This is a genomic window from Actinoplanes awajinensis subsp. mycoplanecinus (genome assembly GCF_001509495.1).
Classification (GTDB): Bacteria; Actinomycetota; Actinomycetes; order Mycobacteriales; family Micromonosporaceae; genus Actinoplanes; species Actinoplanes palleronii.
Genome location: NZ_LLZH01000334.1, coordinates 1 through 41,616, shown reverse-complemented (window position 1 = coordinate 41,616; position 41,616 = coordinate 1). Strand labels below are relative to the sequence as shown.

The 41,616-nt window shown below is 73.2% G+C and carries 37 protein-coding genes, 1 pseudogene and 1 riboswitch; of the genes and pseudogenes, 21 read left to right on the top strand and 17 right to left on the bottom strand.

Going from position 1 to position 41,616, the window contains the following annotated elements:
* Positions 1-852: 852 nt before the first annotated feature.
* A riboswitch (cobalamin riboswitch) is annotated at positions 853-1,031 on the top strand.
* The 4 genes from ADL15_RS47020 (at position 1,022) to ADL15_RS47005 (ending at position 5,857) form a co-directional block, all read left to right on the top strand.
* A complete protein-coding gene (locus tag ADL15_RS47020; RefSeq protein WP_083972588.1) occupies positions 1,022-3,229 on the top strand; it encodes a VWA domain-containing protein in 2,208 nt (735 codons plus the stop codon). (Overlaps the previous riboswitch by 10 nt.)
* A 218-nt stretch (positions 3,230-3,447) precedes the next feature.
* Positions 3,448-4,047, top strand: a complete 600-nt coding sequence (gene cobO / locus ADL15_RS47015; protein WP_067706728.1) for a cob(I)yrinic acid a,c-diamide adenosyltransferase — start codon at positions 3,448-3,450, stop codon at positions 4,045-4,047.
* The gene (locus ADL15_RS47010) at positions 4,041-5,399 is read left to right on the top strand and encodes a cobyrinate a,c-diamide synthase (RefSeq protein WP_067706726.1); all 1,359 of its coding nucleotides are present in this window, start codon (positions 4,041-4,043) and stop codon (positions 5,397-5,399) included. The genes cobO and ADL15_RS47010 overlap by 7 nt, the downstream gene beginning before the upstream one ends.
* Positions 5,396-5,857 carry a cobalamin biosynthesis protein gene (locus ADL15_RS47005; protein ID WP_067706724.1) on the top strand — a complete coding sequence of 154 codons (462 nt, stop codon included), beginning with the start codon at positions 5,396-5,398 and terminating at the stop codon, positions 5,855-5,857. The genes ADL15_RS47010 and ADL15_RS47005 overlap by 4 nt, the downstream gene beginning before the upstream one ends.
* 70 nt (positions 5,858-5,927) lie before the next feature.
* On the opposite strand, the gene ADL15_RS47000 is transcribed toward ADL15_RS47005, so the two are convergent.
* Together ADL15_RS47000 and ADL15_RS46995 are read right to left on the bottom strand one after the other, a co-directional pair.
* Positions 5,928-7,406 carry a glutamate--cysteine ligase family protein gene (locus ADL15_RS47000; RefSeq protein WP_067706722.1) on the bottom strand — a complete coding sequence of 493 codons (1,479 nt, stop codon included), beginning with the start codon at positions 7,404-7,406 and terminating at the stop codon, positions 5,928-5,930.
* A 189-nt stretch (positions 7,407-7,595) separates the two neighbouring features.
* Positions 7,596-8,117, bottom strand: coding sequence for a hypothetical protein (locus ADL15_RS46995; protein ID WP_067706719.1), 522 nt, complete (start codon positions 8,115-8,117; stop codon positions 7,596-7,598).
* Between the two features lie 241 nt (positions 8,118-8,358).
* Here ADL15_RS46995 and ADL15_RS46990 point away from each other — a divergent pair, with 241 nt between their 5' ends.
* Positions 8,359-11,586 carry a hypothetical protein gene (locus tag ADL15_RS46990; protein ID WP_067706716.1) on the top strand — a complete coding sequence of 1,076 codons (3,228 nt, stop codon included), beginning with the start codon at positions 8,359-8,361 and terminating at the stop codon, positions 11,584-11,586.
* Positions 11,587-11,818: 232 nt separating this feature from the next.
* Here the strand turns inward: ADL15_RS46990 and ADL15_RS46985 are convergent, their stop codons facing one another.
* A complete protein-coding gene (locus ADL15_RS46985) occupies positions 11,819-12,556 on the bottom strand; it encodes an ATP-binding protein (RefSeq protein ID WP_067706713.1) in 738 nt (245 codons plus the stop codon).
* A gap of 156 nt (positions 12,557-12,712) precedes the next feature.
* Here ADL15_RS46985 and secA2 point away from each other — a divergent pair, with 156 nt between their 5' ends.
* The 6 genes from secA2 to ADL15_RS53725 all read left to right on the top strand — a co-directional run bounded on the left by secA2 (position 12,713) and on the right by ADL15_RS53725 (position 18,199).
* The gene (gene secA2 / locus ADL15_RS46980; RefSeq protein ID WP_067706710.1) at positions 12,713-15,004 is read left to right on the top strand and encodes an accessory Sec system translocase SecA2; all 2,292 of its coding nucleotides are present in this window, start codon (positions 12,713-12,715) and stop codon (positions 15,002-15,004) included.
* A gap of 380 nt (positions 15,005-15,384) precedes the next feature.
* On the top strand, positions 15,385-15,846 hold the full coding sequence (locus ADL15_RS46975) for a winged helix-turn-helix domain-containing protein (RefSeq protein WP_198171314.1): 462 nt from the start codon (positions 15,385-15,387) through the stop codon (positions 15,844-15,846).
* 3 nt (positions 15,847-15,849) lie between these two features.
* Positions 15,850-16,482 carry a nucleoside/nucleotide kinase family protein gene (locus ADL15_RS46970; RefSeq protein ID WP_067706706.1) on the top strand — a complete coding sequence of 211 codons (633 nt, stop codon included), beginning with the start codon at positions 15,850-15,852 and terminating at the stop codon, positions 16,480-16,482.
* 210 nt (positions 16,483-16,692) lie between these two features.
* Positions 16,693-17,115: a TraR/DksA family transcriptional regulator gene (locus tag ADL15_RS46965; RefSeq protein ID WP_067706703.1), complete on the top strand. Its 423-nt coding sequence runs from the start codon at positions 16,693-16,695 to the stop codon at positions 17,113-17,115.
* 272 nt (positions 17,116-17,387) lie between these two features.
* The gene (locus tag ADL15_RS46960) at positions 17,388-17,981 is read left to right on the top strand and encodes a hypothetical protein (protein WP_067706700.1); all 594 of its coding nucleotides are present in this window, start codon (positions 17,388-17,390) and stop codon (positions 17,979-17,981) included.
* A gap of 50 nt (positions 17,982-18,031) precedes the next feature.
* Positions 18,032-18,199, top strand: a complete 168-nt coding sequence (locus ADL15_RS53725) for a hypothetical protein (protein WP_157442042.1) — start codon at positions 18,032-18,034, stop codon at positions 18,197-18,199.
* A gap of 4 nt (positions 18,200-18,203) precedes the next feature.
* On the opposite strand, the gene ADL15_RS46955 is transcribed toward ADL15_RS53725, so the two are convergent.
* From ADL15_RS46955 to ADL15_RS46935, 5 genes are all read right to left on the bottom strand, one after another.
* Positions 18,204-18,905, bottom strand: a complete 702-nt coding sequence (locus ADL15_RS46955) for a hypothetical protein (protein WP_067706697.1) — start codon at positions 18,903-18,905, stop codon at positions 18,204-18,206.
* Entirely contained in the window at positions 18,902-21,616 is a 2,715-nt protein-coding gene (locus ADL15_RS46950) for an FtsK/SpoIIIE domain-containing protein (protein WP_067706694.1), read from the bottom strand. Before ADL15_RS46950 ends, ADL15_RS46955 begins: the two co-directional genes overlap by 4 nt.
* 39 nt (positions 21,617-21,655) lie before the next feature.
* Positions 21,656-22,564 (bottom strand): hypothetical protein, encoded by a 909-nt coding sequence (locus ADL15_RS46945; protein WP_067706691.1) that lies wholly within the window; start codon positions 22,562-22,564, stop codon positions 21,656-21,658.
* A gap of 4 nt (positions 22,565-22,568) precedes the next feature.
* Entirely contained in the window at positions 22,569-22,829 is a 261-nt protein-coding gene (locus ADL15_RS46940; RefSeq protein WP_067706689.1) for a hypothetical protein, read from the bottom strand.
* Positions 22,830-23,445: 616 nt separating this feature from the next.
* Positions 23,446-23,829, bottom strand: a complete 384-nt coding sequence (locus tag ADL15_RS46935) for a PIN domain-containing protein (protein WP_198171313.1) — start codon at positions 23,827-23,829, stop codon at positions 23,446-23,448.
* A gap of 240 nt (positions 23,830-24,069) precedes the next feature.
* Between ADL15_RS46935 and ADL15_RS46930 the strand changes: the two genes are divergently transcribed.
* Positions 24,070-26,667, top strand: coding sequence for an ATP-dependent Clp protease ATP-binding subunit (locus ADL15_RS46930; protein ID WP_067706686.1), 2,598 nt, complete (start codon positions 24,070-24,072; stop codon positions 26,665-26,667).
* Between the two features lie 34 nt (positions 26,668-26,701).
* Here the strand turns inward: ADL15_RS46930 and ADL15_RS46925 are convergent, their stop codons facing one another.
* Entirely contained in the window at positions 26,702-27,655 is a 954-nt protein-coding gene (locus ADL15_RS46925) for a LysR family transcriptional regulator (RefSeq protein ID WP_067706683.1), read from the bottom strand.
* A 128-nt stretch (positions 27,656-27,783) separates the two neighbouring features.
* A complete protein-coding gene (locus tag ADL15_RS46920; RefSeq protein WP_067706681.1) occupies positions 27,784-28,350 on the bottom strand; it encodes a hemerythrin domain-containing protein in 567 nt (188 codons plus the stop codon).
* Positions 28,351-28,460: 110 nt separating this feature from the next.
* Here ADL15_RS46920 and ADL15_RS46915 point away from each other — a divergent pair, with 110 nt between their 5' ends.
* Both ADL15_RS46915 and ADL15_RS46910 read left to right on the top strand, forming a co-directional pair.
* The gene (locus ADL15_RS46915; protein WP_067706678.1) at positions 28,461-29,768 is read left to right on the top strand and encodes a M20/M25/M40 family metallo-hydrolase; all 1,308 of its coding nucleotides are present in this window, start codon (positions 28,461-28,463) and stop codon (positions 29,766-29,768) included.
* Between the two features lie 40 nt (positions 29,769-29,808).
* Positions 29,809-30,477 carry a hypothetical protein gene (locus tag ADL15_RS46910; protein WP_067706675.1) on the top strand — a complete coding sequence of 223 codons (669 nt, stop codon included), beginning with the start codon at positions 29,809-29,811 and terminating at the stop codon, positions 30,475-30,477.
* Between the two features lie 46 nt (positions 30,478-30,523).
* On the opposite strand, the gene ADL15_RS46905 is transcribed toward ADL15_RS46910, so the two are convergent.
* The 4 genes from ADL15_RS46905 to ADL15_RS46890 all read right to left on the bottom strand — a co-directional run bounded on the left by ADL15_RS46905 (position 30,524) and on the right by ADL15_RS46890 (position 33,590).
* Positions 30,524-30,715, bottom strand: coding sequence for a DUF5703 family protein (locus tag ADL15_RS46905; RefSeq protein WP_067706673.1), 192 nt, complete (start codon positions 30,713-30,715; stop codon positions 30,524-30,526).
* Positions 30,716-30,792: 77 nt separating this feature from the next.
* Entirely contained in the window at positions 30,793-31,434 is a 642-nt protein-coding gene (locus ADL15_RS46900) for a response regulator (protein WP_067706670.1), read from the bottom strand.
* The gene (locus tag ADL15_RS46895; RefSeq protein WP_067706667.1) at positions 31,431-32,588 is read right to left on the bottom strand and encodes a sensor histidine kinase; all 1,158 of its coding nucleotides are present in this window, start codon (positions 32,586-32,588) and stop codon (positions 31,431-31,433) included. Before ADL15_RS46895 ends, ADL15_RS46900 begins: the two co-directional genes overlap by 4 nt.
* A 3-nt stretch (positions 32,589-32,591) precedes the next feature.
* Entirely contained in the window at positions 32,592-33,590 is a 999-nt protein-coding gene (locus ADL15_RS46890; protein ID WP_067706663.1) for an aldo/keto reductase, read from the bottom strand.
* Positions 33,591-33,745: 155 nt separating this feature from the next.
* Between ADL15_RS46890 and ADL15_RS46885 the strand changes: the two genes are divergently transcribed.
* The 6 genes from ADL15_RS46885 to ADL15_RS46860 all read left to right on the top strand — a co-directional run bounded on the left by ADL15_RS46885 (position 33,746) and on the right by ADL15_RS46860 (position 38,841).
* A complete protein-coding gene (locus ADL15_RS46885; RefSeq protein ID WP_067706660.1) occupies positions 33,746-34,798 on the top strand; it encodes an LLM class F420-dependent oxidoreductase in 1,053 nt (350 codons plus the stop codon).
* Positions 34,798-35,490 carry a histidine phosphatase family protein gene (locus tag ADL15_RS46880; RefSeq protein WP_067706658.1) on the top strand — a complete coding sequence of 231 codons (693 nt, stop codon included), beginning with the start codon at positions 34,798-34,800 and terminating at the stop codon, positions 35,488-35,490. The genes ADL15_RS46885 and ADL15_RS46880 overlap by 1 nt, the downstream gene beginning before the upstream one ends.
* A 109-nt stretch (positions 35,491-35,599) precedes the next feature.
* Complete coding sequence (locus tag ADL15_RS46875; RefSeq protein WP_067706655.1) at positions 35,600-36,190, top strand: DUF3090 domain-containing protein; 591 nt, start codon at positions 35,600-35,602, stop codon at positions 36,188-36,190.
* Positions 36,187-37,002, top strand: a complete 816-nt coding sequence (locus tag ADL15_RS46870) for an SCO1664 family protein (protein ID WP_067706652.1) — start codon at positions 36,187-36,189, stop codon at positions 37,000-37,002. Before ADL15_RS46875 ends, ADL15_RS46870 begins: the two co-directional genes overlap by 4 nt.
* A gap of 55 nt (positions 37,003-37,057) precedes the next feature.
* Positions 37,058-38,296: a cysteine--1-D-myo-inosityl 2-amino-2-deoxy-alpha-D-glucopyranoside ligase gene (gene mshC, locus ADL15_RS46865; protein ID WP_067706649.1), complete on the top strand. Its 1,239-nt coding sequence runs from the start codon at positions 37,058-37,060 to the stop codon at positions 38,294-38,296.
* A 224-nt stretch (positions 38,297-38,520) separates the two neighbouring features.
* A complete protein-coding gene (locus ADL15_RS46860) occupies positions 38,521-38,841 on the top strand; it encodes a hypothetical protein (RefSeq protein WP_067706646.1) in 321 nt (106 codons plus the stop codon).
* Positions 38,842-39,132: 291 nt separating this feature from the next.
* Here ADL15_RS46860 and ADL15_RS46855 read toward each other — a convergent pair whose 3' ends face one another.
* Positions 39,133-39,648, bottom strand: coding sequence for a GNAT family N-acetyltransferase (locus ADL15_RS46855; protein WP_067706644.1), 516 nt, complete (start codon positions 39,646-39,648; stop codon positions 39,133-39,135).
* Positions 39,649-39,697: 49 nt separating this feature from the next.
* Here ADL15_RS46855 and ADL15_RS46850 point away from each other — a divergent pair, with 49 nt between their 5' ends.
* Positions 39,698-40,270 carry a TetR/AcrR family transcriptional regulator gene (locus ADL15_RS46850; RefSeq protein ID WP_067706642.1) on the top strand — a complete coding sequence of 191 codons (573 nt, stop codon included), beginning with the start codon at positions 39,698-39,700 and terminating at the stop codon, positions 40,268-40,270.
* A 73-nt stretch (positions 40,271-40,343) separates the two neighbouring features.
* Here ADL15_RS46850 and ADL15_RS46845 read toward each other — a convergent pair whose 3' ends face one another.
* Together ADL15_RS46845 and ADL15_RS54785 are read right to left on the bottom strand one after the other, a co-directional pair.
* Complete coding sequence (locus ADL15_RS46845; RefSeq protein WP_394327000.1) at positions 40,344-40,976, bottom strand: response regulator; 633 nt, start codon at positions 40,974-40,976, stop codon at positions 40,344-40,346.
* Positions 40,977-41,155: 179 nt separating this feature from the next.
* Positions 41,156-41,616 (bottom strand): annotated as a pseudogene (locus tag ADL15_RS54785) (sensor histidine kinase); the annotation flags it as partial.

Here is a 41,616-nt window from a genome sequence, read left to right as displayed (position 1 = left end):
GCCCGCACGCTCGGACCGCCCGCACGCTCGGACCGCCCGCACGCTCGGACCGCCCGCACGCTCGGACCGCCCGCACGCTCGGACCGCCCGCACGCTCGGTGTTCCCGGCTGGTGCTCAGGGGTGCCTCCCCGCCCCCGAGGCACCCCTGAGCACCAGCCGGGAACCGGAACGCACGCTGGATCGGTGAGCGCGCTGCGACCGGGGGTCGTTCACGTGGTGACGGGCGCACCCGGCACCGGCCGGCGAGCGTGAGCCCATACGCCAGCATCAAGTTTGATCATGGGCGGCGCCCGGGTTGCCAAGGCCGACGATGGAGCCTGCCGTTCGCTGACTTTCGCGGGGGCGGGCCGGGATTTCCTTGCGGGCTAAGTGGTTCCGGTCGCAAACAGCCCATCAAGATCAACTTAGGCTGAGCGGTATTGGGGCTGGTTGTGGCGGCCGTTATGGCGGGGTTGAGGGGCCGGCTGGTGCTGGTGGTCGTATGAACGGGCCGGATGGGGCCGTCAGGGCCGGCCGGGGCGCGGTGACGGGTGTGTCTGGTGTCAGGGAGTGCGGATTGCTGCGGATCCGTGCCGCCCTGAGTGGGCCGGACCGGGGCACCCGCCGGGAGCGGCGGTGCACCCTGCGGGACGACCGCGCCGGGTTGCCGTCGGTGCCGGCGCAGCGGACGGCGACCGCAGGCTGTGCCGCCTGGCGAGCGGCCCTGAGTACCCGCTGCCCCGAGGGCGTTGCCAGTTGTGTGGGGAGTTGGGGTGCGGAGCGCGCCGAAAGTCCCCACGCTGGGTGGTGGAAGGCTCCGCACTGAGGGTTCGGTCACGGTGGGCTGGTTTGACGGGTGGGTGGGCGGTAGGAAAGATTGATTGTCGAGCGGTAGCGGAGGAACCCGGTGTGAATCCGGGACGGTCCCGCCACTGTGACCGGGGAGCGACCCGCTGACGCGCGGCACGCCACGGCCCTGACCGGGCCGGAAGGCGAGCGGGGAACGGCGATCCGGAAGCCAGGAGACTCCGGCCGCTCGTGATGACCGACACGCGGGCGTGGACACCCGCCGGGAGGGAACCCCCTGTGACGACTCCGTACCCGTTCTCGGCCGTGGTCGGCCTTGACGACCTGCGCCTCGCCCTGCTGCTGACCTCGGTGTCGCCGGCGGTCGGCGGGGTTCTGGTGCGCGGCGAGAAGGGCACCGCGAAGAGCACCGTGGTGCGTGCCGTGGCGAGCCTGCTGCCCCCGGTCACCGTGGTGCGCGGCTGCCGGTTCGCCTGCGACCCGGCCGCTCCCGACCCGCAGTGCCCGGACGGGCCGCACCCCGCCGACACCCCGGCCACGCACCGCCCCGCGACGCTCGTCGAGCTGCCGGTCGGCGCGACCGAGGACCGGGTGGTCGGCACCCTGGACATCCAGCGCGCGCTCGCCGACGGGGTCAAGGCCTACGAGCCGGGGCTGCTCGCCGCCGCGCACCGCGGGGTGCTCTACGTCGACGAGGTCAACCTGCTTCCCGACCACCTGGTCGACCTGCTGCTGGACGCGGCCGCGATGGGCCGCGCGCACGTCGAGCGGGACGGCGTGTCGGTCAAGCACGCGGCCCGGTTCCTGCTGGTCGGCACGATGAACCCGGAGGAGGGCGAGCCGCGGCCGCAGCTGGTCGACCGGTTCGGCCTGGTGGTCACGGTGGCCGCGCCGCGCGACGCGCGGCTGCGGGCCGAGGTGGTGCGGCGGCGGCTGGCGTACGAGGCGGACCCGGCCGGGTTCGCGCAGCGGTTCGCCGGCGACGAGCGGGAGTACGCGGCCCGGATCGCGGCGGCCCGCGCGGTGCTGCCCTCGGTGCAGCTGCCGGACGCCGAGCTGGACCGGATCGCCCGGGTGTGCCTCGCGTACGGGGTGGACGGGATGCGGGCCGACATCGTGGTGGCGCGGTGCGCGGTGGCGCTCGCGGCGTGGAGCGGGCGGGACGTGGTGACCGCCGACGACGTGCGGGACGCGGCCCGGCTGGCGCTGCCGCACCGCCGCCGGACCGATCCGCTGGACCCGCCGGGTACCGATGAGGAGAAGCTGGACCAGGCCCTCGAGGACGCCGAGCGGCAGGCCCAGCAGGAGGCGGCGGAGCAGGATCCGGCGCCGGACGACGGTGACGACGATGATCCGTCGCCGGGCGGTGGCCCTGCGCCGGACGGCGGTGGCCCTGGCCCGGATGGCGGTGGCCCTGGCCCGGATGGCGGTGGCCCTGGCCCGGATGGCGGTGGACCGGGCAGCGGCACGGACGGCGGGGGCGTTGCTCCGGACGGGGGCGACGCAGGCACCCCGCCGGACGGCGTGACCCCGCAGCCGAAGGCTTCCGCGCCGCCCGCTCAGGCGGGGCAGGCGTTCCGGCCGCGCGCTCTGCGGATCACCGCACGCGGTGAGGGCGGGCACACCGGCAAACGGTCGCCGGCCTATGCGCGTCGCGGCCGGGTGATCGGCTCGCGGAAACCGGTGGGCAAGCTCGCCGGCGCCCCGCACCTGCCGGCCACCCTGCGCGCCGCCCTGCACCGCACCGCACTCGCCGGCCCGCTCGCCCGGCCCACGACCCCGGCCGCCGGAGAAGCACGGGCCGCTGGGGAAGTGCGGGCCGCGGTGATGGGTGTGCAGGCGCGTGATCTGCGGGAGGCGATCCACGTCGGGCGGGAGGCGAACCTGGTGCTGTTCGTGGTGGACGCGTCCGGGTCGATGGCCGCCCGCAAGCGGATGACCCTGGTCAAGACGGCGGTGCTCTCGCTGTTGCGGGACGCCTACCAGCGCCGGGACCGGATCGGGATGATCACGTTCCGGGGCGCGGACGCCGACGTGGTGCTGCCGCCGACGTCCAGCCACGAGGTCGGGGTCATGCGGCTCGCCGCGCTGCGCACCGGTGGCCGCACGCCCCTAGCCGCCGGCCTGCGCGCCGCGGCGCGGACCATCGCCACCGAGCGCCGCCGCGATCCGCGCCGTCGCCCGCTGCTGATCGTGGTCACCGACGGGCGGGCCACCAGCGGGCCGGACCCGCTGCTGCTGGTGCCGGCGCTGGCCGGGGTGGCCACGGTCGTCGTCGACTGCGAGTCCGGCCCGATCCGGCTGGGCCTGGCGCGCAAGCTGGCCGGTGCGCTGCAGGCCGACGTGCTCCCGCTCGACCAGCTCGAAGCGGCGACCGGCGGGAGCCGCCCGGCAGCAGCCGCGGCAGCGCCGGCCGACCGGGCCTACCGCCGAGCCGCCTGACAACGAGCGGGCCGCCGGAAAAGCGCCGCAGAAAAGGCGGCCGGAACGGGCCGCAGGAAGAGCTGCGCGGGCGCGCCAGGCGAGTGAGCTGCCGCTACCCCGGGGCGGTCACGCGGTGACCACCGGATTCAGCCCGGCGGTCGCCGGGCGGTCGGGAGCGGGCCGGGCCTCCCGTTCAGCGGAGGACTGTGCACAGGTCGTACCAGAAGGGGTTTTTGATGCCGCAGGGAAAAGTGACCACCGTGCCCGACGACGGTCTGACGACGCGGCAACGCCGGCGTCAGGCGGTCTTCGCCGTGCACACCGGGCCGGGCAAGGGCAAGTCGACCGCCGCGTTCGGGATGGCGCTGCGGGCCTGGAGCGCGGGCTGGCCGATCGGGGTGTTCCAGTTCGTCAAGTCGCAGAAGTGGAAGGTCGGCGAGGAGACCGCGCTCAAGGCCCTCGACGGCGTCAACGGCACGCCGGTGACCTGGCACAAGATGGGTGAGGGCTGGTCCTGGATCCAGCGCGCCGGCACCGAGCGGGATCACGCCGCCGAGGCCGCCGAGGGATGGGCGCAGATCAAGCGGGACCTGGCCGCCGAGACCTACACGTTCTATGTGCTGGACGAGTTCACCTACCCGATGAAGTGGGGCTGGGTGGACGTCGCCGAGGTGATCCAGGTGCTGAACGACCGACCCGGCACCCAGCACGTGGTGATCACCGGGCGGGACGCGCACCCGGACCTGATCGAGGCCGCCGACCTGGTCACCGAGATGACCAAGGTCAAGCACCCGATGGACGCCGGCCGCAAGGGTCAGCAGGGCATCGAATGGTGACGATCCCGCGGGTGGTGATCGCCGCGCCGGCGTCCGGGCACGGCAAGACCACGGTGGCCACCGGGCTGCTCGCCGCGTTCGCCCGGCGCGGGGTGCCGGTGGCGCCGTTCAAGGTCGGCCCGGACTACATCGACCCGGGCTACCACGCCCTGGCGGCCGGCCGTCCCGGACGGAACCTGGACCCGGTGATGGTCGGCGAGGACCTGATCGGGCCGCTGTTCGCGCACGGCTCGCAGGGCGCCGAGCTGGCCGTCATCGAGGGCGTGATGGGCCTCTACGACGGCCGCACCGGCGCCGGCGAGACCGGGTCGACCGCGCAGGTCGCGCAGCTGCTCGGCGCGCCGGTGCTGCTGGTCGTGGACGCCGCCGCGCAGGGCCGGTCGGTGGCCGCGCTGGTGCACGGCTTCCGCAGCTTCGGCACCGTCCGGCTGGCCGGGGTGATCCTCAACCGGGTCGGCTCGGAACGGCACGAGCAGATCCTCCGGGACGCCTGCGAGGAGGTCGGCACCCCGGTGCTCGGTGCGCTGCGCCGGGCCGACGCGGTCGCCGCGCCCAGCCGGCACCTCGGTCTGGTGCCGGCCGCGGAACGCCGCGCCGAGGCCCTCGCGTCGGTGGACGCGCTGGCCACGCTGGTCGCCGGCGCGATCGACCTGGACGCGGTGGCCGCTGTCGCCCGTTCGGCGCCGCCGCTGCACGCCACGCCGTGGACCCCCGAAGCGGAGAATCCGGTGCCGGGCCGTCCGACGGTCGCGCTCGCCGGTGGTCCGGCTTTCAGTTTCGCGTACGCCGAGACCGCCGAACTCCTGTCCGGTGCCGGCGCCGAGGTGATCACCGTCGACCCGCTGCGGGACGCCACCCTGCCGGAGGGCACCCGGGCGCTGGTGGTCGGCGGCGGGTTCCCCGAGGTGTACGCGGCCGAGCTCTCCGCCAACGAGCCGCTCCGGGAGTCGGTCCGGGCACTCGCCGCGGCCGGTCACCCGATCACCGCGGAGTGCGCCGGCCTGCTCTGGCTGTGCCGCACCCTGGACGGCGCCCCGATGTGCGGCGTGCTGGACGCGGACGCGGCGATGACACCGACCCTGACGCTGGGCTACCGGGACGCGGTCGCGCTGACCGACAGCCCCCTCGCCGAGGCCGGCACCCGGGTGACCGGGCACGAGTTCCACCGGACCGCCGTGCATCCGCGCTCCGGGCTGCTGCTGTCGCCGGCCGGGGGAGCGGCGTGGGCGTGGCGGGGCGCCGACCCGGAGGGGTTCGCGTCGGGCGGTGTCCACGCGTCCTATCTGCACCTGCACTGGGCCGGGCAGCGCGGGATCGCGTCCCGGCTGGTCCGCGCGGCCGCCGCGGGGTGATCGCGGTCGGGCTCGGCGCGCGGGCCGGCACCGGGACGGCGGCGCTGGCGGCGGCGGTCCGGGCCGCCCTGGTCGCGGCCGATGTGGACCGGGCCGAGGTGACCGTGCTGGCCACCCTGGACCGGCGGGCGGCCGAACCGGCCGTACTCGCGCTCGCCGCGGAGTCCGGCTGGCGTCTGGTCGCCTACACGGCGGCGCAGCTCGCCGCTTTCACCGCGGCGCAGCTCGCCGTGGTGCCGGCGCCCGGCGAGAACGCGGCGCCGCCGCCCGGCGAGAACGCGGCGCCGGCGCCCGGGGCGAGCGCGATCGTGGCGGCCGCGGTCGGCACCCCGAGCGTCGCCGAGGCGGCCGCGCTGCTCGCCGCCGGGCCGGGCGCCTCCCTCGTGCTGCGGAAGCGGATCTTCGATGTCGTGACCGTTGCCATCGCCCGGGGGAACCTGGCCACCGGCGTGAACTGACAGCGGAGCCCGGCCGGTGCGCCGGCTGCGGCTTCCCCGCCGTCGCTGACCCGCCGGCCCCGCCCCGGGATCAGCCCGCCACCGGCCACTCGTGCACGGGGATGTTCTCGTGCATGAGTGGCAGGTACCGCCGGACCATCTCGTGCAGCGCCCGCTGCCGGTCCATCCCCTGCTTCTCCAGCTCGTGCAGCGTCTCCACCTGCCATGACGCCCCGTTGCGCTGACGCAGGCAGCGCTGCTCGACGATGCCCAGCAGCCGGTCGCGCTGGGCCGGCGACACACCCCACCGGTCCAGCCCGTCGGCGGCCTGTGGCAGCAGCCGGCGCAGCACCAGCTCGGTCACCGGCACCGTGCCGGCACCCGGCCAGAACACGCTGGCGTCGATGCCGTGCCGGGCGCAGGCGTGGAAGTTCTCCTCGGCGGCGCGGAAGCTCAGCTGGGTCCAGACCGGCCGTTCCGCCTCGGCCAGGCTGCGGGCCAGGCCGTAGTAGAACGCGGCGTTCGCGATGGTGTCGGCGACCGTCGGGCCGGCCGGCATGACCCGGTTCTCCACCCGCAGGTGCGGGCGGCCGTCGACGACCGCGTAGATCGGCCGGTTCCACCGGTACACCGTGCCGTTGTGCAGGCGCAACTCGCTGAGCTCGGGGATCTCGCCGCGTTCCAGGATGTCCGCGGGGTCGTTCTCGTCGCAGATCGGCAGCAGCGCCGGGAAGTACCTGACGTTCTCCTCGAACAGGTCGAACACGCTGGTGATCCAGCGCTCGCCGAACCACACCCGGGGCCGTACGCCCTGCGCCCGGATCTCCTCCGACCGGGTGTCGGTGGCCTGCTCGAAGAGCGGGATCCGGGTCTCCCGCCACAGCTCCCGGCCGAACAGCAGCGGCGAGTTCGCGCCCAGCGCCACCTGGATCCCGGAGATCACCTGGGAGGCGTTCCAGTACGCCGCGAACTGCGCCGGGCTCACCTGCAGGTGGAACTGGGTGCTGGTGCACGCGGCCTCGGGCGCGATGCTGTCGGTGGTGACCGCCAGCCGGTCGATCCCGTCGATCCGGATGTCCAGGTCCTCGCCGCGGGCCGCGAAGATCTGCTCGTTGAGCAGCTGGTACCGCGGGTTCGCCGACAGCGCCTCGGCGGTCAGGTGCTCGCGGCGCAGGGTGGGCAGGATCCCGACGGTCAGCATGTGCGCGCCGACCGTCCGGGCCTTGCCCTCGGCGTGGTTCAGGCTGGCCCGCAGCGCCTTCTCGAGATCGCCGAGGTCGTCACCGGCCAGCCGCCGGGGCGGCAGGTTGATCTCGATGTTGAACTGGCCCAGTTCGGTCTGGAAGTCCGGGTCGGCGATCGCGCCGAGCACCTCGGCGTTCAGCATGGCCGGATCGGCGTGGTCGTCGATCAGGTTGAGCTCGATCTCCATGCCGGTCATCGGCCGCTCGAACTCGAAGCGGGACTCGCGCAGCATCGTGGCGAACACGTCGAGACTGCGGCGGATCTTCTGCCGGTACCGGGATCGGTCCTCGCGGGAGAACTCGGTCTTTTCCACTTTCTCGCCCACCGGGCACCACCTTCTTCAGGCGTCAGCGACGAGGGAGAACGGGCGTCGTCGCGGCGGTCCCCCCGGACTTATGATTACCGCTGTCGATGCCTGTTCCCCCATCGGCGGAGCAGCATTGGCGGGTGGTGGACAACCGTGCGTCGAGCATGGACGCACGGGTACCCGATCGTCGCGATCTTTACGCGCCGCTCAGCGCAGCAGTGCGGCCAGCACCACGCCGGCCACCACCAGCCCCGCGGCGGCCTGCAGCAGCATCGCCGGTCCCAGGTGCGACCACCGGGTCGGGATGCGCGGGGTCAGCGGCTGCATCGTGGTCAGGTTGACCACCTGCATCAGCTTGACCGGCAGGGTGCGGTCGCGCTGCGGTTCGGTGCGCACCTGCACCAGATCGCCCCGGTGCAGGGCGGACTGGGGGAGCTGGCCGTGCATCTCGATCTCGTACGTCTGCCCGAGATCGTCGCGCAATCGGACCGGGGTGACCAGGAACTCCGGCCCCTTGCGCAGCTCCTTGAGGCTGCGCCGGGCCGGTTTCATCTTCAGCAGCGAGCCGACCAGCTGGGCGAGGCCGGCGGCGAGGAAGACGAAGACGGCCAGTGGCCGCCCGACCCGCACTTCCCGCGTGTACGCGGCCTGGTAGCCGACGAACCGGCCGGTGATGATCGGACTGACGTGCCGGAGGATCCGCTCGCGGTGCAGTTCCGTGTCGTCCATGGGGGATCACCTCCTGGATGTTCTTCAATGTTACGGACCGGGCTCGGGTGCGCACCGTGAGTGAATGGTGAACTCGTGATCTCCTCTCCCTACCAAGCTCCGCCCGCGCCCGCGCCGGATACCGGGTAATTCCGGCCGGCAACCCACGGATCTGCGGAAACGTGCCCTAACGGGGGACCCGGCGGGGTGAACTGGACGCCGAGTCCCGCGAAAAATCATCGCGGACGGGGGGCGGGGACCAGTGACACCGACGAATTACGTCAATCCGGACAGCGTCCTGGCACGCACCGCCCGCGAGATGCTCTCGGCGCACGCCGGCGGCGAAGGCCCGCGCGACGGACTCACCCGCTGCCCGGTCTGCGGCGAGCCGCTGCCCTGCCGGTCCGGGCAGGCGGCCGCCGAGGTCCTCGCGGCCGCCGGCCTGGCCGAGGCCTCCGGTCTGATCGCCGCCACCCGGGTCGCGTTCGCCCCGCAGTCCGGCCCGCCCGCCTTCAGCCCGCCCTGGCCGTCCGAGGACACCACCGGTGGTCCCGGCCCGAGCGCCGGTCACTCACCGCTGTCCTCCGGTCCGCACCTCGACGGTACGACCGGAAGCCCCGCACCGTGGCCCACCCCGGCCGACCCGCTGACCGGCCCGGGCTTCGGCTCCTTCACCTCTCCCGGGGCCCCGGCCGACGACTTCGGGCCGCTCTCGTCGGAGCGCCCGAGCTGGGCGACCGAACCCACCGGAACTCACGAACAGCCCTGGTCCGCGTCCGCCACCGGTTCACCGGCACCCGAGTCGTGGACCGAGTCCCGCCTCGGCGGCCTGCCGCGCCTCACCGACGCCCCCTCCGGCCCCGACGCCCACTTCGGCCCGGACGTTCCCTTCGGCTCCGGCGCCAACGAAGGCCCGGCCACGACCGCGCTCCGCCCCGGAGCCAACGCCGGTTCCGGTTTCCTGCCCGCAAAACCCTCCAACGGTACGAACACCGCCCCCTCGCCCGGCCCCACCCCGTTCCCCGGCGCCGACGAGCCCGCCCCGGGCCTGCTCCCGAACAGCCGGGAGAACCTCGCGGACCTGTTCTCGGCGAGCCGCGAGGACGTCCCCGGCCTGTTCGCCGGTGGCAGCGAGATCGCACCGGGCTGGCACCCGGAGCCCACCGGTGAAGTCCGGAACGGCATGCCGAACGCCGCGATCGGCCTGAACGGTGCCACCCCCGCGGACACTGCCCCGCCGCGAGACCGCCCTTCCGCCCCCGACCGCGCGGATGTGGCCCTCGACCGCGCGGATTCCCTCCCCGGCCAGGGAGACTCCGGTCTCGGACGGCCGGAACGCAGGGGCGCTCACGCGGCACCGACCTCACCGGCGCCCTCCGCCGAATCCGCACTCGCCCGCCCCTGGCCCTCGGCGGATCCCGCCGCCGGGTCAGCCGGCAGCGGAATCCGGTCCTGGTCGCCGTCAGACGCCCCGCCTCCCGTTTCCGGTCCCGGCCCCGGCGCGACGGGCCCCACGGCCCGCAGCGGCGACGCCAGCACCCCGCGCCCCTGGCCCTCGCCCGAGTCCGGCGGCGGCTACGAGCCCGACCCGAGCACCGGCCCGCAGCCCTGGCCCCCGTCCGACAACAACGCCACCCTCACCACACCCGACATCTCCGGTATCTCCGGTTTACTGGACGGTCCGGGCGTCGCGGGCGGCCTGGGTGGCTTGGGCGGCGCGGGTCTGGCCTCGGCGATGGGCCTCGGCGCCACCGATGTCACCGGCGCCACCGACGGCGGCCTGCGCGCATGGCCCCCGGCGGACCCCGGCGCCGAGGCGACCGGTGGCGGCCCGCGGGCCTGGCCCCCGGCCGAGCCGGCTGCCACCGAGACCACGGGAAGCGGTCTGCGCGCATGGCCCCCGGCGGACCCCGGCGCCGATACCGCGACCAGCGGTCTGCGCCCGTGGTCGTCGACGGAGCCGCATCCGGGCGCCGATCCCGCGGGCCGAGGTTCGCGGCCGGCGGCCGAGGCGGTCACCGGCATCGACGCCGCGGGCAGTGCTCTGCGGGCGTGGCCCCCGGCCGAACCGGGTGTCGGCGGCGACGTGGCCGGGAGCGGTTCGCAGGCGTGGCCTCCGCCCGGGCCGGGCGCGGGGAACGAGATGGCCGCCGGCGGCCTGCGGGCCTGGCCCCCGGCGGACGGCATGCCGGGCGAGAACGTGAGCACGATCAGCCCGGCCGGGCTGGCCGGGATGGGCGCCGGTTCCGAGGGGATCGGCGCGACCGGCGGGTTCGCCGCTCCGAACGGGGAGACGGGTCTCCGCTCGTGGCCGGCACCCGGCGCGGTCGAGGCCCCGCCGAGCGCACCGCCGAGCGCACCGCCGTGGGCGACAGGCGCCGCCGACGAGTCCGCGGTGAACCCGGCCTGGCCCGCACCGACCCCCGGAACGACGGCTCCCGGAACGACGGCTCCCGGTGGGGCGGCTTTCGGTGGGCCGGCTTTCAGCAGCCCGGATTCCGGCGGGCCGGCGGAGGCGCCTCAGATCGCCGTCGTGCCGACCGCCCCCGTGGAGGGAACGCCGCCGCCGTGGGCGGCTCCGCCGATGGCGTCCGCGCCGCTGCCGGTCGCCGAGGCGATACCGGATCCGCTTGCCGCGCCGTCCTTCGCCGCGCCCGCCTTCAGCCAGCAGAACAGCCCGCTGGACGCACCGCGCTTCACCCGCTCGGCCCGCCCTGCCGTGGCGCCGGCCATCGGTGGCCTGCCGCCGATGGTGCCGCCCGCCGGCCAGCCGATGGGCCAGCCCGGCATGCACGGGACACCCCAGCCGATGGCGCCCGCCGCCGGCACCGGCGTCGGGCCGTCCGCCGCGGCGATGACCGGCGCCGCCCCGCAGAGCCCCGCGGCTCAGGACCTGTCCGGCTTGGCTCAGGCCCCGTCCGGCCCGCACAACCCGGCCCTGCCGACACCCGACGTGGCCCCGGGGCCGTCAGGTCTGCAGGCGCCGGACATGGGTCAGCACAACCCGCCGTCGGGAATGCCCGGTGCTACGACGCGTCCCGGACTGCAGGCGCCGGACATGGGTCAGCAGAACGCGCCCGCGGCTCCTCGTCCCGGCCTGCGGGCGCCGGACATGGGTCAGCAGAACGCGCCCGCCGCTCCTCGTCCCGGTCTGCAGGCGCCGGACATGGGTCAGCACAACCCGCCGTCGGGAATGCCCGGAGCTACGCCGCGTCCCGGACTGCAGTCCCCGGACATGGGTCAGCACAACCCGCCCACCCTGCGCCCCGGACTGCAAGCGCCGGATATGGGTCAGCACAACCCGGCCGCCGGCCCACCGGTCGTGCCGGCGACGTCGGCGGAACCCTCCGGCGCTCCGGTCGACGAATCGGCCGCGCCCTCGGGCCTGCCCGGCCGGGGCGCACCCCGCGCCACCCCCGGCCCGGCGAACCTGCCCGACGCACCGCCGGACGACCCGGCCAGCGCCCCGAGCGGCCTGCCCCGCCGCTGACCACGGCGCCCACGAACCACGATGACCGCTCGCCGGCCTGGTCCGGCGAACGGCGGTGGTCGTCAGGGATGCGGGTGACCAGAGCCGGCGGGAGCCGGGGCGGGGGAGGCCGGGAGCACTGACACACCCGGGCGTCGCCGGGCGGTCCGGTGCGGAGCGGCGGTCGCGGGGGGAGGCCCGGGACGGGGCAGCTGCTTCTGTCCGGGTCCCAGGTCGTACCGGAAAAGATCGGTCAGGGGAGGGCCGGGAGCAGGTGGGTCCAGACGACCTTGCCGTCGCTGACCGGAAGGACGCCCCAGGCGGCCGAGAGTTCGCGGATCAGGCGGAGGCCGCGGCCGCCGGCGTCGGTGAGGGCCGGGTCGAGCGGGCGCGGGATGTGCCGGCTGCCGTCGCGGACCGCCATGGTGAGGTGGCCGTCCTGCTGGGCCAGGGTGAACTCCATGGTGGTGTGCGCGTGCCGGACCACGTTCGCGACCAGTTCGGTGGCGATCAGCGTGGCGGTCGAGGCGAACTCGGTGCGGTGCCAGCGGTCACAGGTCTGGCCGACCAGCTGACGGACCTGGCGGCAGGCCTCGGGGACCGGGCGGAAGCGGACCCGGACGCGGTCCGGTTCCGGCTGGGCCTTCGCGTCGGCCAGGGCCGTCGCGCAGTCCACGGCCCTCTCGACGCCCGCGCAGTCCGGGATCGCGGCGAGCGCCGCGGAGGTGCCCGGGCCGGCGCCGCAGACGACTATCGGTACGTTCGGGAACTCCGCCGTCTGGCAGACCACCGCGCCGAACGTGCCGAACGCGACCGGGTCGGCCACGGTCAGGCGGCTCACGTCGAGCAGCAGTTTCGACGGTTGCCCGGCGAGACTGCGGCGGACCGCGGCGCCGAGCGCGTTGCCGGTCAGCTGGTCCAGGGTGCCGCTGACGGTGAGGACCGCTACCGGGAGGTCCCGTTCCGGCCGGCAGACGAGCTGGCTGGGCATCGGGTCTCCTTCCCGGTGAGACCCGTGGGACGGGCCGTCGACAGCGAGTGCCCGGCCGCGGACCGGGGCAAACCACTGTCCGGGGCGAATCTCGAGCGAGCGTCGCGCGGGAGTCCGGCCGATGCCCGGCAGATAAATAAAGTACCGTTGCGCGCCATGGGTGTGTCGCAGCGGTTGAAGAACCGTTTCCGCAAGTTTCTGCAGCGTCCCGGCACGACCGTGGACCTCGGCCCGCTGGCGAAGCGCCTGGAGCCGATCGAGGCGCGAGAGGAGGCGCTGAAGGAGCTCGATGACGCGGCGCTGACCGACGCCGCCCGCGAGGCTTCTGATTTCACCGAGATCTGCGCGGTCGGCCGGGAGGCCGCTCGCCGCGCGATCGGCCAGCGTCCGTACGACGTCCAGCTGCTCGGCGCGATGGCGCTGCTCTCCGGCCGGGTCGCCGAGATGGCCACCGGCGAGGGCAAGACGCTGACCGCGGCGATCGCCGCGTACGGCCACACCCGCCTGGACAACGGGCCGGTGCACGTGCTGACCGTCAACGACTACCTGGCCAGGCGCGACGCCGAGTGGATGGGGCCGATCTACACGCTGCTCGGCCTGACCGCGACGTGGGTGACCGAGTCGATGACGCCGGAGGAGCGGCGCGAGGCGTACGCGGCCGACGTCACGTACGTGTCGGTGTCCGAGGCGGGCTTCGACTACCTGCGTGACCAGCTGGTCACCGACGTGGCCGACCGGGTGCAGCGCGACCTGGCCACCGCGATCGTGGACGAGGCCGACTCGATCCTGATCGACGAGGCCCGGGTGCCGATGGTGCTCGCCGGCTCGACCGCCACCGAGAGCGACCCGGTGCACGAGGCCGCCGCGCTGGTCAAGAACCTGCGCAAGGCGAAGGACTACGAGGTGGCCGAGGACGGCCGCAGCGTCGCCTTCACCGAGGACGGCCTGAAGAACATCGAGGAGCAGCTCGGCGGCGTCGACCTGTACGCCGACGACCAGGTCGCGCAGCTGTCCGCGGTGAACGTGGCGCTGCACGCGCACACGCTGCTGCGCCGCGACGTGGACTACATCGTCCGCGACGGTGGCGTCGAGCTGATCGACGAGATGCGCGGCCGGGTCGCCCAGCGCCGCCGCTGGCCGGACGGCCTGCAGGCGGCCGTGGAGGCCAAGGAGGGGCTGTCCGCCACCGCCGAGGGCGAGGTGCTGAACACCGTCACGGTGCAGGCGTACATCGCGCTCTACACGACGGTCTGCGGCATGACCGCGACCGCGGTGCACGTCGGCGAGCAGCTCCGCGAGTACTTCAAGCTCGAGGTCGCGGTGGTCCCGTCGAACACCCCGAACATCCGCGAGGACGACCCGGACCGGATCTACTCGGCGCACGACACCCGCGACGAGGCGCTCGTCGAAGAAATCAAGATCGCGCACGACAAGGGCCGCCCGGTCCTGATCGGCACCGTGGACGTGAAGGCGTCCGAGCGGCTGGCCGAGCAGCTCGCCGAGGCCGGTGTGCCGTGCCACGTGCTGAACGCGAAGAACGACGCCGAGGAAGCGGAGATCATCGCGGAGGCCGGCGCGGTCGGCGCGGTGACCGTCTCCACCCAGATGGCCGGCCGTGGTGTCGACATCCGGCTGGGCGGCAGCGACGAGAAGGACCGCGACAAGGTCATCGAGCTGGGCGGCCTGTACGTGATCGGCGCCGGCCGGCACGACAGCCGCCGGGTCGACGACCAGCTCCGTGGCCGGGCCGGCCGGCAGGGTGACCCGGGCGCCTCGGTGTTCTTCGTCAGCCTCGAGGACGAGCTGGTCACCCGGCACGCCGGCGAGATCCTGCCGGCCTCGCCGCGGATGGACATGGACGGCGTCGTGCACGACCCGCAGGTGGACTACGCGGTCGAGCACGCCCAGCGGGTCGCCGAGGGCGTGAACCACGAGATCCACCGCAACACCTGGCGCTACAGCGTGGTGATCGAGCAGCAGCGCCTGCTGCTGGCCGAGCGCCGGGAGCGGCTGCTCACCTCCGAGGTGGCGGCGATCATGCTGCTGGAGAAGTCGCCGGAGAAGGCCAAGGAGATCGACGAGGACGTGCTGTCCGACTCGGCCCGGGCGATCGCCCTGTTCCACCTGGACCGGCTGTGGGTGGACCACCTGGCCTTCCTGTCCGAGGTGCGCGAGGGTGTGCACCTGCGGGCGCTGGGCAAGCTGGACCCGCTGGACGAGTTCCACCGGGCCGCGGTGCCGGCCTTCCAGGAGCTGCTGACCCAGGTGGAGACGCGGACCATCGAGGCGTTCGAGGAGGTCGACCTCACCGACGGGTGGCAGCCGGAGCGGGCCGAGATCGTCCGGCCGAGCGCGACGTGGACGTACCTGGTGCACGACAACCCGTTCGGCTCGGAGCTGGACCGGCTCATCGCGGCCGTCGGTCGTCGTCTCACCTCGGGTGGCTGACGACACATTTCCCGGAAATTCACTGAAGGGGGCGCCGCAGCCGCGGACGCCCCCTTCAGCGTGTTCCGTCCCAGCTGGAGCCCCATGGCGTTCGGCAATGCTTAATCAGCCTGACAGAAAGCGTTCCCTGAATGCATTCGTGTTACCGGGAACAATATGGAACATCTTTCTCACACTGTGGATGGTGACTTGACCGGCAAAGCGGCGGCCCGGAAATATCAGCCCCGATTTACGCTCAGTGATCACACGTATTCGTTTGCCGCAACAAATTCTTGGGGGATCACTCAATGCCGGTCAGCGCATTGTCGCCGCGAGCCGATCGTCGTTCCGCCGGACCGGGGCGGGGCCCCGGAAATCGGCGGCCCGAGCCGGCGCTGACCGTGACGCTCGCCATTCCGCTCTCCGGGGACGCGGTCTCGCCACAAGCGCATCGATTACTCGCGGCGGTCCGTGAGCTCGTGGAGCTCAGCCGGGGCACGGTGACCGTCGAGGCGGCCACCGAGCCGGTCGAGCCGGACCCGGAGCCACTCCCCAGTGGTCCGGAGGTGCGTCTGCTCACCGGATCGCGTCAGGTGCTCCTGGAGGGCGAGACGATCCCGCTGACCCGGCTCGAGTTCGACCTGATGCTCTACCTCGCCGAGCGGCCCCGCCGGGTGTTCAGCCGGGCGCAGCTGCTCGCCGGGGTGTGGGGCTACGAGCGGGCCGGTGAGCGCACCGTCGACGTGCACGTCCGGCGGCTGCGGCTGAAGCTGGGCGCCGCCGTGCCGGCCGTCACCACGGTCTACGGCGTGGGCTACCGGCTGGCCGATGACGCCCGGATCACGATCATGCCGCACGATTGAGCCATGCGTGTGCGCCCCGTCTCGTTCGCCGTCCTCGTCGACGACCTCGTGGACCGGCTGGCCAGTCGGGAATCCGACAGTAGGGTCCGGGTGGCCGTGGACGGGGCGGACGCGGCCGATCCGGGCCGGTTGGCGGACGCCCTGGTCGATCCGTTGCGGGTCCTCGGCCGGCCGGCCATCCGCGTCGACACCAGGGATTTCCTGCGTCCGGCGTCGCTGCGGCTGGAGTTCGGGCGGGACAACCCGGACTCGTTCTACGCCGGGTGGTTCGACGAGGCCGGCCTGATCCGTGAGGTGCTCGATCCGGCCGGGCCGGGCGGCTCCGGCCGCATCGTCACCCGTCTCTGGGACGCGGATGCCGACCGGGCCGCCCGGGAGTCCTACCGGCAGCTCCCGGCGAACGCGATCGTGCTGCTCAGTGGCCCTCTGCTGCTCGGCTCCGGCCTGCCCTTCGACTTCACCGTCCACCTTGGGCTCTCGGCCGCGGCGCTGGACCGGCGGACCGGCCCGGAGGCGCGCTGGACGCTGCCGGCGTTCGCCCGCTACGCCGGTGAGGTGGCGCCGGAGACTTTCGCCGATGTGGTCGTCAGGGTGGATGATCCACGGCATCCGGCCCTGGTCATGGCGTCGGGCTGACTGCCGGCGTGATCGTCGGCACAAGACCCGTGTGCCGAGTCCGTGGCGGATTCGACCACTGACAGTTATGCTCCGGTTACTTTTTTGCGGGGGCCTCGTTTGGGGTCCCCGGCGGTGGGTATCAGGCGGCTCCACAAGTCGAGCCAGGCCGGGTCGCAGTTGACCCGGATGATGCCCACCGGCTGGGCTGAGGGAAGGCAGGGGGACTGCATGCTCGTCAACGGAGCGGTTGTTGCGGGTAAGGGCGCGAGCACGGCGAAGGGGCGCTCGGCCGAGGAGATCGAGCAGATCCGGGTGATCCTGCGGAACCGGTTCGCGGAGCTCGACACGGAGTACGAAGATGCCGTAACCCAGAACCACCGGCTGCGGCTGGTCGAGATCGGCGACGCTGCCGGCGACGACCAGGCCGACAGCGGGTCCAAGACCGCGGAGCGGGACGCTGCCACGTCGCTGCTGCGGACCCTGCTCGACCGGCGGACGCAGGCGGAGCACGCCATCCACCGCCTCGACGAGGGCACGTACGGCAACTGCGAGGCGTGTTCCAACCCGATCCCGTGGGAGCGCCTCGAGGTGTTCCCGTCGGCCACCACCTGTGTCCACTGCAAGCAGAACCGCGAGCGCCGGGCCAGCTGAAGCGTTCCGGTGCCCGTTTTCGTGCGGGTGGAAGCGGGCACCGGCAAAACGTGTCGACCATCTGGTCGACAATGCGGCGGGGAATGTGCGGGGCGAGTGCCGAAACGGCACAGGTCCCCGAGAACAATGGGCTTTCGAAATCGCCGGGCGGTAAACGTCTCCCCCGGCAGAGGGAGTGGATCCCCTCGCGCAGGGGATCTGCCACCACCGCCGATCGACCAACCTGGATCACAGACGCCACCACCGCGGTGGCGTATCAGGAAAGGTCGACGATGCGCAGAACCACACGATGGGTCGCCGGGATGGCGGCCATCGCCGGAACGATTCTGGCGGCGACGGCGCCGGCCAGCGCCCGGCCGGACACCGCGAGGGTGACCGGCTCGGCCGACTTCATGCTCCCGTTCGACCCGGACGACGACGTGCGCTCGTTCGCCTTCGACGTCCGGTCCACGCCGTACACCAAGCCGATCCCCGGCCTGCCGCACGGTCTGCCGACCGACGCGACCGGCACGGTCCGGGTGTCGCACTTCGTTCCCGCCCAGCAGCTGACGGTCCGCTTCGAGGCGACCGTCGACTGCCTGGTCACCAGCCCCGGTCTGGCCACCCTGACCGCGGTGGTCACCCGGGCCGACAGCGTGGTGGCGGACTGGGTCGGCAAGCGGGTCGGGTTCAGCGTCCAGGACGGCGGCCGCGGGCACGGCGACCGGGTCGGGTTCACCTGGTCGTTCAGCGGTGACCAGGACGCCGACGGCACCTGGCACGAGGCGAGGATCGGCACCTGCCTGGCGCCGGCCCCGTTCGCGGTGGTGACCCGGGGCGACTACACCGTCCGGCACGCCGAACTGAAACCGATGCCGGTCGGCTGAATCCGGGGACAACAACGGTTTCGCGGGGCGGGCGGGGGTAAAACCAGAGGATGACCGACGCCAGCCCCGCGCAACCGCAGGAACAGACCGGACCCGAGTACGACGACGCCGGCGACCTCGAGTACGACGAGGCCCACGGCGCGGGCGACCACCTGGACGTGCCCGCCGCCCTCACCGAGGAGGCCGAGCAGCGCCGGGCGATGGCCACGCCCCGCTGACAGCTCAGGTCGCCGCGTACTGCATCGCCGAGAACAGCAGCAGTGCCGTGACCAGGCCGGTGGCCAGCACGGTGACCACGGTCGCGGTGTCCAGGGCCGCCTTGCGCCGATCGGCCACCAGCTTGGCCGTGACCACCGACAGCACCGGGCAGGCCAGCAGGACCAGCAGTGCCACCACCGGCGCGGCCTGGTGCCAGTCACCGGCCGAGGCCAGCCCGGTCTGCCGCAGCACCTGGTTGCCGAGCGCGCCGAGCAGGCCGCCGACCAGCCCGAAGATCACGTAGAGCACCTTGACGCCGAAGGTGACCGGGCGGGCCGGCGGCGTCCAGTTGATCCGTTTCTCCACCTCGGCGAGGTAGTCCCGGGCGCCCAGCTCGGTGCGCTGCCGGGGGATGCTGGGCGGCGGCAGGGTGCGCCCGAACCGCTCGGCCACCGGCCCGACCCGGTGCACGTACTCCGACCACAGCCCGGCCGCCCGCGCGTCGACCTCCTCCAGGTCGCGCTGAGCGGCCCGGGTGGCCCGCTTGGTGGCCCGTACCCGGTCCTCGGCCTCCTGCACCGCCTCGTCGGCGGTGGCGCGCTGCGCGGCGTGCCAGGCGACCGCTTCGGCGCGCAGGTCGGCGGCGCGCTGGTCCAGCGTGGTCAGCCGGCGCAGCACGGTGCGGTAGTCGGCCCGCTCGAAGTCGGCCGGTTCCAGGGCGCTCATGACACTCCGTACGGAATGATCACCTCGGCGCCGCGATGCACCGATCGGTCGAAGTGCAGCGCACGCCAGGGTCGCGGATACCAGTTGGGCGCACCGGCGCCCGGGTAGAACGGGGCCAGCTCGCTGCCGTGCACGTCCAGCGCCACCCAGGCGCCGATCGGGTCGGTCCGCGAGCTCGGCCCGCCCAGGGTGTCGCGCAGCAGCCCGGCGCCGCGCCACCAGCCGAGCACGTGCAGCCGGCGTTCCGGGCCCTGCCGCAGGACCGTCCGCAACTGATCACCGGCGGCCTTGCCACCGGGCAGCGCGTCCGCCGCGTAGAGCAGGATGAAGTGCGGGCGGTCGGCCGGCCAGGCCGCTGTCGACTCGGCGGCGGCGTCCTCGAGGAGCCAGTCGACGTTCGACGCGTCGTACCAGCCGCAGTCCGGGATCCGGGCGTGCAGCGCCTCGGCGGCGGCCCGGGCGTCCGGGTCGAAGCAGGCGATCGAGAAGCGGGCGCCGTCCCGGGCGAACTGCGCGGCGAGCGAGCGCCCGGCGGTGGCCAGCACCGCGCAGGCCTCCTCGGTCCGGGTGCCGAGCACGGCCAGGTTGCGGCCCGGCGCGCGGCGCAGCACGGTCCGCGCCGAGCGGGACATCACGTCGATGGTCTCGCCGAGCAGGGCGGCCGGCGCGGGCGAGTCGTCGGCGATCAGCGACCGGAAGTCGGGGCTGTCGGCCAGCCGCGGCTGGGTGTCGCCGTCGAAGAGCCGGGGCGGCAGCGAGTCCTTCGGCAGGCGGCGCCACAGCCGGTGCTGGAACGTGCTCCAGCGGTCCCGGTCGCCGGCCGACGGCACCCGGACCACCTGGTTGGCCTCGGTCGCGCCGGAGTCCGGGTTCACCACGGCGTGGTAGCGCGGCAGCGACTCGGCGGCGGTGTTCTGCTCGGCGAGCACCCGGCGGGCCCGGGGCAGCGCGATCCGCAGCGAGAACTGCGCGACCAGCGCGGGCCGGCCCCACAGCGCCTCGATGCCGGAGACGTCCTGGCTGGCCAGGATCAGGTGGATGCCCTGCGACCGGCCCCGGCGGGCGAGGTCCTCGAGCATGTCGACGGCCTCGTTGGTGACCGAGTCCCGGCCGGCCAGCAGCACCTGGAACTCGTCGACCACGGCGACGATCCGCGGCCAGTCGCCGCCCGGGTCCTCGGCGCGCAGCTCGGCCAGGTTCGTCACCTCGTGCTGTTTCGCGGCGTCCGCCCGGCGGCGCAGCTCGGCGCCGAGGAACCTCAGCAGGGCCAGGCCGAACTCCCGGTCGGTGTTGACGTTCACCCCGACCAGCCGGACGTGCGGCAGCCAGCTCTGGTCGCGGCGGCCCGGCGCGAACCGGGCGAACGACACGCCCTCCTTGAAGTCGAGCAGGTAGAACGCCAGCTCGGCGGGGGAGTAGCGGGCCGCGAGCGACCCCAGCCAGGCGTAGATCAGGTTGGTCTTTCCGGTGCCGGACGGCCCGGCGATCAGCGCGTGCGGCGGGTAGTCGCTGAGCGACACCAGCACCCGGGTGCCCTGCGGGCTGTCGCCGAGCGGCGCGGTCACCCCGGTCGCCGAGCTCTCCCGCCACTCCTGTTCGGGCCGGGGCAGCAGGCTGTCCAGGGCGATCGGCGCGGGACCGGCCGCGACCGCCTCGGCGATCTGCCGGCAGGTCGCGGTCAGCGTCTGCTGCGGCGGGCCGGGGTCGAGCCGGACCGGCAGGTCGCCGCCGCTGCTGATCCGGGCCTCGTCGCCGGGCGCGGCGGTGACGCACTCGATGCCGGGCCCGGGCGGGACGGTCAGCCCGTGCACGATCAGGTGCACCCCGCAGGCCGCACCGGTCCGCAGCAGCCGGTCGAGCTGGGTACGCTCGTGCCGGTTCAGCTCGCCGGCGCCGAGCAGCACCGCGACCCGCCACGGCTCGGGCCGCCGGTTGGTCGCCGCGTGCAGCTCGCGCAGCGACGAAAACTCCCCGGCCAGCACCGTCTCGTTGATCCGCCGGACCTCGCCGACCAGGTCGTCGAGCAGCTTGCCCAGCGCGTTCGGGGCGACGAAGGTGAGCACCCGGACCGGCGCGAGCGGGGCGAACCCGGCCAGCCCGCCGCCGAGGTGCTCCGGGTCGTACCCGATCACCTGGAGGGTGCCCGGCGTGCTGGTGCCCAGGGCGCGCAGCAGCAGCGCGGCGACCACGTCGTCGCCGAGTTTCCGGTCGCCCTGCACCACCACGTGCCCGTGGTCGAGCAGCTGCACCAGGGCCGGCACGTCGGGCGCGGGAGCGGGCTCCTCGGCGCCCTCCTCCCACTGCCACGGGCGGCCCGGCCGCTCCGGCTCGGTGGCGCCGGCGCCGGGCGGCTCGGGCAGCAGCAACCGCCCGATCCGCAGCTCGGCGGCCTTCGGCAGCGGTGTCGGCTCCCAGGACGACCAGGTCTCCCCGGCCGCGCCCGGCGCCGCGCGGTCGGCCGCACCGGCCGCCGCACCGGCCAGTCCGGCCAGCTCGGAGTCGTGCCATGCGGTCACCGAGCGCAGCCGCTCGTCGCGGGCCGCGCCGAGCTTGCGCACCCGGCTCTCGGCCGCCGCGCGGATCCGTTCCCAGCGGGTGACCGCGGTGCCCTCGTCATGGCGGGCGCGCCCGAGAGCGTTCTCCGCGACCCCGAGTGCGTGGGACAGCCCGGCCCGGATCTCCATGACCTGCTGTTTGGTGGATTCAGCCATGACCCGCCGGCATCGTCGCAGTTGTCCAGCCCGCTGACATCATGAGCGCTGCTCCTCGGCCTCGGTGCGGGGCCGGACCGGCTCCGGCGCGTCCGGGTCGAGGGCCGCGGCGTCCCGGCCCAGCCGGGCCAGCAGCACGCCGGTGAGTACGCTCGCGGTCACCGCGTTGTCGGCCGGATGCCCGGCCGGGCGGTTGCCCTGCTGCGGGGCCGGCACCCGGCAGATCCGGGCGATGAGGGTGTCCAGCACGCCCGGTGAGGTGCCCGGCAGCAACGCCTTGACCCGCGCCTCGGCCGCGCTGCGCAGCCGGGGCACGTCCTCCGGCCGCGGCTCGTGCCCGAGCAGGTCGCCGGCCAGCCGGTGCAGCACCGGCGGGGTGACCGCGGACAGGCCGAGCCCGGTCGAGGCGGTCACCGCGTGCAGCTCCCGGCCCAGCCGGGCCTTGTCGCCGGCGCGCACCCCGGCCGCGACCCGGCGCAGCAGCTCGGCGGTGTCGGTCCGGCCCGCCGCGTCGCCCTGCTGCTTCTGCTCCGGCGGGGCGGCCTCGCCGGTGAGCTGCGCGACCCGCTCCTGCCACCACGGGCCGAGCTGCTCGCCGGTCGCCTCGGCCGCCGGGTCGGCCGGCGCGCGGTCCTTCTCCGGGTCGGGGCGCAGCGCCTCACGCCACTCCTGGCCGCGCGGGCCGCCGGGGTCGCCGCCCAGGCCGAGGGAGGCGAGGTAGGTCTCGATCGCGTCCTCGGCGAGGCGCAGCGCCGCGGCCGCGCGTTCGGCGTGCTCGGTGGCGTTGCCGAGCTCCGGCACGCCCATCTTGTGCTCGGACGCCTCGCGCACCCAGTTCAGCAGCTCGGTGGCGGTGCGGAGCTTCTCCATCGCCACCACGACGAGCCCGTCGGGCAACTCGTCGGAGGCGGCCCTGAGGCGGGCGCCGAGTTCCTGCAGCAGCGACATCGCGTCAGAGGGTGGCGGTGTAGGTCTGCGCCGCCTCGACCGCGACCAGCGTCGCGGTGAAACACTCCTCAAGCTGTTGATCGGCTTGAGACAGCGAGGCATGCGCGGTGCCGACCGCGTCGTGGGCGCTCCCGTCGAGCGCCGCGGCCAGGCTCTGCTGAGCCTCACCGAGCTTCTCCCGAGCCGCCTGTATCGCCGCCTGCCCCTCGTTCACCTGCTGGAGCGCGGCGTCCACAGCCGCTCTGACCTCGGCGACACTGGCCACTCGTTCGGCCTCCTGTACGTCTGCAGTCTTGCCGTCCCAGACTACCGCCCGGTTCCGGCCGCGCTGTCCTCGACTGCCCGGAATTGGCAGACCGCGGAGATAAAAGCGCACAACCAGTCCGACTATCGATTCCGATGATCGCCCAGCTGGCACGGTCTTCCGAGCAGCGTCCATTGTGGATCATGCCGATCTCCCCGCGTCCGCCGACCCCCTCCGTGCCGGGTGTGAGCCTCGTCGCCCCGATTGCCCACGATCCGAAGATCAAAAACAACTTCAAGATCATGATGTCCCCGGTGGGTGCCGGGTGCGGATCGCCGCTCCCGCGGGGGCCGGGCACGGCGATCTGGCCGCTGGCGCGTCCACAACGATCGCCGCACCCTTCATTGTCCGCCGTTGGTCCCGGTCACCCCACCCACCCCACTCACGTGGGGAGTTGTGGTGCGGAGTGCGCCGAAAGTCCCCACGCACAGTGTTGTTGCCGCTTGCGTGGGGAGTTGTGGTGCGGAGCGCGCCGAAAGTCCCCACGCAGTGCGTTGTTGCCGCTTGCGTGGGGAGTTGTGGTGCGGAGCGCGCCGAAAGTCCCCACGCACGGTCGGGGCCCCGAGATGGCGTGGGGTCAGCGGGGGACGGCGGTCGGGCCGCGGACCTCGGCGCCCAGGGCGGTGGCGCGGTCGCGCAGGCCCCGGTCCGCGGTGATCACCACGATCCGGCGGGGGACCGGGCCGGACGTGTGCTCATGGCGTACCACGTCGATGATCTCGTCGTCGCCGGAGCCGGTGGCGCGGGCGATCCGGACCCCGGGCGGACCTTGCGGAATGTCCCGGGCCTTGCCCTCGACGACCAGGACCACCTCGATCGGCGGCGGGATGCCGGGCAGGCCCGCCGCCGGCAGCGCGGCCAGCTTGTCCCGCAGGCGGATCGCGGCGCCGGCCCGGTCCCGCCACCAGCCGTCCGGGACCGAGCCCACGACATTCGCCCCGTCCACGATGATCAGGGGCACGGCCGAACCGGCCGAACCTGCCGGAACCGGCGTCGGAGCGGCAGAAGACACCACCGGAGACGCCGGTTCGCCGGACGCGGACGCCCTCGGTGTGGCCTGCTGAGACGGGGACTCCGGCGACGCGGGCGCGGGTTCGGGGACGGCGGGTTCCCGGAAGACCGGTTCCAGGGTCATGAAGTTGAGCCTATCGCACTCAACTTCCAGGGAACCGCCGGTGGAGTATCAGGAGAAGAGAGACTGATGAGCATCGGACCGTTGGGGCCGGCTGGACCCGGTCAGTGGGACGACCTGTTCGCACGCTTCTTCGGTGCGGCCGAGCCGCGCCGGGCGTCGCAGCGGATCGACATCGCCCGCTACATGAGCAACGACGCACGCCAGGTGCTGGCCGACGCCGCACGGCGGGCCGCCGACCTCGGCGCGGGCGATCCCGGACTCGCCGACCTGGACACCGACCACCTGCTGTGGGCGGTCCTGCAGCAGGAACCGATGAAACACACCGTCCGCCGGGCCGGCGCCGACCCGCAGGTGCTGCTCGGCGAGCTGGACGCCCGGCTCGGCGACGACGCGTCCCGCACCGCCGCGGCGAACCGCCGGGCCGACATGGGCGCGCCCGGCCGGGACGACCCGGAACAGGTGGCGCTGACCCCGGCGGCCAAGCGCGCGCTGCTGGACAGCCTGCAGATCTCCCGCGCGGTGAGCGCCTCCTACATCGGGCCGGAACACATCCTGATGGCGCTCGGCCTGAACGCCGACTCGGTGGCCGGGCGGCTGCTGGCCGGACGGCTCGACCCGCGGGCGATCCCGAACCCGGACCCGGCGCACCCGGCCGGTGGCGGCCAGGGCGGCTCCCGCGGCGGCGGGCGGGTCACGGTGGCCACGCCGACGCTGGAGCAGTACGCGGTGGACCTGACCGAGGTGGCCCGGCGCGGCGAGATCGACCCGGTGATCGGGCGGGCCGACGAGATCGAGCAGGCCGTGGAGATCCTGTCCCGGCGTACCAAGAACAACCCGGTGCTGATCGGGGAGGCCGGGGTCGGCAAGACCGCGATCGTGGAGGGCCTGGCCCAGCGGATCGTGGACGGCGACGTGCCGCTCACCCTGCAGGACAAGCGGGTGGTCCAGCTGGACCTGGCCGGGCTGGTGGCCGGCACCCGGTACCGGGGCGACTTCGAGGAGCGCCTCCGCAAGATCATTGACGAGATCCAGTCGTCCGGGGACGAACTGATCGTCTTCCTGGACGAGATCCACACCCTGGTCGGCGCGGGTGGCGGCGGCGAGGGCGGCGGGATGGACGCCGGCAACATGCTCAAGCCGGCCCTGGCCCGCGGCCAGCTCCGGGTGATCGGCGCGACCACCCTGAACGAGTACCGCAAGCACATCGAGAAGGACGCCGCGCTGGCCCGGCGCTTCCAGCCGGTCGTGGTCGGCGAGCCGTCGGTGGAGGACGCCGTGGCGATCCTGCGCGGGCTGCGGGACAACTACGAGGCGCACCACCAGGTCCGGATCACCGACGAGGCGCTGGACGCCGCGGCGGTGCTCTCCGACCGGTACATCACCGACCGGTTCCTGCCGGACAAGGCGATCGACCTGATCGACCAGGCCGGTGCCCGGGTCCGGCTGCGCACCAAGATGCCGGACGCCGACCTGCGCGAGCGGGAACGCCAGCTCGAACAGCTCTCCCGGGACCGCGACCAGGCGGTGGCCGCGGAGAACTACGAGGTCGCCTCCCGGCTGCGCGACGAGATCAACGAGCTGAAGGCGAAGATCGCCGGCGCCGGTGCCTGCGCGGACGGCGTGCCCCGGGTCACCGAGGCGGACATCGCCGAGGTGGTGTCCCGGGCCACCGGCATCCCGGTGGCGCAGCTGACCGAGGCCGAGCGGGACCGCCTGCTCCGGCTCGAGCAGCACCTGCACGAGCACGTGATCGGCCAGGAGGACGCGGTGATCGCGGTCGCCGAGTCGGTGCGCCGCTCGCGGGCCGGGCTGGGTGACGAGGGCCGGCCGGTCGGCAGCTTCCTGTTCCTCGGCCCGACCGGGGTCGGCAAGACCGAGCTGGCCCGCTCCCTCGCCGAGGCGCTGTTCGGCGACTCGGACAAGATGATCCGGCTGGACATGAGCGAGTTCCAGGAGCGGCACACGGTGTCCCGCCTGGTCGGCGCGCCACCCGGGTACGTCGGCTACGACGAGGCCGGTCAGCTCACCGAGGCGGTGCGGCGGCGGCCGTACAGCGTGGTGCTGCTCGACGAGATCGAGAAGGCCCACCCGGACGTCTTCAACATGCTGCTGCAGGTGCTCGACGACGGGCGGCTGACCGACAGTCAGGGTCGTACCGTGAACTTCAAGAACACGGTCCTGATCATGACCAGCAACCTGGGGTCGGACCTGATCAACGGCACCACCCGCAGTGTCGGCTTCGCCGGCGCGGAGAACGGCCGCACCCCGGACGAGGATCTGCGGGACCGCCTCGACCGGCGGCTCAAGGAGCAGCTGCGCCCGGAGTTCATCAACCGGATCGACGAGATCATCATCTTCCGCCAGCTGGAGACCGAGCAGCTCCGCAAGATCACCGAGATGCTGCTCGCGTCGACCCGCCGCCGGCTGAACGCGCAGGACGTCCAGATGGAGATCACCACGGCCGCGGTGGACTGGCTGGCCGACAAGGGCTACCAGCCCGAGTTCGGCGCCCGGCCGCTGCGCCGCACCATCCAGCGCGAACTCGACAACCGTCTGTCCAAGATGCTGCTCGCGGCGGACCTGGCGCCCGGCCAGACGGTCCGGGTGGACATCCGGGAGGGCGACCTGAGCTTCGCCATCGCGTCACCGGTCGGTCTTCACTAGCCGACGCCCGCCGCACCCGGAGCCGTCCCGGGCCTCAGGCGGCCGCGGCCTGTTCGCGCATCCATTCCACGTAACCCTCGTTGCGGGCGATGACGTCCTGATAGGCCTCCCGGCCCAGCTCGAGCAGCTGTGGTGCGGTCCGGGCGGCCTGGGACTCCGGGTGCCAGCCGAGGATCAGGCGCCAGCGCAGCGGCGCCCCCTTGAGTGGTCGGGTGGTCAGGCCCGCCGGCGGGCGGAAGGTCGGTTGGCACAGGCCGATCGCGACGCCCAGCTCGACCATGTCGATGCAGGCGCGCGCGTCGGTCTCCAGGACCCGGCGCGGCGCGAAGCCGGCCCGGGCGCAGGCGGCCGCGAAGCAGGTCTCGAAGCAGCCGTCGCCGGCCGCCGCGGACCACTGCTCGGAGGCGAGCTCGGCCAGGTCGACCTCGTGGCCCTTGGCCTGCGGGTGGTCCTCGCGCATCAGCACGCACACCGCGTCGACCGCGATGGTGTCCCACATCAGGCCGTACTCCGCCGAGGGCAGGGCGTCGCCGCACACGCCGACCTGCGCGAAGTCCAGCTTGCCGTTGAGCACCATGGTGGCCAGCTCGTCGACGTAGTAGGACGCGTAGGTGGAGATCTGCGCCTCGGGCTGGACGGCGGAGATCCGGTGCAGCATGTGTGCGAAGACCGGTCCGCCGATGGCGCCCATCCGGTACCGGGTGAGCGTGGAACTGCCGCCGGCCGCGAGGCGGGCGGCCTCGTCCTGCAGGCCTTTCATCGCCGGTAGCAGGACCCGGGCCCGGGACAGCACCAGTTCGCCGAGCGCCGTGGGGCGTGCGCCGCGGCGGTCCCGGTCGAAGAGGGCTCCGCCGAGGGTGCGTTCGATCCGTTGCAGCTGGGCGGTGAGTGCCGGTTGCGCCAGGCCGAGTTGTGACGCGGCCTTGGTGACGCTGCCGGTCTCCGCGATGGCGCAGACGACCTTCAGATGCCGCAGCTCCAGGTTCATAGCGTGACGTTAGGACTAGAACGGGATCGAAGGCTAGACCTGGAACCCGTGGAAAGATCGGTGGTTTGTGACAAATCAGTTAAGTAACGGGATGTTCCATGCCAAACGGTCGTTAAGTAAACGGATGTTTACAGATCGCGCGCATATGTGGTGCGCGAGGTGGCTACATCACGAACCTTGTCGATGACTCCGAGGAGCGGGTCGACGAGCTTGTTCCACGGCGGGGAGACCGGCGAGCGCGGGTGCGGGCGGGTCGGCGCGGCCTCGGCGGCCATCTCCACCCGGTTGCCCAGCCGGATCATGTCCTCGGCCGGCACCATCTGCTCGAGCAGCGGGAACAGCTCGCCGGCGTCCGCCTCGACGTGCCGCTCGACGGCGGCCACGATCTCCGCCACCCGGTTCTCGTCCTGCATGAGTGTGAGCAGTTCCATGTCCTCGGCCAGCTCGCGGTCGGCGATCCGGTCGCCGTCCGGCACCGCGGTGCGCACGGCCGGGTAGAGGTACTGCTCCTCGGCGGAGAGGTGCCGGGACAGAGTGGCGATCAGCACCGAGCGGACCTTGGCCGAGTCGTCGGCCAGCGCCCGCGCGCCCAGGCTGATCAATTCGCGGTGCTGCTCGCTCAGGACATCGACGACGCTGCGCCCGGAAATGGTGTCGCCGATCGGCGGGAGCGGCGGAAGATTCACATCAGACATGACCGCGGCGATACCCGCTGAGGCCGTCCCACCAAACCCATCCGACCGCGCCGCCCGCCACCCGGAGAGCGGATGAAGGACTCTTCACACTTTGCTGGTAAGAAAGGCGGATGAACACCTCCGCCGTGGACGAGGTCACCGGGCTCTGCCAGGACCTCCTGCGCATCGACACCACCAACACAGGGGACCCGCGGACCACCGTGGGCGAGCGGGTCGCCGCCGAGTACGTCGCCGAACGCCTGGCCGACGCCGGCATCGAGTCCCGCATCCTGGAGTCGGCGCCCAAGCGCACCAACCTGGTCGCCCGGATCCCCGGCGCCGACCGGTCCCGGGGCGCGCTACTGGTGCACGGCCACCTGGACGTGGTGCCGGCCGACGCGAGCGAGTGGTCGGTGCACCCGTTCTCCGGCGAGGTCAAGGACGGCTACCTGTGGGGCCGGGGCGCCGTCGACATGAAGGACTTCGACGCCATGGTGCTCGCCGTGGTCCGGGAGTGGCAGCGGATCGGCTACACCCCGCCCCGGGACATCGTGCTGGCGTACACCGCCGACGAGGAAGCCGGGATGGAGTACGGCTCGCAGTGGCTGGTGCAGAACCACCCGGAGGAGTTCGAGGGCTGCACCGAGGCGATCGGTGAGGTCGGCGGGTACTCGTACACGGTCAACGACAACCTGCGGCTCTACCTGGTGCAGACCGCCGAGAAGGGCCTCGACTGGCTGCGGCTGCACGCGCACGGCCGCCCCGGCCACGGCTCGTTCATCCACGACGACAACGCGGTCACCGCGCTGGCCGAGGCGGTCGCCGCGGTCGGCCGGCACCGCTTCCCGACCGTGGTCACCCCGACCGTGCGGGCGTTCCTGGAGCAGATCAGCGAGTCGCTGGGGATCGACCTGAACCCGGACGACCCGGAACTGGCGATCTCCAAGCTCGGCCCGATCGCGAACCTGATCGGCGCGACCATCCGCAACACCGCGAACCCGACCCGCCTCGAGGCCGGGTACAAGGACAACGTGATCCCCGGCCGGGCGTCGGCCACCATCGACTGCCGGACCCTGCCCGGTCAGGCCGACTCGTTCCTGGCCGAGCTGCGCGACATCATCGGGCCGGACGTGGAGATCGAGCACGTGCACCGGCAGCCCGCCGTGGAGACCGAGTTCGGCGGCCCGCTGGTCGAGGCGATGGGTGCCGCACTTCGCGCCGAGGACCCGGGAGCGCGTACCGTGCCGTACTTGATGTCGGGTGGAACCGACGCGAAGGCGTTCAGCACTCTGGGCATCCGATGCTTCGGGTTCGCCCCGCTGCAACTTCCGCCTGACCTGAACTTCGCCGCCCTGTTCCACGGCATCGACGAGCGAGTGCCGGTCGACGGGCTAAAGTTCGGCGTACGTGTGCTCGACCGACTGCTCCGAAACAGCTAGATGCTCGAGTCAGTGTGAATTGGGAAGGACCCCCGAACAGATGAGCGACCAGAACGCGGAGCTCGACGCCGCCCTCGAACGGGTGGTGGAGGCAGCGCGTGCACACCTCACGGCCGTCAAGGCCGCCGCCGGCCGGATTGACGACGACGACGTGTGGCAGGCGTATGTCGACCTCAACAACGCCTCCTTCGCGTACGACGAGAAGCTGCTCGACGCCTACGGCGAGGTCACCCCGTGGGACGTCGAGTCGATCGACCCGGACGAGGCGGACCAGCGCTTCCTCGCCGGTGAGGCCGGCGACGGCAGCGGGGCGGGCGACCCATACCCGCAGGTGATCTCGGTCCGGCAGCGCCGCGACTACCGGGTCCCGAGCGTGGCCGCGCTGCTGCGTGTCGCCGAGACCGCCCGGCGCAGCTCGGTGCCGGACGACGAGGAGGTCGGCCCGGTCGAGTCGGTCGGCGAGGCCGTGCTCGAGCTGCTGCAGGCCGGCGACGGCTCGCTCGCCTCGCTCGACGTGCCCGAGCTGGAGCCGCTCGACGGCCTGCTCACGGTGACCGAGGTCGAGGAGCCCCTCGACCTGGAGGCGTTCGACGACGCCGACGGCTCCGGCCCGTTCGCCCCGGTGGAGACCGACCAGCTGGTCGGCCGGCTCGACGAGCACCCCTTCCTGCCCGACGAGGAAGACGACCACGCCGGTCACAACCACTGACCTGCGCTGACGAGGAAGCCCGTCCGGCTGGTGCCGGGCGGGCTTCTCAGTAGCTCAGGTTGGGCAGGGGTGTCGGCCGGACCGGCCGGCGGAGCATCACCTTGCGGCTGCCGTCCGCGAAGAGCTGCACCCGGGCCAGCTCCCAGCCGGAGAACTCGGCCTGGATGGTCAGTTGCGCCGCCGCGGTCGGGCGATCGACATTCGAAGGCAACCTCAACGGCGCGTATTCGTAGTCCATGCGATCTAATATGCCTCCGGGCCCGAGCCCGGCACCAGTCCCGGAACCGGATCGCTGCCCTTGTCACAGGCGCGCGGTCAAGGACGGACAAACCCTTTCCGGTACGCCACGACGACCGCCTGGGTGCGGTCGCGCACGCCGAGTTTCGCCAGCACGTTCCGCACGTGCGTCTTGATCGTCTCGACGCCGAGCACCAGCCGTCCGGCGATCTCCACGTTCGACAGGCCGTCGGCCATCAGGGTGAGCACCTCGGCCTCCCGCGCGGTCAGCCCGGCCTCGGCGGGCCCGCCGTCCGGTCGAGCGTACGCGGCGGCCAGCTTCTTGATCGCGGCCGGGAACAGCAGCGAGTCGCCGCGGGCCACCACCCGGACCGCCTCGACGATCTGCTCCGGCCGGGCGCGTTTGAGCAGGAAACCGCTGGCGCCGGCCTGGAGTGCCTCGTAGACGTACTCGTCGTTGGCGAACGTGGTCACCACCAGGACCCGGGGCGGGTCGGCGGTGAACCGGGCCAGGAGCAGCCGGGTGGCCTGGATGCCGTCCAGGCGTGGCATCCGTACGTCCATGAGCACGACGTCGGGCCGCAACCGGACCGCGGCCTCGACCACCTCGCTGCCGTCGTCGGCCTCGCCGGCCACCGTGAGGTCCGGTGCGGCGCCGAGGATCGCCCGCAGCCCGGTGCGCACCAGCAGGTCGTCGTCGACGATCAGCACGCTGGTCATCCGGGGCTCCCCGGCAGCCGCGCCACGACCCGCCAGACCGCGCCGTCCGGTCCGGCCTCGAGGGTGCCGCCGAGCAGCCGGACCCGGTCCCGCATGCCGGCGATCCCGTGGCCACCGCCGGGCCGTCCCGACGGCGTCGCGGCCCGCGGGTTCGTCACCTCGATCATCAGATCCCCGTCCTGCCGGATGCGCAGCGTGACCGGCCCGGCGCCGTGCCGGGCCGCGTTGGTGAGTGACTCCTGGACGATCCGGTACGCCTCGCGGGAGACCCGGGGCGGGAGGTCCATCGTGCCGGCCTCGTCGATCTCCGCGGTGACGTGCTCATGGAGGAGGCGGTCCAATGCGGCCAGAGTCGGCGCGGTCTCGCGCCCGGCCGCCTCGTCGCGCAGGATACCCAGGACCGTGTCCAGCTCGCCGGCCGCCGACCGCCCGGCCTCCTCGATCGCGGCCAGCGCGGTCCGGGCGAACGCCGGATCGGTGTCGAAGACCGCCCGCGCCGCACCGGCCTGCAGGGTCATCGCGGTCAGCGCGTGCCCGACCGCGTCGTGCAGCTCCCGGGCCAGCCGGTTGCGCTCGGCGAGCCGCCGTTCCCGGTCGGCCAGGTGGCGTTCCTGCTCCGCGGTCGACGGGCCCAGCAGGACCGGGGCCATCGTGGCCGCCAGGGTGCCCAGCCCGGCCACCGCGTAGAGCGCCCCGGCCAGGATCACCGGCCCGGCCGGGAGCCACCACCAGCTGAACGCGGTGCCCAGCGCCTCACCGCCGGCCAGGGCGAGCATCCCGAACGGGACCACGATCAGCGCCAGCACGCCGATCGCCACCCCGGCGCACAGGTGCAGGCCGAACCAGAGCGCGGACCGCAGCCGGGTCTCCCGCTCCAGCCGGCGGCCCCGGACCGGCTCGGGCAGGTCGACGTGCAGCAGCGCGCGGGTGGCGGCGATCTCCAGCTCCCGGGTGCCACCCAGGAACGGCGGGACCAGCGCGAGCGCCGCGGCGGCCAGGTCGACCGGCAGATTGCTCGGCCAATGATCAGGGTCGGTCACCACCGCTTGGACCACAAACCCCAGACCCACCGTGTACGGCAGCGCCAGCACCGCGCCCAGCAGCAGGAACACCGCACGCCGATAGGTGGCGGCGGCGATCAGGGGACGCAGCATCGGTTACGGCAGCGCGCCGTGCGGGTCGCCGGAGCCCTCACGCTCCGGGTACCCGACGTCGATCGCCGAGACGTCGTCCAGCGCGCCGGCTATCTCCGGCGGCAGGGTGAGGTCCTCGCTGCTCAGCGAACCCTGCAACTGCCCCGCGGTGCGGGCGCCGAGGATCACCGCGGCCACCCCGGGCCGGTCCCGGATCCAGGCGAGCGCGACCTCGAGCGGGGAGACGCCGAGCCCGCCCGCCGCGATCACCACCGCCTGCACGATGCTCGAGCTGCGCGGTTCGAGATACGTCTGCACGAACGGCGCGTACTGCTCGGAGGCGGCCCGGGAGTCCAGCGGGCGGCCGTTGCGGTACTTGCCGGTGAGCACCCCGCGGCCCAGCGGCGACCAGGCCAGCACGCCGAAGCCGAGCGCCGCCGAGGCCGGCAGCAGCTCCCGCTCGATCCCGCGCTCCAGCAGCGAATACTCCATCTGCGCGGCGATGATCGGCGCCCGGGTCGGGTAGGCCGACTGCCAGGTCGCGGCCCGGGCGGTCTGCCAGGCGGCGAAGTTGGAGACACCGGCGTACCGCACCTTGCCGCTGGCGACCGCGTGATCCAGAGCGGACAGCGTCTCCTCGAACGGGGTGTGCCCGTCGTAGCCGTGCACCTGCCACAGGTCGACGTAGTCGGTGCCCAGCCGGCGCAGCGACGCGTCGAGGGAGCGCAGCAGGTTGCCGCGCGAGGCGTCCCGGCCCCGCCAGCCGTGCGGGGTGAGCCCGGCCTTGGTGGCGATCACCACCTCGTCGCGGGGGACCAGGTGGTCGAGCAGCGAGCCGATCACCGTCTCGGCGTCGCCGTTGCCGTACACGTCGGCGGTGTCGATCAGGGTGCCGCCGGCTTCCAGGAACAGCTTCATCTGCTCGGCCGCGTCGTCGGGGTCGGTGTCCCGTCCCCAGGTCATGGTGCCGAGCGCGAGCCGCGAGACCGCCAGCCCGCTTCGGCCGAGCGGTCGCTGATGCATGAGTGAACCTTATTCAGACCTGGCCACCATGGAAATCATCCAGCTCGTCAGGGGTGCGTCGGTTACCGGACGGAAACGTGAAGCCGAGCGATCAGTAGGCTTGCGGGCGGATCTGTGAAGATCCCGTCGCGTTCCTCTGTAGGAAGGGCATCGCCGTGCGGCTCGGACTCAGCCTCGGTTATCAGACGGCGTGGAGCACGCCGGCCGACCATCTCGCCATGGCCCAGGAGGCCGACCGGCTCGGCTACTCGGTGGTCTGGGCCGCCGAGGCGTACGGATCGGACACGGTGAGCATGCTGGCCTGGATCGCCGGCCAGACGGAGAAGATCGACATCGGGTCGGCCGTGCTGCAGATCCCGGCGCGCACCCCGGCGATGACCGCGATGACCGCGGCCACCCTCGACGCGCTCTCCGGCAGCCGGTTCCGGCTCGGCCTGGGCGTCTCCGGCCCGCAGGTCTCCGAGGGCTGGCACGGCGTCAAGTTCGCCAAGCCGCTCGCCCGCACCCGGGAGTACGTCGACATCGTCAAGATGGCGCTGCGCCGCGACAAGGTGCAGTACGACGGCGAGCACTACCAGCTCCCGCTGCCCGGCGGCGCCGGCAAGGCGATCAAGCTGGGCTTCCACCCGCCGCGCACCGAGCTCCCGATCTACCTGGCCGCGGTCGGCCCGAAGAACCTGGAGCTGGCCGGTGAGGTCGCCGACGGCTGGCTGGCCATCTTCTTCGCCCCGGACGCCGCCGACGACCAGCTGCGGCACATCGCGGCCGGCCGGGCCAAGCACGGCCAGGGCCTGACCGGGTTCGACGTGGCGCCCACCGTGCCGGTCGTGGTCGGTGACGACGTGGCGGCCTGCGCCGACGTGGTCCGCTGGTACGCGGCGCTCTACATCGGCGGGATGGGCAGCCGGGAGCAGAACTTCTACAACCAGCTCGCCACCCGGATGGGGTACGGCGAGGCCGCCGCGAAGGTGCAGGATCTCTACCTGAACCGGCAGGTCGCCGAGGCCGCCGAGGCGGTGCCGCAGGAGTTCATCGAGCGCACCTCGATCATCGGCGACAAGACCCGGATCACCAAGCGGATCAAGGAGTACGCCGCGGCCGGCGTCGGCACCCTGTCGATCAGCCCGTACGTCGGTGACCTGGAGTCCGGCATCAACACCCTGCGCCTGGTCGCCCAGGCGTACGACGAGGCCGGGGTGGCGCGCTAGTGGCCACCGTCCTGCTGCTGCGCCACGGCCGTACCACCGCGAACGCCTCCGGTGAGCTGGCCGGCCGCCGCCCGGTGGAGCTCGACGAGACCGGCCGCACCCAGGCCGCCCGGGTCGCCGACCGGCTGGCCGGCCTGCCGCTGTCCGCGGTGGTGTCCAGCCCGCTGATCCGCTGCCGGCAGACCGTCGAGCTGGCCCTGCCCGGCGCCACCCCGGCACTCGAGGACGGCCTGATCGAGTGCGGGTACGGCGACTGGGAGGGCCGGCCGCTCAAGGAGCTGGCCAAGGAGGACCTCTGGCCGGTGGTGCAGCAGCACCCGAGCGCGGTCACCTTCCCCGGCGGCGAGGCGATGGCGGCCATGTCGGCGCGCGCGATCGCCGCCGTCCGGGCCTGGGACCAGCGGGTCAACGAGGAGCACGGCCCCGAGTCGATCTGGCTGGCCTGCAGCCACGGCGATGTGATCAAGGCCATCGTGGCCGACGCCATGGGGCTGCACCTCGATCAGTTCCAGCGGATCGCGGCCGACCCGGCATCGATCACCGTGATCCGGTACACACCGACCCGGCCGTTCCTGGTGCGGGTCAACGACACCGGGGAGCTGGCGTCCCTCGTACCCCGGAAAACCGATGGGGAGAAGCCCGCCGAGCAGAGCGACGCGGCGGTCGGCGGCGGAGCCGGCGCCGGGGTCTGACGACGGTCCGTGACCGGGCGATAGCCGTAGCGTTTCCCTCATTGCGCCCTCGGCGAACCGGCGTTGCCGGGCCGCGCGATCGGGCCCGGGGATGGATAGGGTTGTCGCCATGACCCACCAAGTGCATGCCTTCGAGCCGCCGGAGCGGTTCGTCGCCGGGACGGTGGGCGAGCCCGGGGACCGGACTTTCTACCTCCAGGCACGCGGTGGCGGCAGAGTGGTCAGCGTCGCCCTGGAGAAGGTCCAGGTGTCACTGCTCGCCGAGAAGCTCGAAGAGCTGCTGCTGGAGGCGAACAAGCGGTTCGGTGTCACGCTGCCGGAGCCCGCGCTGCTGCCGGTGCACGACAACGAGCCGCTGGACGTGCCGGTCGACGAGGAGTTCCGGGTCGGCACGCTGGGTCTGGCCTTCGACGTCGACACCGCCACGGTGGTGATCGAGGCGATCGAGGCCGGCGAGTCCGAGGTCGAGCTGACCGACGACCCGCTCGCCGATGACGACGCCGATGACGACGATGACGACGACGAGCCGGATGACGACCTCGATCGCCTGCGGGTCCGGCTGACTCCGGAGGCGACCCGGCAGTTCATCGACCGTGCCCGCCGGGTGGTGGCGGCCGGCCGGCCGCCGTGCCCGCTCTGCGGCCAGCCGCTCGACCCGGCCGGTCACCTCTGCCCCCGGCACAACGGTTATCACCGGTGACGGCGGAGCCCACCGAAGTGCTTGCCGAGGCCGACGCCCTGGAGTTGCTCGGTCGTGGGCAGATCGAGATCGAGGGCCGTCTGGTGGCCGCCTCGAACACCACGCTGCGCGCCGAGATCAGCCTGGCCGGGCTGACCCGCCGCTGCGTCTACAAGCCGGTGCGCGGTGAGCGCCCGCTGTGGGACTTCCCGGACGGCACGCTCGCCGGGCGTGAGGTGTCGGCGTACATCGTCTCCAAGGCCACCGGGTGGGACCTGGTGCCGCCGACCATCCTGCGGGACGGTCCGCTCGGCCCGGGCGCGCTGCAGCTGTGGATCGACGAGCCGGAGGCGGCCGAGGGGCTGATCGGGTTCGTCCCGGCGTACGACGTGCCGCAGGGCTGGTTCCCGGTGGCGGCGGCCCGCGACGACGACGGGGACGCGTACGCGCTCGCGCACGCCGACGACCCGCGCCTGGCCCGGCTCGCGGTCTTCGACTCGGTGATCAACAATGCCGATCGCAAGGGCGGCCACGTGCTCTACCCGGCCACCGGCGCGATCCACGGGGTCGACCACGGGGTGAGCTTCCACGTGGAGAACAAACTGCGTACCGTGCTCTGGGGCTGGACCGGCAAACCGTTGCCGGACGAGGCGCTCGAGGTGCTCGGCTCGCTGCGCGACGAGCTGGACGGCGCGCTCGGCGAGGCCCTCGACGAGCATCTGACCATCACCGAGGTGCAGCAGGTCCGGCTGCGGGTGAAGAGGTTGCTGCGGTCCGGGCGGTTCCCGAAACCGCCGGTCGAGTGGCCGGCGATTCCCTGGCCGCCGATCTAGAGGTTTAGGTCACGCCCGGAGGGCTTCCGGCCGGGCCGCTGGATAGGCTCCGGGGATGGACGCTTGGACCGGGCATGACGTGCCGAACCTGCCGGGGGACGCCCCCACGCTCAAGCTCTACGACTCGGCACGCCGGTCGGTGCAGCCGGTCACGCCGGGCGAGACGGCGACGATGTACGTCTGCGGCATCACGCCGTACGACGCGACCCATCTCGGGCACGCCGCCACGATGATCGCCTTCGACCTGGTCAACCGCCTGTGGCGGGACGCCGGGCACGAGGTGGCGTACGTGCAGAACGTGACCGACATCGACGACCCGCTGCTGGAGCGCGCCGCCCGCGACGGTGAGGACTGGGTGGTCCTGGCGATGCGCGAGACCGCGCTGTTCCGCGAGGACATGGAGGCGCTGCGGATCATCCCGCCGGCGCACTACGTGGGCGCCGTCGAGTCGATCCCGGCGATCGCCGGGCACGTCCGTGACCTGGTCGCCAAGGGCGCGGCCTACCGCCTCGAGGACGGCACCGGCGACGTCTACTTCGACATCGCCGCCGCCCCGCGCTGGGGCTACGAGTCGAACCTGTCCCGCGACGAGATGACCACGCTCTCCGCGGAGCGCGGCGGCGACCCGGAGCGGGCCGGCAAGCGCGACCCGCTCGACCCGCTGCTGTGGCGCGGCGCCCGCGAGGGCGAGCCGGTGTGGGACGGCGGCGACCTGGGTCCCGGCCGCCCGGGCTGGCACATCGAGTGCGCCACCATTGCGCTGAACCTGCTCGGCGACACCATCGACGTGCAGGGCGGCGGCAGTGACCTGCTCTACCCGCACCACGAGTGCTCCGCGGCGCACGCCGAGGTGCTCACCGGCGCGGCGCCGTTCGCCTCGCACTACGTGCACGCCGGCATGATCGGCCTGGACGGCGAGAAGATGTCGAAGTCCAAGGGCAACCTGGTCTTCGTGTCCCGGCTGCGCGCCGACGGGGTGGACCCGATGGGGGTCCGGCTCGGGCTGCTGTCCGGGCAGTACCGCACCGACCGGGAGTGGACCGACGAGGTGCGCAAGGCCGGGGAGCAGCGCCTGGCCCGCTGGCGGGAGGCGTCCGCCGCGCCGTCCGGGCCGTCCGGGGCCGGGCTCGTCGCCGCCGTACGCGAAGCGCTCGCCAGCGACCTGGACGCCCCGGCGGCGCTGGCCGTGGTGGACGCCTGGGCCGAGGCCGCGCTGTCCGGCGCGGGTGACGACACCACGGCGCCGAAGCTGATGGCGGAGGCGGTCGACGCGCTTCTCGGTGTGCGTCTCTGAGCGTTTTCCGGCTCTGACGAACGGCCCTCCCGGTCTCCGGGTGGGCCGTTTTCGCGTGCTGCGCACAGGCCTGGCGATCCGACCTTAACCCCTGGTCAGCGGGGATGTGGGCAGTTTGCCGAAATAATGCACTTAGCGCTGTTATTAGCCTGAAATACGTGCATTTCGGGCTCGCCCGCGACATGCTTTCAGAGGTCACAACAAACGTTTCGAAAGGAACCATCATGCGTCGTCCGGCCCTGTACCTCGCCGGCCTGTTCCTGGCTACCGGCGCGAGCCTGGCTCTCGCCGCGCCCGCCCAGGCGGCCGACACCCACTGCAAGAAGAACCACGGCGCCTCGGTGTACCGCGCCCACGTGCACGGCGTCGGCTACGCCCGCGACTGGGACGACGATGACTACGGCGTCGTCGGCGTCGTCGGCGTGCCGGTCGTCGGTGTCGGCTACAGCACCGGCTACTACGGCGGCGGCTACGGCTACCACGGCTACGGCTACGGCGGCGGCCTCAGCATCGGCGTCGGCGTCGGTATCGGTGTCGGCTTCTGAGAAGCCCCGCTCGCGCGGAAGCCGTTGACACGGCAACCGCACCTTGATTGAACGCCACAGACCCGAGGCGCCTCCTGGCTCCTCGGGTCTGAGCCTTTCCCCCATGCGTCTCCGCGCCGCGCGTCTCCGCCACGCGACTCCGCGCCGCGCGACTCCACTGCGCGTTTCCGCGCCGCCCGCGAGGTGGCTGCTGGTTGCGGCCGTGGCGCGCCGCGCGGTTCCCGGCTGGTTCTCAGGGGTGCCTCCGCGCCGAGGAGGCACCCCTGAGAACCAGCCACGGGCCGTGAGTGCTCAGCGCTCCGCGAGTGGCGCCGGGCCCGGGGTGAACTCCCGGAGGTAGGTCTGGCCGGCCATCGCCGCCCCGAAGATGTGCTGCGGCTCCTCCTTGATCAGCTGGAATCCGCGCCGCAGGTAGATGTGCCGGGCCCCGACCAGGGGGTCCGTCGTCCACAGCCGCATCCGCTCGTACCCGGCGTTCACCGCGAACTCCATGCAGGTGTCGGCGAGGCGGCCGCCCAGCCCGAGCCCGCGCGCGTCCGGATGCACCAGCAGTATCCGCAGCAGCGCGGTGCCCGGCTCGTCCGCCGCCGTGCACATCACCGACCCGACCCGGCGGCCGTCCTGCTCGGCGATCCACCCGGCCTCCCGCCCGGGGTCGTGCCGGTCGGCGAAGTCCGCGACGATCCGGACGACCATCCGCTCGAAGCTGGCGTCCCACCCGTACTCCGCGGCGTAGAGCTCGCCGTGCGCCTGCACCACCCAGCCGAGGTCACCGGGCACCCCGAGCCGCCGAATCGTCGCGTCCATCACGCCACCTCCGCCACTGAAACACTCGTTTCAGTCGGATACTAGCCCGATGGCCGACACCACGGCAGCGCCCTCGGCACGCCACACCGAACTGCTCGAACTCGCCTACGCGTACGTCCGCGGGCACGGCCTGACCGACCTGTCGCTGCGCCCGCTGGCCGCCGCGATCGGATCCAGTCCGCGGGTGCTGCTGTTCCTCTTCGGCAGCAAGGACGGGCTGGTCCGGGCTTTGCTCGCGCGGGCCCGGGCCGACGAGCTGGACCTGCTGCGCCGGGTGCGCGAACAGGCTCCGCCGCTGTCCGGGTTGCCGGCTGCCGGCGTACGGATCTGGGCCTGGCTCAGCGATCCGGTCCACCGCACGCTGCTGGTCCTGTGGCTGGAGGCCTACGCCCGGTCCCTGGTCGAGCCGTCCGGCCCGTGGTCCCGGTTCGCCGCGGACACCGTCACCGACTGGCTCGACGTCCTGGCCGCGGCCCAGCCCGCCGCGGACCGCGACACCCCGGCGGCGCTGGCCCGTCGCACCGCCGTGCTGGCCGTGCTCCGCGGCGCGCTGCTCGACCTCCTGGCCACCGGGGACCTCGCCCGCACCACCGCCGCCGTCCACCAGCAGCTCCACGACTGATCCGGGCGGCGATCGACCGGCCCGCCGAGCCTCCGCCCGGCCGGGCCCGCGGCGGCGGTCCGGGCGCGGGCTCTCAGAGCAGCTCCGCGTCGTGGACCAGCAGGGCGATCTGGACCCGGTTGTTCAGGTCCAGTTTGGTCAGCAGCCGGGACACGTGCCCCTTCACCGTCGGCAGGCTCATCCGCAGCCCGGTGGCGATCTCCGCGTTCGACCGGCCGCCGCCGACCAGCACGGCGACCTCGGTCTCCCGGTCGGTCAGGGCGGCCAGCCTGGTCCGGGCGCCGGCCCGGCGGGTGCTCGCGGCCGGGTCGGCGACGTGGTCGATCAGCCGCCGGATCGCGGTGGGGGAGAGGATCGCGGCGCCGGCGGCGACCGTCCGGACCGCTGCCAGGATCTCCAGCGGCGGGGTGTCCTTGAGCAGGAACCCGCTGGCGCCGCCGCGCAGCGCCTCCAGCACGTACTCGTCGACGTCGAACGTGGTCAGCACGATCACCTGCGGCGCGTGCGGCCGCTCGCGGATCCGCCGGGTGGCGACGAGCCCGTCGACGCGCGGCATCCGCACGTCCATCAGCATCACGTCCGGCCAGTGCGCCTCGGCGACCCGGACCGCCTCGGCGCCGTCACCGGCCTCGGCCACCACCTCGATGTCCGGCGACCCGCCGGTCAGGATCCGCAATCCGGCCCGCACCAGCGGATCGTCATCCACGACCGCCAGCCGAATCGGCCGCCCCAGCCGCACCGGATCGCTCCCCGAACCCCCGGCACCCGAACCCCCGGCACCCGAGGCAAGCCGTGGACCCGAGGCGGCTCCGGCACCCGAGGCGGGCCCGGCACCCGAGGCGGCTCCGGCACCCGAGGCGGGCCCGGCACCCGAGGCGGGCCCGGTCATCGCTGCTCCGCGGGCAGATCGCCGGGATCCGCCGGCCAGGGCAGCGCCGCCTCCAGGCGGAACACGCCGTGCTCCGCGCCGTACCGGTAAGTGCCTCCCGCCAGTGCCACCCGTTCCCCGATCCCGATCAGGCCCAGGCCACCGGCACCGGCAGCGGGCCCGCCGGACACCGGGTTGCTGATCGTGATCCGCAGGTCCCGGCCCGGAACGCCCTCCACCCGCACCGTCGCGGCCGGCGCCGAACCATGCTTGCCCGCGTTGGTCAGCCCCTCCTGGACGATCCGGTAGACCGCCCGTCCCACCACCACCGGCGGCCCGCCGACCGGCAGCACGCTGTCGAAATCCACCGCCATCCCCGCCGCCCGCACGCTGCCGACCAGGCCGTCCAGGTCCCCGATCCCCGCCTGCGGCGGCTCCACCAACCCAGCCGGCATCCCCGGCCCGGACAGCTCACCCG

Bases quoted from the DNA above. Each gene is read 5' to 3' on its own strand.
- ADL15_RS47020 (WP_083972588.1), top strand. From the start codon at position 1,022: ATGACCGACACGCGGGCGTGGACACCCGCCGGGAGGGAACCCCCTGTG.
- cobO (WP_067706728.1), top strand. From the start codon at position 3,448: ATGCCGCAGGGAAAAGTGACCACCGTGCCCGACGACGGTCTGACGACG.
- ADL15_RS47010 (WP_067706726.1), top strand. From the start codon at position 4,041: ATGGTGACGATCCCGCGGGTGGTGATCGCCGCGCCGGCGTCCGGGCAC.
- ADL15_RS46995 (WP_067706719.1), bottom strand. From the start codon at position 8,117: ATGGACGACACGGAACTGCACCGCGAGCGGATCCTCCGGCACGTCAGT.
- ADL15_RS46985 (WP_067706713.1), bottom strand. From the start codon at position 12,556: ATGCCCAGCCAGCTCGTCTGCCGGCCGGAACGGGACCTCCCGGTAGCG.
- secA2 (WP_067706710.1), top strand. From the start codon at position 12,713: ATGGGTGTGTCGCAGCGGTTGAAGAACCGTTTCCGCAAGTTTCTGCAG.
- ADL15_RS46970 (WP_067706706.1), top strand. From the start codon at position 15,850: ATGCGTGTGCGCCCCGTCTCGTTCGCCGTCCTCGTCGACGACCTCGTG.
- ADL15_RS46965 (WP_067706703.1), top strand. From the start codon at position 16,693: ATGCTCGTCAACGGAGCGGTTGTTGCGGGTAAGGGCGCGAGCACGGCG.
- ADL15_RS46960 (WP_067706700.1), top strand. From the start codon at position 17,388: ATGCGCAGAACCACACGATGGGTCGCCGGGATGGCGGCCATCGCCGGA.
- ADL15_RS53725 (WP_157442042.1), top strand. From the start codon at position 18,032: ATGACCGACGCCAGCCCCGCGCAACCGCAGGAACAGACCGGACCCGAG.
- ADL15_RS46955 (WP_067706697.1), bottom strand. From the start codon at position 18,905: ATGAGCGCCCTGGAACCGGCCGACTTCGAGCGGGCCGACTACCGCACC.
- ADL15_RS46950 (WP_067706694.1), bottom strand. From the start codon at position 21,616: ATGGCTGAATCCACCAAACAGCAGGTCATGGAGATCCGGGCCGGGCTG.
- ADL15_RS46945 (WP_067706691.1), bottom strand. From the start codon at position 22,564: ATGTCGCTGCTGCAGGAACTCGGCGCCCGCCTCAGGGCCGCCTCCGAC.
- ADL15_RS46930 (WP_067706686.1), top strand. From the start codon at position 24,070: ATGAGCATCGGACCGTTGGGGCCGGCTGGACCCGGTCAGTGGGACGAC.
- ADL15_RS46925 (WP_067706683.1), bottom strand. From the start codon at position 27,655: ATGAACCTGGAGCTGCGGCATCTGAAGGTCGTCTGCGCCATCGCGGAG.
- ADL15_RS46920 (WP_067706681.1), bottom strand. From the start codon at position 28,350: ATGTCTGATGTGAATCTTCCGCCGCTCCCGCCGATCGGCGACACCATT.
- ADL15_RS46915 (WP_067706678.1), top strand. From the start codon at position 28,461: ATGAACACCTCCGCCGTGGACGAGGTCACCGGGCTCTGCCAGGACCTC.
- ADL15_RS46910 (WP_067706675.1), top strand. From the start codon at position 29,809: ATGAGCGACCAGAACGCGGAGCTCGACGCCGCCCTCGAACGGGTGGTG.
- ADL15_RS46905 (WP_067706673.1), bottom strand. From the start codon at position 30,715: ATGGACTACGAATACGCGCCGTTGAGGTTGCCTTCGAATGTCGATCGC.
- ADL15_RS46900 (WP_067706670.1), bottom strand. From the start codon at position 31,434: ATGACCAGCGTGCTGATCGTCGACGACGACCTGCTGGTGCGCACCGGG.
- ADL15_RS46895 (WP_067706667.1), bottom strand. From the start codon at position 32,588: ATGCTGCGTCCCCTGATCGCCGCCGCCACCTATCGGCGTGCGGTGTTC.
- ADL15_RS46890 (WP_067706663.1), bottom strand. From the start codon at position 33,590: ATGCATCAGCGACCGCTCGGCCGAAGCGGGCTGGCGGTCTCGCGGCTC.
- ADL15_RS46875 (WP_067706655.1), top strand. From the start codon at position 35,600: ATGACCCACCAAGTGCATGCCTTCGAGCCGCCGGAGCGGTTCGTCGCC.
- mshC (WP_067706649.1), top strand. From the start codon at position 37,058: ATGGACGCTTGGACCGGGCATGACGTGCCGAACCTGCCGGGGGACGCC.
- ADL15_RS46860 (WP_067706646.1), top strand. From the start codon at position 38,521: ATGCGTCGTCCGGCCCTGTACCTCGCCGGCCTGTTCCTGGCTACCGGC.
- ADL15_RS46855 (WP_067706644.1), bottom strand. From the start codon at position 39,648: ATGGACGCGACGATTCGGCGGCTCGGGGTGCCCGGTGACCTCGGCTGG.
- ADL15_RS46850 (WP_067706642.1), top strand. From the start codon at position 39,698: ATGGCCGACACCACGGCAGCGCCCTCGGCACGCCACACCGAACTGCTC.